At 65.7% G+C, this 56814-nt stretch carries 53 protein-coding genes (1 of these 53 only partly in view); 23 read left to right on the forward strand and 30 right to left on the reverse strand.

The genetic code is table 11. The features are described from left to right. A partial coding sequence (locus V5F77_RS19170) for a cation:dicarboxylate symporter family transporter (RefSeq protein WP_429006945.1) occupies nucleotides 1–861 on the forward strand: 861 nt, incomplete at its 5' end. Between the two features lie 141 nt (nucleotides 862–1002). Here V5F77_RS19170 and V5F77_RS19175 read toward each other — a convergent pair. Genes V5F77_RS19175 through V5F77_RS19185 form a run of 3 tightly spaced genes read right to left on the reverse strand, consistent with a single transcriptional unit; the run spans nucleotide 1003 to nucleotide 3806 of the window. Beyond that, nucleotides 1003–1815: a heme ABC transporter ATP-binding protein gene (locus V5F77_RS19175; protein ID WP_429006946.1), complete on the reverse strand. Its 813-nt coding sequence runs from the start codon at nucleotides 1813–1815 to the stop codon at nucleotides 1003–1005. A gap of 3 nt (nucleotides 1816–1818) precedes the next feature. After that, entirely contained in the window at nucleotides 1819–2922 is a 1104-nt protein-coding gene (locus tag V5F77_RS19180; RefSeq protein WP_429006947.1) for a FecCD family ABC transporter permease, read from the reverse strand. After that, the gene (locus V5F77_RS19185) at nucleotides 2919–3806 is read right to left on the reverse strand and encodes a heme/hemin ABC transporter substrate-binding protein (protein ID WP_429006948.1); all 888 of its coding nucleotides are present in this window, start codon (nucleotides 3804–3806) and stop codon (nucleotides 2919–2921) included. Before V5F77_RS19185 ends, V5F77_RS19180 begins: the two co-directional genes overlap by 4 nt. A gap of 322 nt (nucleotides 3807–4128) precedes the next feature. Between V5F77_RS19185 and V5F77_RS19190 the strand changes: the two genes are divergently transcribed. Next, nucleotides 4129–6363 (forward strand): TonB-dependent hemoglobin/transferrin/lactoferrin family receptor, encoded by a 2235-nt coding sequence (locus V5F77_RS19190; RefSeq protein WP_429006949.1) that lies wholly within the window; start codon nucleotides 4129–4131, stop codon nucleotides 6361–6363. Between the two features lie 61 nt (nucleotides 6364–6424). After that, on the forward strand, nucleotides 6425–7009 hold the full coding sequence (locus V5F77_RS19195; protein WP_429006950.1) for a biliverdin-producing heme oxygenase: 585 nt from the start codon (nucleotides 6425–6427) through the stop codon (nucleotides 7007–7009). A 56-nt stretch (nucleotides 7010–7065) separates the two neighbouring features. Here the strand turns inward: V5F77_RS19195 and hydA are convergent, their stop codons facing one another. After that, on the reverse strand, nucleotides 7066–8475 hold the full coding sequence (gene hydA, locus V5F77_RS19200; RefSeq protein ID WP_429006951.1) for a dihydropyrimidinase: 1410 nt from the start codon (nucleotides 8473–8475) through the stop codon (nucleotides 7066–7068). Nucleotides 8476–8575: 100 nt separating this feature from the next. On the opposite strand from hydA, the gene V5F77_RS19205 reads away from it, so the two are divergent. From V5F77_RS19205 to V5F77_RS19235, 7 genes are all read left to right on the forward strand, one after another. After that, nucleotides 8576–9349, forward strand: a complete 774-nt coding sequence (locus V5F77_RS19205; RefSeq protein ID WP_429006952.1) for a GntR family transcriptional regulator — start codon at nucleotides 8576–8578, stop codon at nucleotides 9347–9349. Between the two features lie 364 nt (nucleotides 9350–9713). Further along, the gene (locus V5F77_RS19210; RefSeq protein WP_429006953.1) at nucleotides 9714–10598 is read left to right on the forward strand and encodes a transporter substrate-binding domain-containing protein; all 885 of its coding nucleotides are present in this window, start codon (nucleotides 9714–9716) and stop codon (nucleotides 10596–10598) included. Between the two features lie 72 nt (nucleotides 10599–10670). Beyond that, on the forward strand, nucleotides 10671–11324 hold the full coding sequence (locus V5F77_RS19215; RefSeq protein ID WP_429006954.1) for an amino acid ABC transporter permease: 654 nt from the start codon (nucleotides 10671–10673) through the stop codon (nucleotides 11322–11324). 5 nt (nucleotides 11325–11329) lie between these two features. Beyond that, a complete protein-coding gene (locus tag V5F77_RS19220) occupies nucleotides 11330–12130 on the forward strand; it encodes an amino acid ABC transporter ATP-binding protein (RefSeq protein ID WP_429006955.1) in 801 nt (266 codons plus the stop codon). Between the two features lie 5 nt (nucleotides 12131–12135). Then, nucleotides 12136–13485, forward strand: a complete 1350-nt coding sequence (locus tag V5F77_RS19225; RefSeq protein ID WP_429006956.1) for an amidohydrolase family protein — start codon at nucleotides 12136–12138, stop codon at nucleotides 13483–13485. Nucleotides 13486–13490: 5 nt separating this feature from the next. After that, nucleotides 13491–14279, forward strand: coding sequence for an aspartate/glutamate racemase family protein (locus tag V5F77_RS19230; protein ID WP_429006957.1), 789 nt, complete (start codon nucleotides 13491–13493; stop codon nucleotides 14277–14279). Nucleotides 14280–14729: 450 nt separating this feature from the next. Next, complete coding sequence (locus tag V5F77_RS19235) at nucleotides 14730–15611, forward strand: helix-turn-helix domain-containing protein (protein WP_429006958.1); 882 nt, start codon at nucleotides 14730–14732, stop codon at nucleotides 15609–15611. A gap of 554 nt (nucleotides 15612–16165) precedes the next feature. Here V5F77_RS19235 and V5F77_RS19240 read toward each other — a convergent pair. Next, nucleotides 16166–16432, reverse strand: a complete 267-nt coding sequence (locus tag V5F77_RS19240; RefSeq protein ID WP_429006959.1) for a hypothetical protein — start codon at nucleotides 16430–16432, stop codon at nucleotides 16166–16168. 544 nt (nucleotides 16433–16976) lie between these two features. On the opposite strand from V5F77_RS19240, the gene V5F77_RS19245 reads away from it, so the two are divergent. Then, complete coding sequence (locus V5F77_RS19245; protein WP_429006960.1) at nucleotides 16977–18506, forward strand: sensor histidine kinase; 1530 nt, start codon at nucleotides 16977–16979, stop codon at nucleotides 18504–18506. A 344-nt stretch (nucleotides 18507–18850) separates the two neighbouring features. Beyond that, nucleotides 18851–19219, forward strand: coding sequence for a response regulator transcription factor (locus tag V5F77_RS19250; RefSeq protein WP_429006961.1), 369 nt, complete (start codon nucleotides 18851–18853; stop codon nucleotides 19217–19219). Nucleotides 19220–19263: 44 nt separating this feature from the next. Here the strand turns inward: V5F77_RS19250 and V5F77_RS19255 are convergent, their stop codons facing one another. Continuing rightward, a complete protein-coding gene (locus tag V5F77_RS19255; RefSeq protein ID WP_429006962.1) occupies nucleotides 19264–20382 on the reverse strand; it encodes an FAD binding domain-containing protein in 1119 nt (372 codons plus the stop codon). Continuing rightward, nucleotides 20379–21566 carry an MFS transporter gene (locus V5F77_RS19260; RefSeq protein ID WP_429006963.1) on the reverse strand — a complete coding sequence of 396 codons (1188 nt, stop codon included), beginning with the start codon at nucleotides 21564–21566 and terminating at the stop codon, nucleotides 20379–20381. The genes V5F77_RS19255 and V5F77_RS19260 overlap by 4 nt, the downstream gene beginning before the upstream one ends. Nucleotides 21567–21729: 163 nt before the next feature. Here V5F77_RS19260 and V5F77_RS19265 point away from each other — a divergent pair, with 163 nt between their 5' ends. Continuing rightward, a complete protein-coding gene (locus V5F77_RS19265; RefSeq protein WP_429006964.1) occupies nucleotides 21730–22617 on the forward strand; it encodes a LysR family transcriptional regulator in 888 nt (295 codons plus the stop codon). Between the two features lie 8 nt (nucleotides 22618–22625). On the opposite strand, the gene V5F77_RS19270 is transcribed toward V5F77_RS19265, so the two are convergent. From V5F77_RS19270 to V5F77_RS19310, 9 genes are all read right to left on the reverse strand, one after another. Then, nucleotides 22626–24209: an MFS transporter gene (locus V5F77_RS19270; RefSeq protein ID WP_429006965.1), complete on the reverse strand. Its 1584-nt coding sequence runs from the start codon at nucleotides 24207–24209 to the stop codon at nucleotides 22626–22628. Further along, on the reverse strand, nucleotides 24206–25363 hold the full coding sequence (locus V5F77_RS19275; RefSeq protein ID WP_429006966.1) for an HlyD family secretion protein: 1158 nt from the start codon (nucleotides 25361–25363) through the stop codon (nucleotides 24206–24208). Before V5F77_RS19275 ends, V5F77_RS19270 begins: the two co-directional genes overlap by 4 nt. Before the next feature lie 48 nt (nucleotides 25364–25411). Continuing rightward, complete coding sequence (locus V5F77_RS19280; RefSeq protein ID WP_429006967.1) at nucleotides 25412–25978, reverse strand: DsbA family protein; 567 nt, start codon at nucleotides 25976–25978, stop codon at nucleotides 25412–25414. After that, complete coding sequence (locus V5F77_RS19285; RefSeq protein WP_429006968.1) at nucleotides 25975–26490, reverse strand: redoxin domain-containing protein; 516 nt, start codon at nucleotides 26488–26490, stop codon at nucleotides 25975–25977. Before V5F77_RS19285 ends, V5F77_RS19280 begins: the two co-directional genes overlap by 4 nt. Before the next feature lie 56 nt (nucleotides 26491–26546). After that, a complete protein-coding gene (locus V5F77_RS19290; protein ID WP_429006969.1) occupies nucleotides 26547–27065 on the reverse strand; it encodes a Dps family protein in 519 nt (172 codons plus the stop codon). A gap of 295 nt (nucleotides 27066–27360) precedes the next feature. Further along, nucleotides 27361–28134 carry an alpha/beta fold hydrolase gene (locus V5F77_RS19295; protein ID WP_429006970.1) on the reverse strand — a complete coding sequence of 258 codons (774 nt, stop codon included), beginning with the start codon at nucleotides 28132–28134 and terminating at the stop codon, nucleotides 27361–27363. 31 nt (nucleotides 28135–28165) lie between these two features. Then, on the reverse strand, nucleotides 28166–29251 hold the full coding sequence (locus tag V5F77_RS19300) for an ABC transporter substrate-binding protein (protein WP_429006971.1): 1086 nt from the start codon (nucleotides 29249–29251) through the stop codon (nucleotides 28166–28168). Nucleotides 29252–29271: 20 nt separating this feature from the next. Then, entirely contained in the window at nucleotides 29272–30099 is an 828-nt protein-coding gene (locus tag V5F77_RS19305) for an ABC transporter permease (protein WP_429006972.1), read from the reverse strand. Between the two features lie 23 nt (nucleotides 30100–30122). Continuing rightward, nucleotides 30123–30908 (reverse strand): ABC transporter ATP-binding protein, encoded by a 786-nt coding sequence (locus tag V5F77_RS19310; protein ID WP_429006973.1) that lies wholly within the window; start codon nucleotides 30906–30908, stop codon nucleotides 30123–30125. A gap of 420 nt (nucleotides 30909–31328) precedes the next feature. On the opposite strand from V5F77_RS19310, the gene V5F77_RS19315 reads away from it, so the two are divergent. Further along, entirely contained in the window at nucleotides 31329–32048 is a 720-nt protein-coding gene (locus V5F77_RS19315; RefSeq protein ID WP_429006974.1) for a GntR family transcriptional regulator, read from the forward strand. Nucleotides 32049–32065: 17 nt separating this feature from the next. On the opposite strand, the gene acuI is transcribed toward V5F77_RS19315, so the two are convergent. Together acuI and V5F77_RS19325 are read right to left on the reverse strand one after the other, a co-directional pair. Continuing rightward, entirely contained in the window at nucleotides 32066–33058 is a 993-nt protein-coding gene (acuI, locus tag V5F77_RS19320; RefSeq protein ID WP_429006975.1) for an acrylyl-CoA reductase (NADPH), read from the reverse strand. A gap of 49 nt (nucleotides 33059–33107) precedes the next feature. Further along, nucleotides 33108–33848: a FadR/GntR family transcriptional regulator gene (locus tag V5F77_RS19325; RefSeq protein ID WP_429006976.1), complete on the reverse strand. Its 741-nt coding sequence runs from the start codon at nucleotides 33846–33848 to the stop codon at nucleotides 33108–33110. 165 nt (nucleotides 33849–34013) lie between these two features. Between V5F77_RS19325 and V5F77_RS19330 the strand changes: the two genes are divergently transcribed. From V5F77_RS19330 to V5F77_RS19345, 4 genes are read left to right on the forward strand one after another with little or no spacing between them, the layout of a single operon-like run. Continuing rightward, a complete protein-coding gene (locus tag V5F77_RS19330) occupies nucleotides 34014–35231 on the forward strand; it encodes an ABC transporter substrate-binding protein (protein WP_429006977.1) in 1218 nt (405 codons plus the stop codon). Between the two features lie 39 nt (nucleotides 35232–35270). Next, nucleotides 35271–36482, forward strand: coding sequence for an MFS transporter (locus tag V5F77_RS19335; RefSeq protein ID WP_429006978.1), 1212 nt, complete (start codon nucleotides 35271–35273; stop codon nucleotides 36480–36482). 14 nt (nucleotides 36483–36496) lie between these two features. After that, nucleotides 36497–37318, forward strand: coding sequence for an enoyl-CoA hydratase/isomerase family protein (locus tag V5F77_RS19340; protein ID WP_429006979.1), 822 nt, complete (start codon nucleotides 36497–36499; stop codon nucleotides 37316–37318). Then, on the forward strand, nucleotides 37315–38718 hold the full coding sequence (locus V5F77_RS19345; RefSeq protein WP_429006980.1) for a class I adenylate-forming enzyme family protein: 1404 nt from the start codon (nucleotides 37315–37317) through the stop codon (nucleotides 38716–38718). The genes V5F77_RS19340 and V5F77_RS19345 overlap by 4 nt, the downstream gene beginning before the upstream one ends. 69 nt (nucleotides 38719–38787) lie before the next feature. Here the strand turns inward: V5F77_RS19345 and V5F77_RS19350 are convergent, their stop codons facing one another. The 11 genes from V5F77_RS19350 to V5F77_RS19400 all read right to left on the reverse strand — a co-directional run bounded on the left by V5F77_RS19350 (nucleotide 38788) and on the right by V5F77_RS19400 (nucleotide 51071). Continuing rightward, nucleotides 38788–41151: a PAS domain S-box protein gene (locus tag V5F77_RS19350; RefSeq protein WP_429006981.1), complete on the reverse strand. Its 2364-nt coding sequence runs from the start codon at nucleotides 41149–41151 to the stop codon at nucleotides 38788–38790. Next, the gene (locus tag V5F77_RS19355; protein ID WP_429007008.1) at nucleotides 41114–41749 is read right to left on the reverse strand and encodes a chemotaxis protein CheX; all 636 of its coding nucleotides are present in this window, start codon (nucleotides 41747–41749) and stop codon (nucleotides 41114–41116) included. The genes V5F77_RS19350 and V5F77_RS19355 overlap by 38 nt, the downstream gene beginning before the upstream one ends. Further along, nucleotides 41749–42135, reverse strand: coding sequence for a response regulator transcription factor (locus V5F77_RS19360; protein ID WP_429006982.1), 387 nt, complete (start codon nucleotides 42133–42135; stop codon nucleotides 41749–41751). Before V5F77_RS19360 ends, V5F77_RS19355 begins: the two co-directional genes overlap by 1 nt. A 78-nt stretch (nucleotides 42136–42213) precedes the next feature. Next, nucleotides 42214–42462 (reverse strand): hypothetical protein, encoded by a 249-nt coding sequence (locus tag V5F77_RS19365; RefSeq protein WP_429006983.1) that lies wholly within the window; start codon nucleotides 42460–42462, stop codon nucleotides 42214–42216. After that, nucleotides 42459–44696 (reverse strand): chemotaxis protein CheA, encoded by a 2238-nt coding sequence (locus tag V5F77_RS19370; protein ID WP_429006984.1) that lies wholly within the window; start codon nucleotides 44694–44696, stop codon nucleotides 42459–42461. The genes V5F77_RS19365 and V5F77_RS19370 overlap by 4 nt, the downstream gene beginning before the upstream one ends. Next, nucleotides 44693–45082, reverse strand: a complete 390-nt coding sequence (locus V5F77_RS19375) for a response regulator transcription factor (protein WP_429006985.1) — start codon at nucleotides 45080–45082, stop codon at nucleotides 44693–44695. Before V5F77_RS19375 ends, V5F77_RS19370 begins: the two co-directional genes overlap by 4 nt. After that, a complete protein-coding gene (locus V5F77_RS19380) occupies nucleotides 45075–45923 on the reverse strand; it encodes a CheR family methyltransferase (protein WP_429006986.1) in 849 nt (282 codons plus the stop codon). The genes V5F77_RS19375 and V5F77_RS19380 overlap by 8 nt, the downstream gene beginning before the upstream one ends. Continuing rightward, entirely contained in the window at nucleotides 45916–46545 is a 630-nt protein-coding gene (locus tag V5F77_RS19385) for a HEAT repeat domain-containing protein (RefSeq protein WP_429006987.1), read from the reverse strand. Before V5F77_RS19385 ends, V5F77_RS19380 begins: the two co-directional genes overlap by 8 nt. Then, entirely contained in the window at nucleotides 46536–47624 is a 1089-nt protein-coding gene (gene cheB, locus V5F77_RS19390) for a chemotaxis-specific protein-glutamate methyltransferase CheB (protein ID WP_429006988.1), read from the reverse strand. Before cheB ends, V5F77_RS19385 begins: the two co-directional genes overlap by 10 nt. Then, nucleotides 47621–49159 carry a chemotaxis protein CheW gene (locus V5F77_RS19395; protein ID WP_429006989.1) on the reverse strand — a complete coding sequence of 513 codons (1539 nt, stop codon included), beginning with the start codon at nucleotides 49157–49159 and terminating at the stop codon, nucleotides 47621–47623. Before V5F77_RS19395 ends, cheB begins: the two co-directional genes overlap by 4 nt. Further along, nucleotides 49152–51071, reverse strand: coding sequence for a methyl-accepting chemotaxis protein (locus V5F77_RS19400; RefSeq protein ID WP_429006990.1), 1920 nt, complete (start codon nucleotides 51069–51071; stop codon nucleotides 49152–49154). The genes V5F77_RS19395 and V5F77_RS19400 overlap by 8 nt, the downstream gene beginning before the upstream one ends. A 678-nt stretch (nucleotides 51072–51749) precedes the next feature. Between V5F77_RS19400 and serA the strand changes: the two genes are divergently transcribed. Then, nucleotides 51750–53018: a phosphoglycerate dehydrogenase gene (serA, locus tag V5F77_RS19405; RefSeq protein ID WP_429006991.1), complete on the forward strand. Its 1269-nt coding sequence runs from the start codon at nucleotides 51750–51752 to the stop codon at nucleotides 53016–53018. A gap of 507 nt (nucleotides 53019–53525) precedes the next feature. On the opposite strand, the gene V5F77_RS19410 is transcribed toward serA, so the two are convergent. Beyond that, nucleotides 53526–55082, reverse strand: a complete 1557-nt coding sequence (locus V5F77_RS19410; RefSeq protein ID WP_429006992.1) for an ATP-binding protein — start codon at nucleotides 55080–55082, stop codon at nucleotides 53526–53528. A gap of 378 nt (nucleotides 55083–55460) precedes the next feature. Between V5F77_RS19410 and V5F77_RS19415 the strand changes: the two genes are divergently transcribed. The 4 genes in view from V5F77_RS19415 to V5F77_RS19430 are tightly spaced (at most 24 nt apart) and all read left to right on the forward strand, a layout consistent with a single transcriptional unit that may run on beyond the window. Beyond that, nucleotides 55461–55709 carry a sulfurtransferase TusA family protein gene (locus V5F77_RS19415; protein WP_429006993.1) on the forward strand — a complete coding sequence of 83 codons (249 nt, stop codon included), beginning with the start codon at nucleotides 55461–55463 and terminating at the stop codon, nucleotides 55707–55709. A gap of 24 nt (nucleotides 55710–55733) precedes the next feature. Further along, complete coding sequence (locus V5F77_RS19420; RefSeq protein WP_429006994.1) at nucleotides 55734–56096, forward strand: DsrE family protein; 363 nt, start codon at nucleotides 55734–55736, stop codon at nucleotides 56094–56096. A 22-nt stretch (nucleotides 56097–56118) separates the two neighbouring features. Further along, nucleotides 56119–56658, forward strand: coding sequence for a hypothetical protein (locus V5F77_RS19425; protein WP_429006995.1), 540 nt, complete (start codon nucleotides 56119–56121; stop codon nucleotides 56656–56658). Nucleotides 56659–56671: 13 nt separating this feature from the next. After that, nucleotides 56672–56814: the beginning of a hypothetical protein gene (locus tag V5F77_RS19430; protein ID WP_429006996.1), read on the forward strand. 1450 nt of this gene lie beyond the right edge of the window; only the first 143 of its 1593 coding nucleotides appear in the window; the start codon lies at nucleotides 56672–56674; the stop codon falls past the right edge of the window.

Here is a 56814-nt window from a genome sequence, read left to right on the forward strand (position 1 = left end):
TTCGCCGTGCTGTTCGGCATCGCGCTGGCCGCCATCGGCGATCGCGGCAACCCGGTGATGGCGGTGCTGAACTCGCTCTCCCAGGCCATGTTCCGCCTGGTGGCGATCCTGATGAAGACCGCCCCCATCGGCGCGTTCGGCGCCATGGCCTTCACCATCGGCAAATACGGCATCGGCTCGGTGGCCAACCTCGCCATGCTGGTCGGCACCTTCTATCTGACGGCCGGTTTGTTCGTGTTCATCGTTCTGGGCGCGGTTGCGCGCTACAACGGGTTCTCGATCATCGCCCTGCTGCGCTACATCAAGGAGGAATTGCTCCTGGTGCTGGGCACGTCCTCGTCCGAGGCGGCGCTGCCGAGCCTGATGGAGAAGATGGAGCGGGCCGGCTGCGCCAAGTCGGTGGTGGGGCTGGTGATCCCCACCGGCTATTCGTTCAACCTCGACGGCACCAACATCTATATGACGCTGGCGGCGCTGTTCATCGCTCAGGCAACCGGCATCGACCTCAGCCTGACCGACCAGGTGGTCCTGCTGCTGGTGGCGATGCTCAGCTCGAAGGGCGCGGCCGGCATCACGGGGGCGGGCTTCATCACCCTTGCCGCGACGCTGTCGGTGGTGCCGGCGGTTCCGGTGGCGGGCATGGCGCTCATTCTCGGCATCGACCGCTTCATGTCGGAATGCCGCGCCATCACCAACTTCATCGGCAATGCGGTGGCCACCATTGTGGTCGCGCGCTGGGAAGGGGAATTGGATAAGGACCAGCTCGCCCGCGCCCTCGCCGGCACCCTCGATCCCGACACGCTGCTGGATCGCCCGGTGGTGCTGGAGGGCGAAGCGGTCGCCGTCCGTCCGGCGGCCTGATCCTCGACCGTTTCGGTCTCAACCAGGCGCGGCGCTCTTCCTCGGGAGAGGCGTCGCGCCTGCATGCTTCCTCCTCGCAGGGCCCCGTGCAGGGCGGCCCTGCGCCCCCTTCATTCGATCCCCAAGCGTCCGACGCCGGGCTCAGAGCGCAGGTGCCGCTTCGCCTTCGCCCTCATCCCGCCATCCCGCGACGCTCTGGGGAAGAATGAAGGGGCTGGAGGGAACAAGGTTCACTCGGACCTGAACCCCGAACCCCTGCGCCAATATCGCATCCGTCAGCACCTGCTCCGGTGGTCCTTCCGCCAGGATGCGCCCCATGGCGAGCAAGAGGATGCGATCCGCCACCATGGCGGCGAGGTTGAGATCGTGCAGCACCGCCAGCACGCCGCCACCCGCCGCCGCATGGGCGCGCGCGAGGCGCAGCACCAGGAGCTGGTGCGACAGATCAAGGCTGGAGGTGGGCTCGTCCAGCAGCAGATAGCGCGGCGTGGTGGGATCGCCGCTCTCCAACTGGCCGAGCACCCGCGCGAGATGAACCCGCTGGCGCTCACCGCCCGAAAGTGAATCATATCGGCGCGCGGCAAAGTCCGGCAGATCCACGCGCGCCAGCAGCCGCGCCACATGGGCCGACGTGCGCCCGCCCGCGCCGCCGCCGAGGCCGATGGCCACCACTTCGCCCACGCTGAAGGGAAAGGCGACGTCGGCGGCCTGCGGCAGCACCGCGCGCCGCCGGGCGAGGGCCGGGGCGGCAAGGCCCGCGAGATCGGCGCCATCCAATGTCACCCGGCCGCGCGTCGGCTTGCGTTCGCCCGCCAACAGCTTGAGCAGGCTGGATTTTCCCGCGCCATTGGGGCCGACCACCACCGTGACCGCGCCGGGGCGGATGGCGATGCTGACGCCGTCGAGCAAAGTCTTGCCATTGAGGGTCAGGCCCAGATCATGGGTCTCGTACATGCCTCACCCGATCGCCGTTCGGTGCCGCAGCAGCCAGAGAAAGAACGGCGCGCCCACCAATGCGGTGACGACGCCGAGCGGCAGTTCCGCGGGCGCGGCGATCATCCGAGCGAGGATGTCGGCGCCGAGCAGGACCGCAGCGCCGAGCAGAGCGCAGGCCGGCAGCAGGGCGCGATGGGCGGGGCCGATGGAGAGTCGCACCAGATGGGGCACGACGAGGCCGATGAAGCCGATGACGCCGGTCGCGGCCACGCACGCGCCGACGCCCGCCGCCACCAGGATGATGGCGATGCGCTTGAGATGTTCCACCCTCAATCCCAGGTGGAAGGCTTCCGCTTCGCCCAATGCCAGCGCGTCGAGGCCCCGCGCCAGCAGCGGCGAGGCGGCCAGCAAAGCGAGGACGAAGGGCGCCGTCATGGCCACCTTCAGCCAGGTGGCGCCGCCGAGGCTGCCGAGGGTCCAGAACAGGAATTCGCGCGATTGCTGCTCGCTCGCCATGAACACCAGCACGCCGGTGCCCGCGCTCGCCAGCGCGCCGAGCGCAAGGCCGGCGAACAGCAGCGTCGCCATGGAGGTGTAGCCCTCCCGCATGGCAAGCCGGGAGATCAGCAAGGTGGTGGCGAGCCCCCCGGCGAAGGCGGCGAGCGGCAGGCCGAGCGGACGCATCGCAACAGGGAGCGCGGAAGCGGCACTCGCGCCGAGCACGATCCAGGCGACCGCGGCGAGGGCCGCGCCGGGCGATACGCCGATGAGGCCGGGATCGGCCAGGGGATTGCGGAAAACCCCTTGCATGATCGCCCCGGCCACCGCCGTGCCCGCCCCCACCAGCGCGCCCAGCACGGCGCGCGGGAGGCGCACGTCCAGCACGATCACCCAATCGCGCACCCCCGCGCCAGCCGGCGTGACGTGCCCCGCCAGCGCTTGCGTCAACACTTGCCAGACGCGCGTGAGCGGCAGCGTCACGGGGCCGATGGCCAATGCGGCGAAGAAGGCAAGGAGGGCGAGGAGCGCGAACACCCCCAGCCCGGTCCGCGCCGACCACACCGTGGTGCGCTCTGAGCGCGGCTGTCCGCTGACGGTCTTGCCGCTCAACGCATCGCCATTCATGGCATCGCTTCCTGTGCCCAGGAGCGCGGTGGCAAAGAGGGAAGGGTTTCGCCGGGACGCAGCGCAAGGGCGAGATCGCGCACCGCCTGCGGCGTGCGGGGGCCGAACCCGAGGAGATAGGAGCCGGGCAAGGCCACGAAACGATCGTCTCGGGCGGCCGTGGTGCCCTTGAAGGCGGGCAAAGCGAAGATCATGGGCGCGGTGAGTACCTGTCCCGCGCCGCTCATCACAACCACCGCCTGCGGATCGGCGGCGAATGCGGCTTCGTCCACGGCGGGCTTGTAGCCGGTGATGCCGGACATGGCATTCTCCGCCCCCGCGAGGCGGAGCATGGCGTCGGCGCTGGTGCCGGCGCCGCCCACCACGGCCGTGCCGCTGGCGGCGGAGAGCACGAAGGCGGCGCGCGGCCGGTTCTCAAGGCGCGCCACATCGCCTGCAACCTGCGCGAAATCCGCCTTCAGCGCCGCCACCAACCGTGCCCCGGCCTCGGTTGCGCCGACCGCGCCGGCCACAGCCTCCACCTTGCGGATCACGCCCTCGGCATCGTGCCCCTCGGGGATCATGACCACCGGCACCGAGGCGCTCTTGAGCACCGCCAGCGTTTCGGGTGGACCGGACCCCTCGATGGCGAGGATCAGGCTCGGGCCGACGGAGAGCACGCCTTCGGGGGTCAGGGTGCGCGCATAGCCCACATTGGGCAGCGCCCCGGCGGCGGCGGGGTAGGTGCTCGTCTGGTCGACGGCGATCACCTTGTTGCCGAGGCCCAGGGCGAACAACGTCTCGGTCACGGCGCCACCGATGGAGACGATGCGGGACGTGTCCTGTGCGGGCCGCCCATCCTCTGTCGCCGCGGGCGCGAGCCCGCAAATGAACAAGATAGCCATTAGAATTGATACAAGTCTAATTCTAATGGCCCTCTTGTAAGTAGTAAAATGATTTGAAAGTCGAATCATTTCGTTTTCCTCTTCATGAGATGTGCTGGATTAAGCGCTAATTTTTGAACTTTTATAATGAAAAAACAAAACGAAGCGCATGCAATATGAGATGTTTTCATGCGCCAATCGGAATTGCATTACAATATTAGAGCTAATCCACTTGACCTGACGGTGACCACACCTTAGGCGAAGGGTGGGGCGCATCGCTGCGCCGAAGCTCGCAAAGCCCTCTCGGGTGGTAGCCAGAAGCCTCTTCACCAGGAGCCTTGACATGACTCGCACCCTCGCGGGACAGCGAACGCACGTCCGCTTGCGCGGAGCCCGGCTATCCAGCGTCGCGATCGCGGCGATCTGCGCCGGCACCGGCTTCGCTTGGGCGCAATCGGCGCCCCAGGCGGTCCCGGTGCAGATCGTCCAGCCCGGACCGGACGATACCATAGCGCTGGATGCCATCACGGTGGTCGCAACCAAGACCGAGCAACTCGCCATCGATACGCTGGCTGGCGTCAGCGTGCTGCGCGAGGACCAGCTTGAGCCGCTCATGGCCAGCCGGATGTTAGACCTATTCACCGGCATGCCCGGCACCACGGCCCTGCAGAACGCAAACTCCTCCGGCACCTCCATCAATATCCGCGGCCTGCAGGATTTCGGCCGGGTCGCGGTGATCGTCGATGGCGCGCGGCAGGATTTCACCCAGCTCGGCCATGCCAATCAGGCCGGCAGCTTCTTCCTGGAGCCGGGGCTGGTGGCCGGGGTGGACGTGGTACGCGGACCGGTCTCCAACATCTTCGGCTCGGGCGCCATCGGCGGCGTGGTGACGATGCGCACCAAGGATGCCAACGACATCATCCTGCCGGGCAACACCTGGGGCGTGGAAGGCAATTCCGAGTTCGGCTCCAACGGCCCCATGGGCTTCGGCTCCCTGTTCGCCGCCACCCATATCGGCCAGAACGTGGATGTATTCGCCGGCGGCACCTATCGCAGCCAGTCCGACTACAAGGACGGCAATGGCAATGTGGTGCAGAATTCCGGCTATGACACATGGACGGGCATCGCCAAGGTCACGGTGCGCCCGGCCGATTTCCATGAAGTGAAGGTCACCGCGCTCAATTACGACAGCAGCTACACCACCAGCGACGGCGCGGTGACGCCGACCTCCACGCAATATGCCACCGACGTCACGAACCGGACTGTGACGGCGAGTTGGAACTATTCGAACCCCGACGACCGCCTGTTCGATTGGCGCAGCAGCGTCTATTGGAACCAGGTCGCGCTCGACCAGACCAAGGTCGCCGGCAGTTCCAACCTCATCACCGGCGCCGTGGGAAACCCCCGCAGCTTTACCATCGATACGCTCGGCTTCGACGTCAATAATACCTCGCGGTTCGACTTCGGGCCGGTCCGCAACGCCGTTACCATCGGTGGCGATTACTTCCATGACGAAGTCAGCAACATCGACAATTACGGCTTCGGCGACGGCTACAACCCCTCGGGCGAGCGCGGCGTCGGCGGCGGGTTCGTGCAGTGGCAGGCGAACTATTCCACCTGGTTCCAGGCGATCGCCGGCCTGCGCTATGACAGCTATGAATTGTCCGGCGACGGTACGACCAATAGCGGCGATCATCTCTCGCCGAAGCTGACCATCGGCATCACGCCACTGTCCTGGTTCACCTTCTACGGCACCTATGCCGAGGGCTATCGCGCCCCGAGCGTCACCGAAGCGCTGGTCGCCGGCCCGCACCCCGCCGTGTTCCCCGGCGGCGCCGCGCCGTTCAGCTTCGTGCCGAACCCGGACCTCCAGGCGGAAGTCGGCAAGAACAAGGAACTCGGCGTCAATATCAAGTATGACGACCTGTTCACGAAGGGCGACAAGGTCCGCATCAAGGCGAACATCTATCGCAACGATGTGGAGAATTATATCGACCTCGTGACCTATGGGCCGGCCTCCTGCCTAGTCACGCTGCCGTCTTTCGTGCGGTGCCCGGCGGCGCTGCAGAACCCCTATTCGCTCGCGCAATACCAAAATGTCGCCGAGGCTCAGCTTGAGGGCTTCGAGTTCGAGGGCAATTACGACGCGGGCTTGTGGTTCGCGGGCCTTTCCGGCCAGACCAGCACCGGCAAGGCAACCGCCGGCCCCACCGCCGGCCAGCCGCTAGCCTCGGTGCCGCCGGACCAGATCACCTCCACGGTCGGGCTGCGGTTCCTGGAGCGCAAGCTCAGCCTCGCCCTGCGCTGGACCGCGGTGGCCGCCAAGACGGCCGAGGATCTGCCGACCAATTCGGTCTACGACCCCTCGCCGAGCTTCAATCTGGTGAGCGCCTATCTCGGCTACCAGCCCTCGGAAAACGTGATGATGCAGCTCTCGGTCGAGAACCTGCTGAACGAGCAGTATACCCAGTTCGAGAACTTCCTGCCGAGCGCCGGACTCACCGTGAAGGGCGGATTGACCATCCGCTTCGGCGGCGGCGCCCTGGCCTCCGGCGCGCCCGCGCGGATCGTGAAATGAGCGGCAAGATATTCATTCCAGGCCGGACACCGGACATCCGGGCGTCGATGGAGCGCGGTCTATGACGGTTCACGAAGAGATTCTCGAAGAAAGCCGCGCCAAGCGGTTGCGCGCGGCATCGACGGCGCTTCACGAGCAGGTCGACGCGGCCGTGATGGCTGCCGCGCCGTTCGCCGACCTGGGCAATTATGCCCGCTTCCTGCGCTTCCAGTATCGGCTGCACCGGCAAGTGGCGCCTCTGTACGCGGCGCCGTTTCTCCAGCCGATCCTGCCCGGACTTGCCGAGCGCGAACGGCTCTCGGCGGTGGAGCGCGACTTTGCGGACCTCGGCGTGCCGCTGCCCGAATTGGCCCATGAGATCCCGATCCTCCCCACACCCGAGGCGCTGGGTTGGCTCTATGTGGTGGAGGGCTCGAACATGGGCGCGGCCTTCCTGTTGAAGGCGGCGAGCCGGATCGATCTGTCCGAGGCCTTCGGCGCGCGGCACCTTGCGGCCCATGGCGAAGGGCGCGGCCTGCATTGGCGGCGATTCACCCAAGCCCTCGACGCCATCTCCCTCACCCCGATCGAGGATCTGCGCGCCGAGGCGGCGGCGGTCGGGGCGTTCGGCTATGTGCTGAATCTGGTGCGAGACGAACTGGCATAGCGTTCGGCGCCGGGCGATGACCCGGCGCATCGCCTCCCGGCGCTCGCATGCGTGGATTACCCCTGCACAGGCCGGGGCGGCAGGGTGCGGGGCAGATGCGTGCCGTGACCCTTGCGGCCTTCAAGTTTGCCGTCGCGCACCACCACCTGCCCACGCACCATGGTGAGCACCGGCCAGCCCTGGATCGCCATGCCCTCGTAGGGCGTGTAATCGCAGCCGTCCTGAAGCAGATCGTGGGTCAGTTCCACGCGCGCCTCCGGGTCCCAGATGGCGATGTCCGCATCCGCGCCCACGGCGATGGTGCCCTTGCGGGGATAGAGCCCGTAGACCTTGGCATGATTGGTCGATGTCACCGCGACGAAGCGGTTGATGTCGATCCGGCCCTTCATCACCCCTTCGGAGAACAGGATCGGCAGCCGCGCGGCGACGCCGGGAATGCCGTTCGGCACCCAGCGGAAGCTGGTGCGCCCCTTGGGTGCCAGCTTGCCGTGCGGGTCATCGTAGCGAAACGGACAGTGATCTGACGAGAACACCGAGAACACGTCCTGCTGCAAGCCTTCCCAGCAGGCGATTTGGCTCTCGACATCGCGCGGGGGTGGCGAGCACACATATTTTGCGCCCTCCATGTTGAGGCCGTCGAGGTCATCGGCGGTCAGCACCAGATATTGCGGACAGGTCTCGCCCATCACATTGAGGCCCTTGGCCTGGGCGCGGCGGATTTCATCCATCGCCTCGCGATTGGACACATGCACCACCATCAGGGGCACGTCGGACAGTTCGGCGAGCGAGATCGCCCGATGGGTCGCCTCGCGCTCGGCGATGGCGGGACGGGAGGCGGCGTGGAAGCGCGGTGCCACCTTGCCCTCCTGTTCCAGCCGGTCGGTGAGGAAGCGGATGATGTCGTAATTCTCGGCATGGACCATCACCAGGGCGCCGGTGCGCCGGGCGACCTCCATCACTTCGAGGATCTGGCGGTCGGTGAGCGCCAGACCCTCATAGGTCATGAAGACCTTGAACGAGGGATAGCCGTCTTCCACCAGGGCCGGCAGTTCCTGCCCGAGCACCTGTTCGGTCGGGTCGGAAATGATCAGGTGGAAGGAGGTGTCCACATAGCATTCGCCATCCGCCAGGGCGTGATAGGCCTTCAAAGCCGCGCGCAGCGACTGGCCCTGGCCCTGGAGGCAGAACGGCAGGATCGTCGTGTTGCCGCCGAGCGCGGCGGAGCGCGTGCCGCTGGCGAAATCGTCGGCCATGACGATTCCCTCGCCCGAGGGCTGGGAGAGATGCACATGGCTGTCGATGCCGCCCGGCAGCACCCATTTGCCGGTGGCATCGATCACCTGCGCGGCATCGAGGCCGGTGGCGAGCGCGGCGATGCGGCCGTCCTTGATGCCGATATCGCAGGTGAAGACATCCGCCGCGGTGGCGATGCGCCCATTGCGGATGACGAGATCATAAGCACTCATGGCGTGCATTCTCCGGGGAAGGGCAGGGGATATTTTGCCAGACGCGGGCGCCGCAGCGTAGATTGCCCCGCAGAGCGAAGCAGGATCGGCCGGGAACATCATGGAGCGCGCGAGCGGAATTGCGGCCATCAAGCGGAGCGCCGCGAAGGGCAACGGCGCGCCGCGCCAGCCGCGTCCGCAGACCACCTTGTCGCGCCGGGTGCCCTTCGCGCGTCAGATCGCCGACACGCTGCGGGACCTGATCATTCGGGGCGAGATGCCGCCCGGCGGGCGGATCATCGAGCGCGCCCTGTGCGAGCGGCTGAAGGTCTCGCGCACGCCGTTGCGGGAGGCCCTGAAGCTGCTGGAAGCCGAGGGGCTGATCGAGATCTCGCAGAACAAGGGCGCGCGGATCATGTCGTTCACGCCCGAGGAGGCCTCCAACCTGTTCGAGGTCATCGCCGGGCTGGAGAGCCTCGCGGCCGAACTCGCGGTGGTGCGCATCGGCGCCGACGACCTCGCGGCGCTGGACGATATGCATGCCCGCATGTGCGCCCATTTCGAGCGGCGCGAGAAGGATCCGTATTTTGAACTGAACAGCGCGATCCACGACGCGATCGTGCGCTCCTGCGCCAACCCGGTGCTCATCGCCACCCACGCCAATCTCATGCTGCGGGCGCGGCGGGGTCGCTACATGGCGATCCTCGATCCCGCGCGCTGGGCGGAATCGGTGGAGGAGCACGAAGCGGCGATGCAGGCGTTTCATCGCCGCGATCCGGAGTTGGCCCGCACGGTCTGGCGCCGGCATCTGATCCGCACCGGCGAAACGGTGTGCGCGGTGCTGGGCGCGATCACGGCCGCGGAGCTCGCGCTTGAGGTCGCCGACTCCGCCTGACGGCCGCCGATCCGGCGCGGATCGGAACGGGGGACGATTTCGGCTGCACAAATTACGGGCGCGGGAGCGAGACAGTGCCGCTTTCGGACACCGCGCGCCGGTCCCACGCCAGCGCCGCGCCATCCTTCGATGCGGTTGGCAAAGCCGGCTCCCATCGGGCCGGCTCCCCTGTCGCGGAGGGAGGCCCCGATGCTTAAAATATAGACAGATGCCCAAAGTTTGAGTTGCGCGCGCTCAATCATTCAGCGGTGCCGCACTGGTGATTTATGCCTAAGTTATTGCATAAAATAATGAAAATGCAATGGCATGCAATTTGATTTGAGTGTGTCATCGTTTTCGCGTCTCAAGCAACAAAGAGATTGCCATGACCTTCCCCAAGAACCGACCCGCCCCCTCCCGCCGCGGCTTCCTGAAAATGTCCGGTTCGCTCGCGGTCGGTGCCTTGGCCCTGCCGGCCTTGGGCACCTTCTCCGGACGCGCCCTCGCCGCTGCGCTCACCATCGCGGACATCAAGAAGGCGGGCGTGGTCCGCATCGGCGTCGAGGCGTCCTATCGTCCCTTCACGTTCCGCGAAGGCAGCGCCATCGTCGGCTATGACGTGGATCTCGCGAACGCCCTGTTCGCGCCCCTGGGCGTGAAGGTGGAGTTGATCGACACCGCCTGGGCCGGCGTCATTCCCGCGCTGTACGCCGGCAATTTCGATCTCATCATGACCTCCCTGACCTACACCAAGGAGCGGGTCGCGAAGGTGGGCTATTCGATCCCCTATACCGAGGCCACGCAGGAAATGCTGATCCGCGCGTCGGACGCGGACAAGATCAAGTCGCTCGACGGCATGTCCGGGAAGATACTGGGCGTGAAGCTCGGTTCGGCCGGCGATACCATGAAGACCAAGCTCGACGAGAAGCTGAAGGCTGCAACCGGCAAGGGCTTCTCCGAGGTGAAGGCCTATGACGACCATCCCGCCGCTTATCTGGCACTGGCGCAGGGCTCGGTGGATGGGGTGATCAACTCGCTCGCCACGCTCACGCAGGTGGTGAAGGACGCGCCGGGCAAATACGCCATCGTGCGCGATATCGGCCCGCGCAACTGGGCCGGCATCGGCACGCGCAAGGAGGATGTGGACCTGATCGCCTTCCTCAACGAGCGCATCAATGCGCTGAAGGCGAACGGGGAAATCTACAAGCTTCAGGAAAAATGGTTCGGCGTGCGGATGCAGCTCTCCGACACCATCCCGACCTTCTCCTGATCGCGCGTTCCAGGTTCGGACGGGGGCGCCGGTGCGCCCCCGGTCCGCGTCTCCGTTAGGTTCAAAAACACCATGAGCATAGATTGGGTCGTCGTCGAGATGGCCATTCCCCTGCTTGCCGAGGGCACGGTGACCACCCTCAAGATCGCGGCCGTCGCCGCGGTCTTCGGGCTCACCGGTGGCATCGCGCTCGGCCTCATTTCGCTCGGCGGCTGGACCTGGGCGCGCTTTCTCGTGCGGGCCTATGTGGATTTCATCCGCGGCACGCCGTTGCTGATCCAGATCTTCATCGTGTTCTTCGGCCTGCCGCTCATGGGCTTGCGGCTCGGTGAATTCTGGGCCGGTGTTATCGCGCTCTCGCTCAATTGCTCGGGCTACGTTTCCGAGATCGTGCGAGGAACGGTCGGGGCGGTGGAGAAGGGACAGACCGAGGCGGCGAAATCGATCGGCATGACCCAGGACAAGATCCTGCTCCATGTGCTGCTGCCGCAGTCGATCCGCCCCATGATGCCGGCCCTCACCAATGATCTGATCACGTTGCTGAAGAACACGTCCCTTCTCTCGGTGATTTCGGTCTATGAGCTGACGCGCTCCGGGCAGGCGATCATCGCCTCCCACTTCGCGCCGCTCGAAATCTTCGCCCTGCTGGCGATCTATTATTATGCCATCATCTCGGTGCTGTCGTACGCATCGCGGGTGATCGAACGCCGCCTGCCGGTGTGGTGATGATCATGACATCCGAACTCCACGCCCCGCGCGAAAAGCCGCTGCTCAGCGTGCGCAATCTGCGCAAGACGTTCGGCCAGCGCGAGATCTTGAAGGGCATCTCGTTCGATCTGAACGCCGGGCAGACCATGGTGCTGATCGGGCCCTCCGGCTCTGGCAAGACCACGGTTCTGCGCTGCCTCAACTATCTCGAAACGCCGAACGCCGGCGAGATCGAGCTGTCGGGAGAGCCCATCGGCGGCGCCTATGTGGGCGAAGACGCCCGTTGGGAGCCGCTGAGCGAGGCGCGGCTCGCAATTCAGCGCCGCATGTTCGGCTTCGTGTTCCAGCGCTTCAATTTGTTTCCCCATCTCACCGCGCTGGAAAATGTCGCGATCGGCCCGCGCAAGGTGCTCGGCCTGTCGCGGGAGGCGGCCAATGAGCGGGCGGCGCTTCAACTCGCGCGGGTCAGCCTTGCGACGCATATGGACAAGCGCCCCTCGCAGCTCTCCGGCGGCCAGCAGCAGCGGGTCGCCATCGCCCGCGCGCTCGCGATGGAGCCGCGCCTGATCCTGTTCGACGAACCCACCTCTGCGCTCGACCCCGAACTGGTGCACGAGGTGCTCGACGTGATGGGCGCGCTCGCCAGCGAGGGCATGACCATGGTGGTGGTCACCCACGAGATGAATTTCGCGCGCCGCGTCGCCGACAAGCTGATCTTCATGGCCGACGGCCACATCGTCGAGGAAGGCCCGCCCGAGGCCGTCTTTTCCGCGCCGCGCGAAGAGACGACCCGACGCTTCCTCGCCCACGTCCTGAATCGGTGATGTCCATGCCTGAACCGCTCTACGATCTCCTCATCACGGGCGCCACCGTCCTGACCGGCGATGCCGCCGGTACGACCTTCGAGAATGGTCTAATCGCCATAGCCGACGGGAGGTTCGCCCGCATCGAAGCGGCTTCTCCCGATCGTGCGCCGCCGCCGGCTGCCCGCACCATCGCCTTGCCGGGACGGGTGATCACGCCCGGCCTCGTCAACGTGCACACCCACGCCAATCTCAGCATGGTGCGCGGCGTCGCCGAGGATCTCGGCTTCGCTCCGGCTTATACCCCCGGCATTCCGCAGGGCCATATGGTGACGCCGGACGAGGCCTATGCCATCACCCGGCTTGGCGCGCTGGAGGCGATGCTGTTCGGCTCCACGCTCATCAACGACACCTTCGTTCACGCCGATATCGTCACGCCCGCCATGGCAGAGCTGGGCCTTCGGGTCTGGTCCTGCGGCCGCATCCATGATGTGGATTTTTCCGGCGTCTCCAAGGGGCGCTGGGAGCATGTGGATTCGATCGGCGACCGGACGTTGCAGGACGCCCTCGACCTTGCCGCCCGCTATGAGGGTAAGAGCGGGGGCCGCATCGGCGTTCAGCTCGCCGCCCATGCGCCCGACACCTGCTCCACGCCGTTCCTGCGCCGGATCGCCGAGGCGGCGCAGGCGAACGGGCTGCGCGTGACGACGCATCTCTCGCAGAGCAAGGTGGAACTTGCCCGCATTCGCGAGCGCGACGGCAAGAGCCCGCCTGAACTGATCGATGAGGTCGGCCTGCTCAACGAACGGCTGCTCGCGGTCCATTGCATCCATGTCAGCGAAGGCGACATCGCCCGCATCGGCCGGGCGGGGACCCATGTCGCCCATATCGCCAAGGGCAATGCCACCGGCGCCACCATCGCCCCGACTCAGAAGCTGCGGGCTGCGGGCGCGAAGCTGGCGCTCGGCACCGACAACATGCATGCCGACATGGTGGAGACCATGCGCTGGGCGCTGGCCGTGGGGCGCATCCAGCTTGGATCGGTGACCGCCGATTGGCAGCCCGCGACGGTGTTCGAGATGGCGACGATGGGCGGGGCCCGCGCCATGGGGCTGGAAGACAGCATCGGCTCCATCGAGGTCGGAAAACAAGCGGATCTTGTGGCCTTCGATTTCCGCCGGCCGCACCTGACGCCGATGATGAATGCGCTCGGGAATCTGGTGCACGTCGCCCAGGGGCGCGATGTGGAGATGGTGGTGGTCGACGGGGAAATCGTGGTTGCGGACGGGGCGCCCACCAAGGCCGATGCCGAGACGATCCGGCGCGAGGCTGACGCGGCGATCCGCGCGCTCTGGGCCCGGGCGCGGGAGGCCTGAAGACCATGCGGATTCTCCTCATCAATCCCAACACCTCGGCGGACATGACCGAACGCATGGTGGCGACCGCCGCTTCGGTGCTGAACCCGGACGTGGACCTGGTCGCCATGACCGCCGTGCGCGGCATGCCCTATATTGCGAGCCGGGCGGAATCCCTGATCGCGGGGACGATCACGCTGGAGATGATTGCCGAGCATCAGGCCGATGCCGATGCCATCGTCATCGGGGCGTTCGGCGATCCCGGCCTGATCGCGGCGCGCGAATTGTTCGATCTGCCCATCACCGCCATGGCCGAGGCGGCGATGCTCACGGCCTGCATGCTCGGCCGCCGCTTTTCCATCATCACCTTTTCCCGCACCCTCGTCGCCTGGTACGAGGATGCGGTGAGCCTGAGCGGGCTGGATGCGCGCTGCGCCAGCATCCGCGTGCCGGATGTCGGCTTCCACTCGGTCGCGACGGTGCAGCACGAGCTGGAAGGCGAACTGGTGGCGCAGACCGAGCGCGCGGTGCATGAGGACGGTGCCGACGTGGTCATTCTCGCCGGCGCGCCGCTGACCGGGCTCGCGTCCCGCATCGCCGACCAGGTTTCGGTCCCCTTGGTGGATCCGCTGTCTGCCGCCATCGGCCAGGCTCAGCTCCTGGCGCGTATGAAGCCGCGTCCGGCGCGGGCCGGGCGGTTCGCCCGGCCCGGCCCCAAGCCGGCCGCAGGCCTCTCGCCTGCGCTCGGGGCCTGGATGGAGCATCGGCCGGGTCCTGCGGAGACCCCTGTTCCAGCCGCTGCCGGCAGCGCCTGACGGCACTGGCGCGGTCTGGTTCGTTCCGGGTGCCGACCGTTCGTGGAAGGTTGGCTCCCGGTGGCAAGTCCAAGGGCAGCTGCGGCGTGAACACGGCCCGGGCGAAAATGGACACCTTCTTTCAAAACGGTTCGGGAGCGCACGTTCGTGCTTGGGCTCGGCCTTGCGGACGAGCGGATCTCCATCGATTTCAAGCGTTACGGAGCACGGCGCTATACCAACGTATATGAGATATAAACTCATCATATACCGTGAGAAACCCAGGTAGACTGGAGTGATCCGCCCGATTTTCTATCATCTGCACATCACCAAACGGTGATTGCTGATGTCGTCGGTACAGATGGTCAGTCTTGATGCGCCCGGGAAAAGAATATCCCTAAAAGCGTACCTGGAATGACCACCTGGGGCACCACGTCAGCGGCTTTCTCAACGCTGATGAGGATCAGGGCCATGTCGCTTCATATGTCTTCGCTGTTCGACGGCCGAGCCAAAGCGGTTTCAGGGGACATTATCCCCCTGGTGCACGCGGAAGGATCGGTGTTTCGCTCGATTGCCGATTTTGACTTCAGCTTCGCTCCCGGTGTGCAGATGCCGCGCGAGGGCAACGCAAACCACCTGTCCCTCCGCCTGCCGCACATGCAGCTTGTGATCGCTCTCTCTTCCGACACGACGGGGACACCGGCGACGTTGCGGGTTGTGGAGGTGCAGCGCAGCACCATCGCTGGACCGGCTGACCAGCATGCGCGCGAAGACGCTTCATCCGCCGCCGGTGGATACGAAACCGCATCGCGCACAGCTGCCACCCATGACGGCGTGGTGCAGCTTCTCTCTCGCGCGCTCGCAGCGGCCGAAATCGGCACCGGGGAGTTCGGCGGCGTCTATGCCGATGCGGTGCGCCTTGCCATCGTCACCCGCATGCTCAGCCTCGATGCGCCCCAGGTGCCCGCGCTGAAGACCGATCCGGAGCCCGTGCCCGCCGCGCCGCGCGCGCGGTCCGGCCTCCCCAAGTGGCGCCTCAAGCGTGTCGAGGCCTATATCGATGCGAACCTTGGGGAGAGCGTTTCCCTCGCCGACATGGCCGAGGCGGCCGGCTTGAGCCGGATGCATTTCGCGGCCCAGTTCCGCATCGCGACCGGCCAGCGCCCGCATGAATATCTGATGAGCCGCCGCATTGAGCGTGCCTGCCAGATGCTTCTGGAGACGAAGGAAAGCGTGGTTCAGGTGGCGCTCGGCGTCGGATTTCAGACCCAGGCCCACTTCACCACCGTGTTTCGCCGCTTCGTCGGCGAGACGCCCTACCGGTGGCGCAGCGCCAATCGTGCCCGCGCCTGAAACCGGAGGAGCGCGGGACATTTGCGCGCTTCACCTGTGCCCCAAACAATTATGACGCTGCGCCCCGGATGCCTTCTGGCAGGTTCGCAGCAATCAACAGAAAAGGGCGGAGGCCACGCTGTGGCACTCCGCCCTTTTCTGTTGAACGTTGTGGCGGAGTAGGCGCTCAGGAGTGGCGTCTCGTATGGCGCCACGGAAAGCCTCCGGCCTTTCAGTTTGATGCGCGGCACCACCCTTCGAAGGGTGTGATCGGAGCGGCCGCATCGGTGCGGCGTCGACCAACGTTGGCTTCCAGTCCTGCCCTCCTGTGCGAGCGAGGCTTGCGCGGAAGTCGCCTTCTGTCCCTGCCGCTCGCGCAAACGGAGCGCGTTCTGGTGCCCGGTAACAAAACAAGACTGCCACGCTTTCGCGCCGTCGCCAGGGCAGGCGGCGAGAAAACGTGGAAAGATCCTGTCGTGCCCACCGGCACCTTGCCTCGTTCAGTCTTCCTTCGGCGCCGGCCGTGGGTCCGCAAGGGGACGTGCACGGCCGGCGTTGGGGAAGGTCAACGGTGCTCAGTCGTCGGTGGCGTCGTCAGCCGGACCCCAGTGGGGATCCTGGAACGTCACGGCGGGCGCCGCCCGGCGCACGGCGGTGAAAGCGGGGGTCGAATAGTTTTCCACAGGGCTCGCCATGAACAGCGGGGTGGTCGCGTTATCGGCCGCAACGCTTTCGTCCGAAGCGGGATAAGCTGCGCGATAACCGGTATCCGTGCCATTGGCGAAGGCGGAATTGCTGGCGACGATGGCGCCCAGAGCGGCACCGACAAGAACAAAGCTCATTTTCATCTTACATCTCCTCAAGGGGTGACGGCCACCCGACGAGATGAATGGTGCCAGACACAGGGTCGTCTTAGAATTATATCGCGGTATAAACGGGATCATCATTGGTTTATGGGCGCATACCGAGGTATGTCGGGGGGATGACTTGCTGCTCCAAAGCGCGCCGCATTACAGCTTCCCCCGCCGCATGGCTCCGGCGTCGCTTGCTCGGAGGGTAGGGCGTTCGCCATATGGCCCGTGCCGGGAGCCATCGTCGAACCGCCTCGATCGGGCAGCCTACACTCAGCCCATGAGGTTCAAGCATTGTACAACCCGGTCGATGATGCGCCGCGGAAGCGTAAAGCTGCAGACGCGCAAAAATATACCAACGTATAAGCCAACCTTTCCCTAGCGTCGGGCTACATTCAACGCGTCGCTCGGAGAGGCCGCAGCATCGTTTTTCATTCCAAATTGGAGCAGGACATTGGGTGTTTTGAGGGCGATCGAAGCGCGACGCAGGGGCCGCGCTCTGGCCGGAATTGGAGGGCTGCCGGGCGGCGTCGCCATGCCGGTATCGGCGGCCGGGCTTGCTCTCGCGATCTTCATATTCGACACCTTCAGTTCGGTGGGCATCGCAATCGCCGTCCTGTACGTCGTCGTCGTCCTGATGGCCGTGAGCTTCACGCGGACGCGCGGGCTGGTTCTGGTGTCGCTGGGCTGTGCCTCATTGACGGTCCTCGCCTATCTGATCGAGCATGGCGAATATCAGGCGGGGCCGCCGCTGCTGCGCTGCGCCGTCAGTCTCCTCGCCATCCTGATCGCGACCGTCCTCGGCCTTCGTAATCAAAGGGCGACGCGCATCCTATTGGACAGCGAGCGCCGCTACCGGAGCATCTTCCAATCCACCGCGGTCTCGATCTGGGAAGAAGACCTCAGCCAGGTCACCCGCGAGCTGGATCGCCTACGAGCCGAGGGCATCACCGACCTGCGCGGTCATTTCGAACGTTCCCCGGAGGCGCTGCGCCGGTGCCTCTCGCTGGTGCGGGTTGTGGATGTGAACGAGGCGGCGATGGATCTCGTGGGGGCTTCGGATCGGCCGGAATTCATGGCGCAGCTCGCTCATGTCTTCCTGCCGGAGACCCAGGCCTCATTCCGCGAATTCATCCTCGCCTATTACGAGGGCGCCGCCCGCTTTTCCTATGAGACCGTTATCCGCACCATTCGGGGCGACCGGTGCTCGATCCTGATGAACGCCACGTTCCCCACCGGCGCCGACCCCTATGACAATGTGCTGGTCAGCATCGTCGACATTACCGACCGAATTCATGCCCAGCGGGCGCTCGAACAATCCCGCGCGGAGCTCGCCCACGTCGCGCGGGTGGTTACCCTCGGCGAACTCACGGCCTCCATCGCCCACGAGGTCAATCAGCCACTCGCCGCGATCGTCACCAATGGTGAAGCGGCCATGCGATGGCTTTCCCGCACCCCGCCCAATCTCGAGGAAGTTGGCGAATGCCTCGGCGAGATGGTGCGGGAAGGTCGGCGCGCCGGCGATGTGGTCAAGCGGCTGCGCAAGCTCGCAACGAAGGGAGAGCCCGAGCGCGCCACCCTGGATCTCTCGGCCGCCGTTGCCGAAGCCGTCGCTCTGGTGGAACGCGAGCTGTCCGAACAAGGCGTCGCGCTTCGACTCGATCTGGAGCCCAACCGGTTTCTGATCGTCGCGGATCGCGTGCAGATTCAGCAGGTGGTCATCAACCTCGTCATCAATGCGATCCACGCAATGGCCGATCTGCCGGTTCGCACGCTGTCGATCAGGGTGCACCATGAGACCCAGCTCGCAGACGCGCCCGCAGGCACGCCGTCGGAAGGGTTCATGGTGACCGTGACGGATACAGGGAAGGGCATCGCACCCGACGCCATGGCCAATCTGTTTACCGCCTTCTTCTCAACCAAGCCCACCGGCATGGGCATGGGATTGTCCATCTGCCGCTCCATCATCGAAGCCCATGGCGGGTTGATCTGGGCAACGCGCAATCCCGAGCGCGGCGTTTCCTTTCATTTCATCCTGCCCGCGACGCCGCAGGTTGCGGCATGAATGCTGGAAAGCCCTGGCGCCATGTCGCGGTGGCGATTCCCCGCACTCCTCGCACTCAGATCCGCCTGTCGCACGGCAAGCAGCCCGTGAGGCCTATGGATCTCAGAAGCATTCCGGCAAAAGTCGCAAAGGGCGCGTAATGAGGACAACGGGGGAGCGGTCGTGCGACGATCTTCTCCAGATATCCGTGACGCTTACGCAGAAGCGCCGGGCGGACCGAGCCAAGGCGTCATTTCGATAAACCACTGTATGATTCACCTGTCCGGTCATTCCCGTCATTATTTACATGAAACTGATGCGCGCCTTTGCAATCTGAAGACGTCGCCAACAGGGCCATACCTACCTTGGGAAAGATTTCTATCATCGACGACGAACTGGCCGTCCGCAAGGCGACTGGGAGTTTGGTGCGCTCGCTCGGCTTTGAGGCGAGGGCCTTCGGTTCGGCTGAGGAGTTCTTAGCCTCGCCGGCGGCGCTCGATAGCGACTGCATCATCTCTGACGTGCAAATGCCGGGAATGGGCGGGATCGGGCTGTACCAGGAGTTGGTGCGGCGCCGGAGCGCCATACCCTTCATCTTTATTACCGCCTTTTCAGAAGAGGGCGTCCGTCAGAAGCTCGGGCAACGCGTGCGGATCCTCCATAAGCCCTTCAAAGCCGATCTCCTCGCGGGTTATATCGAGAATGCCATCGGCTCGGACGGCACGCCCGCCTGACCGCAACCGACGTTGGCGTTCCCGCGCCGGGCCACGGTCTTCGCTCAAAGATCGAGCATCCCCCCGAGCTGGCGGCCATAAGCCACGATCTGTGCGCCCACACTCTCGCGCGCCCGTGCGTAGCGCTCCAGGGCAGCTTCAAGGGTGGGCTCCCCCACCAGGCTATTGCGAAGCTCCATGGCATCGCCTGCCGCCTTAGCCACTCCCATCGCCGTGTGTGGACGAGCAACAAAGGCAGCATCGCCCAGCAGCGCGACGCGACCGTTCACCATGCGCGGCGCTTCATAATCATAGATCGCCTGAATGAAGGGCTGGCTCTCGGCCTGTACGGCGTCTGCGAAGGCTTCCGGCAGCAGGAGGCCGGCGTCGGCGTGCAATGCGCGAACCCGCGCTTGCGAAACTGCGCCGGGCGGCAGCGAAAAGGGGTGCCGCGTGCCCTCTGCGTCGGTGAGTACCTGCGTCAGTTCCGCATCGGAATAGCGACGGTACCAGACCCAGTTGAAACGCCGCCGGCCGGGCTCCAGGGAAGCGTCCGAACCCGGCACGAGATAGCCCAGCACGTGCGATCGGACCGCGTCGAAAAAGGCGAACCGCTCAAACAGGACATCGGCTGCGCGCTGCGGTACGAGATGTTCCGGCACAAGACCGCGCCAGGTGGCGTAGCCGACATAGCGCGGCGCCTGCGGCCTGCCGGCGACCGCTTCGCGCACCCTCGACCCCAGTCCGTCGACGCCGATGACGAGGTCGCCTTCAAATGTCCGGCCATCGGCCAACTGGATGCTGGCGCCGTTGCCATCCTGTGAAACGGAGGTGACGTGCGCACCGCCGACATACAGCTCCGGCGGCAGCATCTCGCGGAAGGTGCGGAACAGCAGATCCCAGGAGATTTGGGTCTGGGGCGTCCTCTGGCGCTGAATCACGTGATTGGCGCGATCGAGATGGATGCGCTCGTGGGCGACGACGCCAAACCGCGCGAGGCGTTCGACGCCGACCTCGCGCAGGAGGGTGAACACATCCTGCTGGGCCACGAGGCCGGCACCCCGGCCATCCAGCCCCTGCGTGGAGCGCTCATACACCGCCACGTCGAAACCAGCGCGATGCAGGAGCACACCGGCGAACAGGCCGCCGATGGAGCCGCCAACGATCAGCACTTTCCCTTTCATGACACGCTCCGTTTTGCGCTGAAGCGCGGTGCGAGTTGCAGGATCAAGGCGGCTGCGGCGAGCGCCATTCCGGCGGCGCACACGGCTGCCCAGCCGCCAGCCATCCAGGCATAGGTCGCCACCGCTGAGCCCCCGGCGCCGCCGAGGAACATCGTGCCCATCAAAATCGTGTTGAGGCGCGAGCGGGCGGAGGGGCGCAGCGCGAACACGATGTGCTGGTTGGAAACCAGCGCGCCTTGCATCGCGAAATCCAGCAGAATTACCCCCACCACGAGCCCCGCGATCTGCGGCCACGCAAGGAAGACCAGGAATGACACCAGCGTCAGCCCGGCCCCGAACATGACCACGCTTTCCGGTCCCCGCTTATCGGCGAAACGGCCGGAGATCGGGGCCGCGAAGACACCGACCAGGCCGAGGATGCCGAACAGGCCGGCGGCTTCCGCGCCAAGGCCGAAGGCCGGCTCCTGCAGGCGGAAGGCGAGCACGGTCCAGAATGCGGTAAAGGCACCGAACACCAGCGCCTGGGTCAGGGCCGCCCGCCGCAGGGTCGGGAATTCAAGCCAGAGTTGGCCGAGCGAACCCAGCAGCTGGCCATAATCGGAGCGCGTCTCAGGTGCGCTGCGCGGCAAGGTCAGGGCCATCAGGCCGGCAGCGAGAAGGGCCATGGGCACGCCCAGCCAGAACATCTCGCGCCATCCCGCATGGGCGGCGACGAAGCCCGCAAGCGTCCGGCTCAGCAAAATGCCTGCAAGAATGCCCGAGAGCACCGTCCCAACGGTCGCGCCCCGCTTTTCCGGCGGTGCGAGGTGGGCGGCCAGCGGCACGATCTGTTGCGCGACGGTGGCGGCGAGCCCGACCAGCAGCGAGGCCGCGAGCAGCAGAAGTGCGGTGCCCGCGGTCGCGGCCAGCACCAGCGCGATCGCCAGCGCGAGAAATTGCAGCACGATCAGCCGCCGCCGCTCCAGCAGGTCGCCCAGCGGCACCAGAAGGAACAGGCCGGCGGCATAGCCGATCTGGGTCGCCGTGGGTACGAGCGGGGTGAGGCCGCCCGGAAGATCGCGCTCGATCACCGCGAGCATCGGCTGATTGTAATAGATGTTGGCGACCGCGATTCCGGCCGCCGTCGCCATGGCGAAGATTGGCCCGTAGCTCGGCGCCCGGGTTTGGGCATGGGTGGTGGTCATGTGGCTTCTCCTGCGGCAGCGGCCGCGTCGTTCGCGCCCTGCGGCATGGGCAGCGCCCCTTGGGGCTCCGCCCTGGATGGGGGAAGATAGCGGCTATCGATTTTTGATGTAGTTATGAAAGTTGATACGCGAATATATCTGTTGTTGTTATGATGGAGGTGGGATGGATTTTCAGGCGCTGCGCATTCTCATCGAGGCTTCGCAGGCCGGCAGCCTTGCGGAGGCCGGTCGACGCCTGCGCCTGTCGCCCATGGCTGTCAGCCGCGCCCTCGCGGCTCTTGAGGACGAATTGGGCGTGCGTCTCATGCACCGCACGACCCGATCCCTGGCACTGACCGAGGAAGGTTCGGCCTTCTTGCCGCACGCCGAGGCGCTGCTGGAGGAGGAGGCGGCCGCCTATGCCAGCGTCCGCGCGGGTGAGGCCGAGCCCGCCGGCCTGTTGCGCGTGTCGGCGTCCGCCGCCTTCGGGCGCAAGGTGGTGGCGCCGTTCGCGGCCGGTTTCCTGCGCGCCCATCCCAAGGTGCGTCTGGATCTCCTGCTCACCGACAGCATGGTGGACATCGTGGCCGAAGGGATCGACCTTGCGGTGCGCATCGCTCGGCTCACGGACAGCGCCTTGGTGGGGCGCCGGCTGGCCGATAGCCCGCGCCTGCTGTGCGCCGCACCCGCCTATCTGCGCGCGCGCGGCACGCCCACAACGCTCAAGGACCTGCGCGACCACGATTGCATCGCCTCCACCGGCGTGACGCATTGGAATTTCCTCGATCATGGGCGGCTGGTGAAAATTCTGGTCGCCGGACGGTTCAGCTCGAATTCGGTGGAGGGGATCCACGAGGCCTGCGTCGGCGGGCTTGGGATCGCCAATCTTTCGGCCTGGGAGGTGAAGGAGGAACTGGCCGCCGGCCGGCTCGTTCTGGTCCGGCTGGAAGATGGCGTGCCGGAGCCGTTCGACATCTGGGCGGTGTATCCCACGCGCCGCATGGTCCCGCCCAAGGTTCGGGCATTCGTCGCCGCTCTTCATGCCCACCTCGCAACGACAAATGGGAAATAGGGAAGCGCTCAATATTTCGGGCTCAGGGGACCGCGCGGCGCAGCGCCGGCCAGAGCCAGCAGCAGCAGGCCCCCCAGCGCCGCCCAGAACGCCACCTGGAACGCGTCGATATAGGCGAGGATATTCGCCTCTCGGCTCACCATCGCGGCCAGGGTCGACATGCTCCGCCCGTAGGCCTCGCTCGCCGACCCGCCGTGCGGCGCGAAGGTTGCGGATAGTCCTTTCAGCATTTCGCCCACCGAAGTGCCTGAGCCGCTGACGTGCAGACCGAGCAGATAGGAGTGCAATTGCTCCCGTCGCCGCAGAAAAGTGGAGATCAGGCTCACCGCCGTCTCAGCGCCGCCCAGGCGCAGCACCTGGATATAGGCCGCCATGGCCGTGGACCGCTTCGGATCGGCGTTGGAGAGGATGTAGACGATGGCGGCGAGAAAGGTGAAACCTTGGCCGACCGCCTGAAGTAGCGCCATGGGAAGGAAGGTCCAGGGGGCCCATTCATGGGTCACACGGGTTCCCAAAGCGCCGGCCAGGGCGAAGGCAATGAAGCCGACCATCATGGCGATGCGGGAGTCGAACAGGCGGATCGTCACCACCGCCAACGGCATGGTGAGCAGCAGCGGCACGGCGGTGCCGACAAATACCGGCCAGCCGATCTGTTCCGGCCGCAGCCCGAGAACATTGGTGAGGAAGCCCGGCATCAGCACGCTGTTCGACATGCTGGTGAGGTCGAAGCACAGGATGAGCAGGAAGGCGATGAGCAGGTTTGGTGTCGCGATCACCTTGTGGCTCGCCCACGGCGCGCGAACTAAAGTCTCGTTGAGGAAGAAGCCGAGCAGCAACACGCCGCCGGCGCACAGCAAGGTGACCACGAGGCCGGACTGCATCCAGTCCAGCCGGTTGCCCTGATCGAGGGCCACATAGATCAGCGCCCAGGAGGTGCCGAGCAGCGCCATCCCGCCCCAGTCCGCCGTCTGGAGCAAGCCGGTGTCGATGGTTTCGCGCGGCGAGCCGAGGCGCACCAGCAGGCCGATGAGCGGCGCGAGCAGTACATCCTGCCAATAGACCCAGGGCCAGCCGAGATATTGCTCGTAGAATCCCACGATCAGTACACCGGCACTTTGCGAGAACGCCAGGCGGAAAGCGTAGATCGCCAGGGCGGGCACCCACCATCGCGTCGGCAGGGTGCGGAAAATGATCATGATCGTGGCGGGAATGAATACGCCCAGCAGCAATCCGCGCAGCCCATGGAGAATGATCAAGGCTTCCCAACTGCGGGTTTCGGGAATGGCGAGGGAGACCGCCGCATAGACGAGGCTCGGCCAGAACAGGACCCGCCCGACACCGAAGGTCGCGGCCATCCAGGCGACCGCGGGTGCGATGAAGATTTGGGGCGCCGTGGCGACGGTGTTCAGCCAAGCGCCCTGATCGAAGCTGAGCCCGAAGGCCGCGCGCAGATCCGGCAGGCCGATGGAAAACAGACGGGTGTCGAACCCCACGAGGAAAGAGCCGAGCAGCACCGCCGCCGCGGCATAGGCCGGGTGCCCACCATAGCCGGCCGGCCCGACAGCTCCGGGGGCGGAAGCGAGGGCGGTCATGACGCATCCCCCGTGTGGATCCGTGCCTCCACAGACATGCCGGCGCGCAATCTTTTGGTCAGCGTCTGACCCGGCTCCAGCGCGATGCGGACAGTGATGCGCTGCACCACCTTGGTGAAATTGCCGGTAGCATTGTCTGGAGGCAGAAGGGCGAAGACGGATCCACTCGCCGGCGAGATCCGCGCCACCCGGCCGGTCAGCGTCTGGCCCGGGAAGGTGTCGACCAGAATGTCCACCCTCTGGCCCGGGGCCACGTGGGTGAGCTGCGTCTCCTTGAAGTTCGCCATGACATAGACGTCGGGGATCGGCACCACGGCGATCAGGTTGCTGCCGGGGTTCACATAATCGCCCGCCTGGACCTGGCGCGTGCTGACGATGCCGTCGAACGGTGCTGTTACCTTGGTGTAAGAAAGCTTGAGCTGGTTGGTTTTCAGATTGGCCACGGCAGCGTCGAAATTGGCCTTCAGCGTGCCTTCCTGGCCGATGAGAACGTCGAGTTGGCGCTTCTGCGCCTCGATCGCGGCGCTGTTTGCGCGGACCTCGGCCTTGGCCTTGTCGAGATTGGCGGTGGCTTGCTGCAGGCGTTGCGCGGTGCCCGCAAGGCCGCCGTTCAACAAGGTCTGCTGGCGAACGAACTCTTCGCTCATCTCGGTCTGCACCGCCTCGACGGAGGCCTGATTGGCTTGCGCCTCACTAATCAGGCTGCGCTGGAGGGCCTCCTGATTTTTCAGATTGCCGAGCGCGGCGCGCGCACCGTCGGCACTGGCTTCGGCCGCCGCGACGGCGGCCTGATAATCGGCGGGATCGATCTCCACCAGCGGGTCGCCCGCATGGACCGTCTGATAATCATCGACCAGCACCCGAAGTACGTTCCCGCTAATGCGGGCGCTGAGCTGTGAGACATCGGCGTGGACATAGGCATCGTCGGTGGACTGGAGGGGGAGGGCGCTGGCCCATTGATCCCAGTGCCCATTGGCGAACACCAGCAGGACGCCCACAGAGACGATCGCGAGCAGCGGAATGGCAAGCCAGCGCAGGCTCGCCGCAACCGTGCCCTGGGGGGCTGGCACCGGTGCCGTTACGCGATCCGCAGCGATATCGGCCGGCGCTCCCACCGCATGGCCGGAAGGCGTCTGTGATACCAAAACGCTCATTTTCGCCCCCTTTCACATGCCCGACAGGCTGCGGCCCCGAGGCCGCGCTCAGAGGGTGAGATGGCCCGGCTGACCGTTCGTGGCGCCTTCTGCGGCCGCGACGGACTCCAGGGCCGTGATCAGATTTTGGACCTCGAAGGGTCCGTCGTAGCGCTGGCCATTGATGAACAGGGTCGGCGTTCCGTTGACGCCGCTCCTCAGGCCGCTGGTGAAATCGCCCCGTATCTTCGCGTCGAGGCTGCCACCGAACGCCTGGAGCAGCAGATTGCGGGAGAGCCCGAGCAGCGCGCTGTACTCCATGAGGTCTCCATCCTGGAGTGCCTCCTGGCGCTCGTAGAGCATGTCGTGAGCCTCCCAGAAGCGGCCGATGCTCCCGGCTGCCTCGGCGAACTCCGCCGCGCGCAGGGCGTGCGCATGGACTTGGGTGAGCGGGAAATTGCGGAACACGAAGCGCAGCCGCGATCCCATCTGGCGCTGGACCTCCCGCACCACGCCATAGGCGGCGCCGCAATAGGGGCATTGGTAGTCGCCGTATTCCACCAGGGTCACCGGGGCGTCTGCCCGACCTTGGGCATGATCGCCCGGGCCGACCGGAGGGTTGAGCCTGCTCATCATTTTGCTCCTGCAAGTGCGTTGGCCGGGGCCAGGGCTTCGAGCGCCGCAAGAATGCCGTCCGCGCCGGGATTGATCCCAAGTGGGGAGACGTAGCTCCACCGGATCGTGCCAGCGCCGTCGATCACGAACAGGGCGCGCTCCGCGATGCCGTCGGCGTCGCGATAGACGCCGTAGCGCCGGGCCACATCGCCCTTCGGGTTGAAATCGGCGAGCAGCGGGAAGTGCAAATTGCGATCCCGCTCGAACGCCGCATGGCACCAGACCCCATCGGTCGAGATGCCGAGGAGCTGCGCGCCGAAGCGGTGAAACTCCGGCAGCATCTCGTTATAGAGGGCCATCTGGTCGCCACAGACAGGGCTCCAATCGGCGGGATAGAAAGCTAGGACGACAGGCTGGCCGCGCAGGTCCGACAGCGCCACCTGCTGGTCCGGTGTTGCGGGAAGGGTGAAATCCGGCGCGGTTTGACCGGCGGCGAGCGCGTGGGCCCCCGCGTGCGTGTGCACGTCTGGCATGATCTGGATCCTGAAAGGTGGGGAATGGGCGGAACTTAGAGGCTCCGCCCAGGGCGTCAGGCGTTCGAGCGCGTGGCCTCGTAAAGGAACCAGGTCCGGCGCTCGGCCTCGTCGATCCACACTTCGATCAGGCTCGTCGTGGCGACGTCGTTGTAGTCCTCGCAGACCGCATGGGCCGCGCGCAGGAAAGTCGCTAGCTGCTTGTTGTCGTCAGCGAGCTCCGCCAGCATGTCCTGGGCCGTTACGTATTCGGCATCATTGTCCATCAGCCGCTGCAGGCGATGAATGTGGCCGATGGAGCGCAGCGTGGTGCCGCCGACCTTGCGGGCCCGCTCGGCGATGGCATCAGTGGTGGCGAAGATCTGGTCGCCCTGATCGTCCAGCATCAAATGGTAGTCGCGGAAGTGCGGGCCTGAAAGATGCCAATGGAAGTTCTTGGTCTTCAGGTATAGAGCAAACATGTCCGCAAGCAGCTTCGTGAGGGCTGCGGCGATGTCGCGTGTGGCGTCGGAACCGAGGTCGGTGGGGGTGCGAAGGGGCGCCACCTTGCGCGCATCGAACGTGGACGTGGTCATTACGGAACTCCTGGAAAGGTCGTGGTGGTGACGCTGCCAGGACGCATCGTTCCGTAGGGCGACCTTGCCGCCCTAGAACCCGCCGCCCCCCGCCAACGAACATCTAACCTTGACGATCCTATTGAAGCTCCTGCCGCAGCAGTATTGGCTACCCGTATCGCTACGTCATACCTGAGTTTAAGGAGATCGATGAAAGGTGGGCGGACGGTGGTGCCGCCTGCCCGCACCGATGCCAAAGACCATGCGATGTCTGTCCCGGCGCACTCTGGCGCGCCGGGACCTTTGCCTTAAAAAATCAGGCCGCGTGCTTTCTCATGAACTGCTCGCACAAGGTGGTGAGGTAGATCGGCGTTTCCTGCATGGGGCAGTGGCCGCAGTTCTGGATCACCGCCATTTCGGCATTGGGATGCCAAGCCATGAACGTCTCTTCCAGCTCTTCGGGCAGGAAGCCGGCCTGATCCCAAACGCCAGCCACCACCAGGAGCGGCGGCGTCGGCCGGGCCGCCTTCACCTCGTCGGAGAAGTCCTCGACCGTCCACATGTCAAGGTAGCGCCGGACCGCCACGTTGTTTCGCGTGTTTCGGGCGAGCCAGAGTTTGTGCTCCGACCACTGCCTCGTCAGCTTGTGGTCGGTGATGCGGGCGGCGAGCTCGCGCACGGCGTCATCATCCACGAGCGTGCTCTCGAAGAAGGCGCGCCGCTCCGGATCCATCTTGATCGCGGCGGCCGAGACCGGGCCGATCGCGATCTCGGTCTTGATGCGCTCGGGGTGCATCAGCACCATCCGTTCCACCACCATGCCGGTCATGGAAAAACCGATGATGTGGAACCGATCCCAGCCCAAGCTGTCGGCGGTTTCGAAGGCGTCCGCCGCCGCCTCCTTCGCGCTGTATTCGCCTTCGAGCCCGATCGAGCGGCCATAGCCGCGGATATCGGTGAAGGCATAGGTGAAACGATCCGTGTCGAGATAAAGGTGCATCGGCTTCCAACTGGTGCAGTCGGCCAGCCAGTCGTTGAAGACGATTACGCCTTCCTTGCCGGTTCCTAGGAGTTCATATCCGAGAACCATCTTGTTTCTCCTTGGCCGCGTTCGGCAGTTTTCAGGGGGTGATGACCTTGATATCGGCGAGCGGGGGATATTTGCCCGCGGCAATCTCTTCTTCCGCCTGCTTGAGGGGACCCATGTCATAGAAGGGTTTCACGTCGAGCTGCGCGTTCAGAAGCTTGTTGGCATAAAGGAAGTCCATCACGCCCTGGGCGCCTGTGATATCCGCCTGCGAGACCGAGAGGTCCACCTTGGCGAGATCGGGAATGGGAGCAGCGAGGTTGCGGTCGAAATTGGTCGCGATCTCCAGCAGGTTGGGGGCGAGGCGGGAGGTCTTGGCGAACCATTCGTGCGCCTGGGGCATGTGGTTGGAGGCCCACCAGGTTGCCATGATCCATGCCTTCAGGAATCGCACTTCGCCTTCGCGTCCATATTTCTCGATCCATTTGCCCGACAATCCCTGCAGGCCGATATTCTCGCCACGCGGGGCCACCCACAGGGTCTTCGCGGTCTTGGTCTCGATCATTCGCTCCATGGTCGGGTCCCAGGTCGTGACCGCATCCACCAGGCCGCCCTGCATGGCGGAGGTCTGCTCGGCGATGTCCTGGTTGACGATGGTCATCTCCTTGAACGGATCCTTGATCCCGGCCGCGACCAGAGCCTTCATCGCACGGGGGAACGTGGTGGTGGCAAAGGGCGCGGAGAGCTTCTTGCCCTTGAGGTCGGCAAGGCCGCCCTGGAAACCCGGCTGGACGAGGATGCCGAAGCGCGCGTCGTGCGTGCGCTGGAGGATCTTCGACCCCGGCATGCGGGACATGGCGCGCAGGACCGGCGCGTCGGCAGCGAAGACATTGTCGATGTCCCCGGCCACCGCCGCCTCGGCGAGGGGGCCGCCGAAGGTGAAGGTCTTGAAGGTCGCCTCAATGCCATTCAGCTCGAAGATGTTGGTGTGGCGCAGCACCTCGACCACTTCGCCGCCGCCGGCCCAGAGCGACTGGTATCCGACAGCGACCTTGATCGGATCCGCCGCATGGGCGGGTGCCGTGCCGGCGGCGATGCTGCAGGCGAGGATGCCGCCCGCAAACAAACGCCTGGTAAATCCGCCGCCGACGCGGGTGGGTGTGCCTGGTCGATAAGACATGACGTGATCTCCTCTGGTGGTCAGTGCTGCGTCTTCCAGCCGATAAGGGCATGCTCGAGCCAGAGCATCAGGGTGTTCATGAGGAAGCCGACGGCGCCGATGACGATCATCCCGGCCATCACCTTCTCGGTTTCGATCATCGAGCGGGCGAGCTGGATCATGTAGCCAAGGCCCGATGTTGCCGCGATCAGCTCGGCGGCGATCACGCAGGTCCAGGCCACTCCAAGTCCGATCCGAAGGCCCGCCACGATGTAGGGGAGCGCGGTCGGCAACATCACGCGGCTGAGGAACAGCCAGCGGCCGGCACCGAAACATTGCGAGACCTGCACATGGATCGGCGCGACCGAGCAGGCACCGAGGAAAGCGTTGGTAAAGATCGGAAAAAAGGCGCCGATGAAGATGATGAACCACGCCGAGCGGTCGCCGAGCCCGAACCAGAGGATTGCCAGGGGGATCCAGGCAATCACCGAGATCGGCCGGAGCAGTTCGATCAAGGGCAGAAAATAGAGTGCAACGCGTCGGTTCATGGCGAACAGCAGGCCCAGCGCGATGCCGCTGAGGGTGGCGAGACTGAAGCCCACCGCGACGCGCAGCACGCTGGCGCGGATGTCGGCCCAGAGCAGTCCCGCTTCGGCGAGGTCGATCAGCGCCTTGAACACCGCCGATGGCGGCGGGAAGATCGTAGCGCTTACAAAGCCGAGGCGGACCGAGGCCTCCCAGGCCAGCAACAGGATCGGGATCAGGACCAGATGCCCGAGCCTGTTGCCGACAGCTTTCAGGATACGGGTCAAGCGGGCACGCGGATGCGCGGCGCCGGGACCCAGGGAGCGTGCGGTCGGCGCAGCCATGGCGCCTTCTCCTCTCGTCGACATCACGCGGCCGCCGCGCGCACGACTTCGGCGCGCAAGAGGTGGGAAAGCTCGTTCTTGAGTTCGAGGAAGCGCAGGTCGTGCGCGCGGATCGAAGGATCTCGCGGGCGCGGCAGATTGATCTCCACCATCGCCTTCACGCGGCCCGGCCGTGCCGTCATGACCATGACCCGGTCGCCGAGGAAGACCGCTTCCTCGATATTGTGGGTGATGAGGACGAACGTCTTTCCCGCGCGCTCCCAGATCCTCAGGATTTCCTCTTGAAGCAGATCGCGCGTCAGCGAATCCAGCGCGGCGAATGGTTCGTCCATCAGCACGGCGTCCGGGTCGGGCGCGAGAGCCCGCGCGATGCTGACCCTCTGCTTCATGCCGCCGGAGATTTCGTGGGGATAGCGACCGGCGAATTGGTTGAGATTCACCAGATCGACGTAGTAGTCGACGATCTCCTTGCGCTTGGCCTTGCCCATTCCCTTTGCGCGCAAGCCGAACTCGATGTTTTCATGCACGGTCATCCAGGGAAACAGGCCGTACTCCTGAAATATAACGGTGCGATCCGGTCCAGGGCCGGCAATAGGCTGCCCATTGCGAAGCGCTTCCCCCTCCGATGGCTTGGAAAAGCCGGCGATGGTGTGCAACAGGGTGCTCTTTCCACAGCCGGACGGGCCGATAATGCAGAAGAATTCGCCGGCGGAGATCTCGCAGGAGACGTCGTCCAGCGCCGTAACTGCTTCTTCCTCGTCGGGGGTGACGAAGAACTTCGATATGTGCCTCAGGCTGATCGGGCCCATGTCTCGTGCCTCCTTCGTTTTAGAAATCAGGCGATGCGGGAGCTTTCGGTGACAGCGATCGCGGGTTTGACGCGACGGCCTGTCGCGACAGACTGAGATGTCATCCCGCAGCCGAGACGCTCGGCGTCCTGGTCTGGAATTGACGGGAGTAGATCGGTATGGCTTTGGCTTGACGATGCGTACCGGCACGTCGATGACGACCTGCCGGTTTCCGCCGGGAGTCGACGGTGTAAGGAGGGGTGTTGCTGAGGCGTCGCAATTGTAGCTTCCGCATCTTCGCTTCTCGCGTTCCGCCGCAATAGGAAGGGTTCTGCTTTTGCTAATTGTTGACAATCATCAAATAACAACCAATTTGTTAGGTCAATCCTGGGACTGATCAAAGTTCAGGCTTAAGCTGACTAAAGACGTGGCAGGTGGAGAATGAGTGCTCTGGGAATGGTCTCGACGGTGGCGAAGCGCAGTCTCGACAAGGCTGCGGCGGATGCCTTGAGGGAAGCCATCGTCTCCGGCCAGGTGCGCCCCGGCGCGCGTTTGACGGAGGTCGAGCTTGCGACCCAGTTCGATCTTTCGCGCGGGACCATACGGGCCGCGCTGCAGCGGCTGATGGCGGAGGGGCTGATCGTTCAGCGCCCCTATGCGGGCTGGGAGGTCGCGAGCCTCACTTCCCATGATGCGTGGGAACTCTACACGCTCCGGGCCAGCCTGGAGGGGCTGGCCGCGCGGCTGGCGGCACAGCACGCCGATCGCCACAGCCGCATGGAAGCTGCGTTCGAAGCCTTGAAATCGGCCGTGAATTCGGGAAGCGGAAGGGATATCAACGAGGCGGACCTCGCCCTGCACAAGGCGATGGTCTCGCTCGCGGGCCATCGGCGCCTCGCGGGCCAATACGATCTCGTCGAGCAGCAGGTGCGGATGTACATGGCGTCGTCGAACGCCATTCTGCCGGAGCGAGGGATGGTGATCGCGAACCATGCGCCGCTGGTTGCGGCGGTGACCGATGGCGACCCCGATGTGGCCGAGCAATTCGCCCGCATCCACAGCACCAGCTCAGGGGAAATCCTGGTGCGGCACCTACGGGAACAAGAAGAGGCCCTAGCCGAGGAGGGTACCGAAACCGCGTTGAGACGCGGTTCCGATTGACCGATCGGCGCGCGCGTTCAGCTGTGCGTCTTCACCACGGTGCGCCCGCGCACCTGCCCCTTGAGGATGTCGTCCGCCAGCGTCGGCAGGTCGTCCAGCGTGGTCTCGCTGGTCAGGGAGGCCATGTCGGCCTCGGTCAGCTCGCTGGCGATCCGGGCCCAGGCCGCTTCCCGCCGCGCCTTGGGGCAGTTGACGGAATCGACCCCCAGCAGGGCGACGCCCCGCAGGATGAAGGGGAATACGCTCGACGGCAGGTCCACTCCCCCGGCTAGGCCGCAGGCCGCCACGGCGCCGTCATAGGCGCTCGATGCCAGAATGTTTGCGAGCACGTTTCCGCCGACGGTATCGACCGCGCCGTTCCAGCGCTCCGCCTGCAGCGGCTTGCCCGCCGCCTGATAGTCCGCCCGGTCGATGATCTCATGGGCGCCGAGAGACTTGAGGAAATCCTCCTCGCTCCGCCGTCCGGTGAGGGCGAAGACGCGATAGCCGCGTCGCGACAGCAGGCGCACGGCGACGCTGCCAACGCCTCCCGCGGCACCGCTGACGATGACATCGCCGCCCGCCTTGATGCCGTGCTTTTCGAGCGCAAGGACGCACAGCATCGCGGTGAGGCCGGCCGTGCCCACGGACATGGCGTGGCGGGTTGAGATTGCGTCCGGCAGTTTCACCAGCCATTCGCTTTTCACGCGCGCCCGCTCGGCAAAGCCGCCGGACCAGTTTTCACCCACCCCCCAGCCGGTCAGCACCACACGATCGCCGGGCGCGAAAGCGCTGCTTTCGCTTGACCGAACCGTGCCGGAGAAATCGATGCCCGGCACCATTGGAAATGTGCGCAGAATGCGGTTCTGCCCTTTCAGGGCGAGGCCGTCCTTATAGTTGAAGGACGAATATTCGACATCAACGGTCACGTCCGCTGCCGGCAGTTCAGCTTCGGTGATCTGCTCAAGGGCGATCGCCTGCCCGGTGTCGGTCTTGCGGGCCATGAGAGCGCGGAACGTATCGCCAGCCATGAGCGGCTCCTCCAGATGATGTGGTGCGGGTTTGCGCAGGGCGCTTCGGCTAGCGCGTCTTCTCGGCGCGCAATTCCATAACCTTCGCGTATTGGGCGCGGATATATTGCATGAGGCCGCCGAGCGCCTCGACGGCGGCATCCCCATTGTGGGCCTCGAGGGCCTTCAGGATGCGTTCGTGATGGGCGACGATATCGCGCCGGTCGCGGACGCGAAAAATGATCATGTTGCTGACGGGCATCAGCGTCTCGACCATCGCGTTCATCATGAAGCGGAGCAGGGCGTTGCCGGCGGCATCCACCACCGCGCGGTGGAAGCGCACGTCCGAGGCGCAGAAGTCCTGATCACTGATGGCGCTGTTGTTCTGGATTGCGAGTTCGGCCCGTAGCGCATCGAGGTGATCTTCGGTGCGGTTGCCAGCGGCGAGGCGGCAGCAGATCCCCTCCATCTCCATGCGGGCTACCGCCATTTCTTCCAGCGTCACGCCGTCGGTCGCCATCAGCAGCGTGACCGAGGTGCCGAGGCTCTGGCTGAGTTCCTCAGGCGAGGGGCCAGCAACGAAATTTCCACCCGTAGGACCCCGGCGGGAGCGGATGAGATGGCGCGCGGCGAGCCGCTTGAGCGCTTCTCGCACGGTCGGTCGCGAGACACCGAACCGACTCGCGAGTTCCTCCTCGGTCGGCAGGCGTTCGTCCATCTTCAGGCGCCCGTCCAGAATGGCCTTCTGGATTTGGTCGGCGATCTGGCTCGCGGCGCTGGTGGTGACGATCGTGCCGTAGGTGGCTTCCATGACCTCAGAATCCGCTGTGTCGAGAGGTCCTTTCCATCAGACCTCATCGGTAAAATCAACTCTTAAATTATTTGTTTGACAAATAGCGAATGTCATCCCGTCATAAGTCACGGCCGCTAGAGCCGCGCGAAGATCCATCAAGGAAACGACTTAAGGAGAGGGGACATGCGCATCAGCATCCTCGCGACCGCGTTCATTTCGGTCGCAACAACGGCTTTCGCAGCGGATTTGCCTGTGTTCCGAGTGGGGGTTCTCAACGATCAGTCCGGCCTTTATGCCGACATCGCCGGCCCCGGCGCCGTGGTCGCGGCGCAGATGGCGGTGGAGGCCTTCAAGCCCGAGACGCACGGCTTCAAGGTCGAGATCGTCGCCGCCGACCACCAGAACAAGGCCGACGTGGGCGCCGCCATCGCCCGGCGCTGGTACGACCAGGAGAAGGTCGACGTGGTGGTCGACGTGCCGACCTCCTCGGTGGCTCTCGCAGTCGCCGAGATCGCGCGTGAGAAGAACAAAGTGCTGCTCGTCACCAGCGCCGGCACCTCCGATCTGACCGGAAAAGCCTGTACGCCCAACACCGTGCACTGGACCTACGACACCTGGGCCCTCGCCAACGGCACCGCCCGGGCCGTGACGGCGCAAGGCGGCAAGAGCTGGTTCTTCATCACCGCGGATTATGCCTTCGGCCACGCGCTGGAACGCGACGCGGCGGATATCGTGAACGCCAGCGGCGGCAGGGTGCTCGGCCATGTGCTGGCGCCGTTCCAGACCACCGATTTCTCCTCCTTCCTGCTCCAGGCGCAGGGCAGCAAGGCCCAGGTGATCGCCCTGGCGAGTTCCGGCGGCGATACCATCACCACCGTGAAACAGGCGGGTGAATTCGGCATCACCCAGGCGGGGCAGAAGCTGGTGGCGCTGCTCGCCTTTATTTCCGACATCCATGCCATCGGATTGAAGACCGCCCAGGGCCTGATGCTCACGAGCGCCTTCTATTGGGATCTCAACGACGGCACCCGCGCCTTCGGCAAGACGCTGGCGGCACGCAACGCCGGCAAGTATCCGACCATGAACCAGGCCGGCACCTATGGCGCCCTGCTGCATTGGATGAAGGCGGTTGCGGCGATGGAAAAGGACAAGGCGCACGACGGCGCCGCCGTGGTTGCCAAGATGAAGGAGATTCCCACCGATGATCCGCTGTTCGGCAAGGGGAAGATCCGCGAGGACGGGCGCACCATTCACGACATGTACCTGTTCCAGGTAAAGTCGCCGGAAGAGTCGAAGGCGCCCTATGATTATTACAAGCTGGTTGCGACCATTCCCGGGGATGAAGCCTTCCGCCCCATGTCGCAAAATCCCTGCGCCTTCGTGAAGAAGGCCTCGAACTGACGGACCGGCGGCGTGCGATATTCACTGACTTCGCGCGCCATGTCCGGCGCTCGCACTAAGACCATCTCGCTGACGATCCTGGTCTTCAGCGAGGTGGCGGCCATGTCTGCGTGGTTCGCGACCACGGCCTCGCTTTCCGCAATCCGGGAGCACTGGACGCTGACGCCTTTCCACGAGGCGCTTCTGACGAGTTCGGTCCAGGCCGGTTTCGTGGCGGGCACGCTCATCAGCGCCCTCCTGACCCTGGCCGACCGGGTCGATCTGCGGCGGTTGTTCGCCGCATCGGCCTTCGTTGCCTTCCTCGCAAATGTCGCGATCCTTGCATTCGAACCCACGTCGCCGATGGTGCCGGTGCTGCGCTTCATCACCGGCATGTGCATGGCCGGTGTCTATCCCGTCGGCATGAAGATCGCATCCACCTGGGCGAAGGGGGACCTCGGCCTGCTGATCGGCTTGCTGGTGGCCGCTCTTACGCTCGGGTCGGCCTCGCCCCACGCCATCGGCGCACTCGGCGGGCTCGACTGGCGCCTGCCGGTGGTCGGGGCCGCGGCGGGGGCGCTCGCTGCGGCCGTGCTGATCAATTTCGCGGCCCTTGGACCGAACCTTGCCAAGGCGCCCCCGCTGCGCCTCGACAGTGCGCTGAAGGCGTTCCGCATGCGGGCGGTCAGGCTCGCCAATTTCGGTTACTTCGGTCACATGTGGGAATTGTACGCCATGTGGTCCTGGATCGGCGTCTTCTTCGCCGCCAGCTTTGCAGCGCGCTACGGCGCCGCGCCTCCTTTTGATCCGCGTTATGGCGCCTTTGCCGTGATCGCAGCCGGAGCGCTGGGCGCTCTGATCGGCGGCTGGTGCGCGGATCGGCTGGGCCGCACCACCGTCACCATGGGCTCCATGGTCCTCAGCGGGTGCTGCGCAGTGCTGATCGGCTTCAGTTTCGGCGGGCCGGCGGTGGTGACGCTCGCGATCGCACTGGTGTGGGGGGTCACGGTGATCTCGGATTCCGCGCAATTCTCCGCCGCGGTGGCGGAATTGAGCGAGCGCGGGCTCATCGGCACCATGCTGACCGTGCAGACCTGCGTCGGCTTCCTGTTGACGCTCGTGACCATCCACCTCATTCCCTATGTCGTGGCCCTGGTCGGGTGGCAGTTCGCCTTTGCGGTGCTGGCGATCGGCCCCTTTTTCGGCGTGCTGGCGATGGCGCGCCTGCGTCGTCTTCCCGAGGCCGCCGCCATGGCCGGCGGCAACCGCTGATCGAAGAGGAGCAGATGGAATTCTCCACCCTCAAATACGAGACGTTCGACGGCGTGTGCCGCATCACGCTCAACCGGCCCGAGCGCACCAACGCGCTGAACCAAACGATGCTGGGCGAAATCTGCACCGCCATGGACGCAGCCGAGGCTGACGCGGCGGTGCGCGCGATCATCGTGCGCGGAGAAGGCAAGGCCTTCTCCTCCGGCTTCGACCTCAAGGAGCAGATGGAGCGGCAGCCGAGCGGGGTTGCCCAGTGGCGCCCGCTGCTGCGGAAGGATTTCGACACGGTGATGCGCTTCTGGCGCTCGCCCAAGCCCACCATCGCGTCGGTGCGCGGGCCCTGCCTTGCCGGCGCCTGCGAGCTGGCGCTCGCGTGCGACATCACCATTGCCGGAGAGGATGCCTTCTTCGGCGAGCCGGAGCTTAAGTTCGGCGCCGGCATCGTGGTGATGATCCTGCCCTGGCTGGTCGGCCCCAAGGTGGCCAAGGAGATCATCCTGACCGGCGCCGACCGGGTAAGCGCCAGCCGCGCGCGCGAAATCGGCATGATCAACAGCGTGGTTCCAGATTCCGATGTGGATGCCGAGGCGTTGCGCCTTGCGACCCATATCGCCGCCATCGATCCCGACCTCGTCAAGCAGACCAAGCGCGCCCTGAACCGTGCCATCGAGGCCCAGGGCATGCTGGAGGCGCTGGAGAGTGCGCTTGATATCGACCTTGCCATCGAGGGCGCCGGTTCTCCCGACAAGATCCAGTTCATGGATATCGCGCGGCGGGACGGGCTCAAGGCGGCGCTGGTCTGGCGCGACGCGCGTTTTCCCAAGGTGCCGCAATGACGGCCGCGCTCGTCCGTCTGCTGGAAGAGGCTCTCGCCTCCTATCCGCATGAGATCGAAAGCACGGACGGCACCGCCGCCGCCCCGGCCGACGTGGTCGCCGCCGCCCGCCGGCTCGCCGAGACGCTGCTGGACAGGGGCCTTTCGCCCAACGAACCGGTGCTGGTGCGGGTGGCGAACCGTCCTGGCGACATCGCCGCCTTTCTCGGCGTGTGGCAGGCGGGCGGCGTCGCCGTGCCGCTCCACGCCCTCGCCGCGCCATCCACGGTCGAGGCGGTGCAGGCGCAGAGCGCGGCGCGCTTCCGTGTCGAGTGCGAAAGCGTCACGCAGATTGCATCTCTCACCCCGCCCGCCCGTCCGCTGCTTGAGGGAGCTGCGCTGGTTATCTTCACCTCGGGCTCGACCGGAACGCCCAAGGGCGTGGTGATCGGCCATGATGCGTTTGCCGGCAAGCTCGACGTGCTTGACCGCATGCTGCGGCTTCGACCGGATGACACGGTGCAACTGCCGCTTCAGCTCATCTTCATCTTTGGCTTGTGGGCGCTGCTTCTCGCGCTGCGCAGCAAGGCGCGTCTGATCCTGGTCGGCAAGTTTACGGCCGACACCGTGATCGGCCTCATGCCGCGCACCACCGTGTTCGTCGGCGTGCCGTCCATGATGCGGGCCATCTTCGCCCGCCCGGCGGTGGCTGCCGATGGGCTGCGCATCGTGCTGACGGGCGGGGAGGCGCTGGGTCTCCCGCTTTCCGAGGCCCTGAGCGCCGCATATCCCAAGGCAGGGGTGTTCGATCTCTACGGACTCACCGAGACCGGTTCCTGCGATTTCTGTCTGGCTCCGCGCGATGCCCTCACCGGGGCGGGCACGATCGGGCGACCGACAGAGAATGTGGACATCCGTCTCGGTGCCTGCGCCCAGGCGGTCGACGAAGGCTGCGGCGAACTGATGATCCGCACGCCCTACGGCATGCTCGGCTATCTCGATAATACGCAGCTCACCGCCGCCTCGTTCGAGGACGGCTTCTTCCGCACCGGCGATCTCGCCCGCGTTCGGCCGGACGGGCTCGTCGCCATTGTCGGCCGACTGAAGGACATCATCTCGCGGGGTGGCAACAAGATCGCGCCGGCGGAGATCGACCTGCTGCTGGCGCGACACCCCGATGTCGCGGCGGCGTTGTGTTGCGGGGTCCCCGACCCGCGCCTCGGCGAGACGGTCCACGCGGCTGTGGTGTTGCGGGACGGTGCATGCACGGACGCGGAGGACCTGCGGGCGTGGGTCGCAGCGCGCACCGAGCGGTTCAAGGTGCCGGACGCGATCCATATCGTCGCCGCCCTCCCGGTCGGACCAACCGGCAAGGCGCTGCGGGCCGGCGTCGCGGTACTTGCCGGGGTCGGCACCTCGTGACCTCCGCGCCGGCGCCGCGAAGATGGCGTCCTCATGTACGAAACCAGGCCCCGGCGGCGTTGCTTTCGCTCAGGCCCCAATCATTTCGTTGATCTTCAGGGCGAGCGCATCAAGGGTAAACGGCTTGGAGACCATCTCCATGCCGGGATCCAGGAACTTCGCCTGCTCGACGGCCCTTTCCGCATAACCGGTCACAAACAGGATCTTCAGACTGGGCCTCCGCTCGCGGGCGAGCGCCGCCAATTGGCGCCCGTTCATGCCGGGAAGGCCGACATCGCTGATCATGAGATCCAGTCGAACATCGGATGCGATAATCGGCAGCGCCGCCAGGGCATCGCCCGCCTCGATGCAGGCATAGCCGAGATCCCGCAGCACCTCTCCGATCAGGAGGCGGACCGCCGGATCGTCTTCCACAAGCAGGACCGCCTGGCCGGTCCCCTTCGGCAGCGCGTCAGGCGCATTTCGCACCTCGTCGATGAGATCGCCTTTGTAACGCGGCAAATAGAGACTGACCGTGGTGCCGAGCCCCAGCTTGCTTTCGAGGCGCACATGCCCTCGGGATTGCTTGGCAAAGCCATAGATCATCGAAAGCCCGAGGCCGGTTCCCTGGCCGATGGGCTTGGTCGTGAAAAAGGGCTCGAAGACCTTCGCAAGTACGGCCGGCTCCATGCCGACGCCGGTGTCCTCCACGCGGATCAGTGTGTATTCCCCCGCTTCGAGCACATCCTGCCCCCGCTGCTCGCTCTCGGCTATGACGGTGTTCATGGTCGCGATCGTCAGCTGGCCACCTTCCGGCATCGCGTCGCGTGCGTTGATCGCCAGATTGAGGACGGCGTTTTCCAGCTGATTGGCATCGGACAGCGTCGGCCAGAGGTCGGGGACAAGTTCGGTCTGGAGCAGGACCTGTTCCCCGAGCGAGCGCTTGAGCAGCTCTTCCATGCCGGAAATCAGCTCGTTGGCGTCCACCGCCTTCGGATCGAGGGGCTGCCGGCGGGCAAACGCCAGCAGGCGGTGCGTCAGCGCGGCTGCGCGATCGGCCGAGGCGGAGGCGGCATCCATGAAGCGCTGCAAGTCGCCATATTGGCCGGCCTTGATGCGGCGCTTGACGAGGTCCATGGCGCCGATGATGCCGGTGAGCAGATTGTTGAAGTCATGGGCGATGCCGCCGGTCAATTGGCCGATGGCTTCCATCTTCTGGGATTGGCGCAGGCCTTCCTCGGCCTCCTTCAGTGCCTGTCCCGCCTCGCGCTCGGCGGTCACATCGCGGCCCACAGCCTGCAGGAGCCCATCGGCGGCCACGGCACTCCACGCCACCCAGCGCAGACCGCCGGTGCGGGTGCGAATACGCAGCTCGAACAGACGCGGGGCCTGAATCTGGGAGAACGAGCAGAGAATGTCCCGAAAGGCGTCCCGGTCGTCCTCGGCGATGAAGTCGGCGATGCTCGTTCCGACCAGACGGTCCTCATCCCAGCCGAACAGGAGCTTCCATGCCGGGTTGACGGCATTTATGGTGCCATCGAGCTGGGCAACCATCATCACGTCGGTGGACAGGCGCCACATGCGGTCGCGGTCGGCGGTGCGTTCGGCCACCCGGCGTTCAAGCGTCTGGTTGAGGGTTCGCAACGCTTCCTCGGCCGCGCGACGCTCGTTGATGTCCCGCAAGATGGCGGTAACGAACACGCGCGAATTGCTGAACCAGCGCGAGGCGGACGCCTCCATGAAGCTCGGGGAGCCATCCTTGCGCCGTACCACCACCTCGATGGGACGGCTAAATGCACCCGAGGTCAGAACGGTCTTCCAGGCTTCGGGCCAGTCGCCCGGGTCAGTGAGGAGCAGGTCGATGTTCTGATGCAGCAATTCGCGCGGCGCGTAGCCAAGCTTCTTGGCCGCTGCGGGATTGGCGAACTGGATGTTTCCCTCGCCATCGAGCGTAAGGATCGCGTCCGGAGCGCTTTCCATCACAGCGTCATAGCGCGCGTTCTGGCGCTCGCGGAGCACCCGTTCGCGATGGACCGAGGTGGTGATGTCGGTGATCTGGATCAGGCACAAGGCATAGGGCTTTACGCCCACTGGCCGCACAGTAAGGTTATGGAACAGCTGAGCTCCAGCCCGCGTTTTCAGGGGCAAGAGCCTGGGATGGAGGCTGTGCGTCAGGAAGGTTGAGGTTCCAGCGCTAAAAGCCTGGTTCGCGGCCGAGGAAAGCCACCGCGAGTCGTCATCCGGGAACAACTCGTCCAGATTTCGGCCGATGGCCCGTGTTGAGGGGACGCCGCTCGCGGCGGCGAGCCACGCATTCCAGACCACCACCCGCCGCGCTGCGTCCAGGACGATAAGGCCCGTGTCCTGGGCATCCATCACGTCGGTCCAGAAAGTTTTTTCCAGGAGAGACATGGATTCAGAGGGGTTCGCCGACTGTTCGCTCGATAAATTCACCGAGCAGCTCCTTCAGCGCTGCCAAGGACGGCATATCCATGAGCATAGCGATATACCCGCGAATGTCCCGCTCCCGGACGGCAAAATCAATATAAAGAAACATCACCACGTCATCGGTATCAGAAACGGGGCCCAGGCTGAAGAAGTCCGCCCCTTCTCCGCGCAGGATTTCCGGCAAAGACATCTTGAGACTTCGGTGCAGCATGTTGGCGATGGTTGCAAGGCAGCTGTTCAGAATGATGTTGCCGGTTTCGGCCAGGGCCTCCTGCTCCAATTCGATGATGTCTTCCAGCGGAAGTTCGCCGCCGATGACCGCGCGAACCAGCTCAAGGCTCTTGGTCTCGGGAAAGATCAGCAGGGCGCGGCCCGCGATATCGCCTTCGAATGCCTGATGAACGGCGATGAGGTTCCGGTCCTCCCGTTCCCTGAGGATCTCGATGGCCTTTGCCGCACTGACGAGCGCCACGGTGGGGACCGAGAGGAGCACCTGCTCGCCCACCATTTCGCGCAAGCCGAGCGCCGCGCGGCTCACGCCGAGATTGACGAGTTCCGTCAGAGCGTCGAGCTCGAGTTCCGATAAGACCGGATCGTTATTCATCATCCAAGGGGGGCCGGGTCTGTGTGGACGGTCAAGGTGCTCAGGAAGTCGTTGAGTACTTTTTCCGTTAACGGCTTGGGCAGGAAGGCAGCTCCAATCTCGGCCGCCTTGCGGATGATTTCCTCCTGGTGGTTGGCAGAAACGACGGCCAGCGGCAGCTTCGCATCGAGGGTGCGCAATTCCGCCGCCAGCGCGAGGCCGTCACGACCGGGCATGTTGAAATCCAGCAGCGCCAGATCGACCTTGTGCTGGCGCACCTGCTGCAAAGCCTCGTCCGCATTCGCGGCCTCAAGATGGGTCCAGGCCGGTTGCAGTGCTCTCAGCGCCTTGGCCACCGACATCCGGGCCAGTTTGCTATCGTCGACGATCATAACAATGAAGCTCATGAGTTCTCCGAGAAAGGCGAATGAAACTCAAACTCTCCAGCGCTTCCACATGAACTCCGGGAAAGCCAAAAAGATGCATCATCCCGTGCGGGTCATGAGCATGGGGTCTACCCATGACCGTAGGAACGCTCCGGCCGGCGGTCCCTTCACCTCCACAGCCGTGACCAGCAGCACCTGCAATACGGCCGCATGAACCCATTCGCATCCGCGCCAATCCACAATGGCGTCGGGAATGGCGCAGATATGCTCCAGCAGGATTCCGGCATCTTCCACGGGGCACGCCCCTTCCAGAAGCAGGATGTTGGAATCGTGCAGCCGGACCGTCATTTCAACATCTCCCGCACGTCCAGCACCAGAAGAACCCGCCCGTCGCCCAGCAGCGAGGTGCCGGCGAGGCCGGGCATTCCGCTCAGGATTCCGTCCAGAGGTTGCAGGATGACATCAAGGCGTTCGCCGAGGCCATCGACTTCAAGCCCGCCGATCTGTGCGCCCATGCCGACGATCACCACATTCGCGTCGGCGGTCGCTGATACGATCGCGGTCTCACCAAGCGCCTCGGCCAGCGAGACCAGCGGGACCGTGCGATTGCGCAGGGCGAAGGCCTCGGCGGCGGCGATACGCCGAATGGCCTGGCGCGGCACCCGCACCGTCTCCACAATCATGTCCATGGGAATGCCGAAGACCTGCCCTCCGGCATGGACCGTCATCACCTGCGTGACCATGACCGTGAAGGGCAGGGCGAACCGCACCGTCGTGCCTTGCCCCGGCTGGCTCTCCACATGGACGGTACCGCCAAGCCGCGCCACTGAGGTCCGCACCGCATCCATTCCCACGCCCCGCCCGGAAAGGTCGGTTACCGTTGCTGCCGTGGAGAACCCCGGACGGAAGATCAGATCGACCGCTTCCTCATCGCTCAATCCGGCAATGGCTTGAGCGGTAGCTATGCCCCGCGCGACCGCGATCTCGCGAACGCGTGCGACGTCGATGCCGCCTCCGTCGTCCTTCACCTCCACGATCACCTGCTCGCCCTGCCGGGCGGCACGCAGATGCAGGGTTGCAACGGTGGGTTTGCCTGCAGCCCCCCTCCGGGCCGCAGCTTCGATGCCGTGGTCGAGCGCATTGCGCACCACGTGGAGCAGCGGCTCGGGAAGCGCCTCGACAATGGTCTTGTCCGCCTCGGTGGCTTCTCCCTCCAGGACCAGCCGAACCGGCTTCCCGAGTTCTGCGGAGATCTCCCGCACAATGCGCGGGAATCTCTGGAAGGCATGGCGAAGGGGAAGTATCCGCAGGCTCAGGACTGCGCCTCGCAGGTCGCCCATGAGCCGGTCCAAGACCGCGTGCTGGTCCTTCAGGCTTGCAGCAAGGGTCTGGATGTCCGTGCCTCCGCGGGCCAGCCGCGCGAGATGACCCACGGCGTTCTTTGCCACCGTCAGCTCGCCGGCGAGCTTCACCAGAGCGTCGACCCGCGCCACGTCGATCCGCAGGGTCCGCGCCGAAGCCTCCTGCATGCCTATGGGCTTCGTTGCCGTCGCTGAGACCGGAGGCTCGGGCGCGGTGTTCGTCGCCGTCGCTTCGAGAGGCGGATCGGCGGCGCCGGTCAAAGCCAGGGAGATGGCGGCAGAAAGGATGCCGGCATCGTTCGCCGCTTCGCTGGCTGCGAGGGCATGGGAGATGCGTTCGGCGAAGCGCGTCGCGCCCTCATGGCGCAACACATTCACGCACACCTGGCCGGCAGACGACAGGAGGCGCGCTGCCCCCGCTCCCGCGCCGGCCAGCAGCCCGAGCTGCGCTTCAAGCAATGCGCGGGCGGGGGCGGTGAGCCCGTGATCCGGCCGTTGGTCCGGTGCAGACACGCCAAGCGGCACCATGTCGATACGGCCGCGCGTGGTTTCAAAGAGGCGCGAGAGGAGGTCGGACGGGCTCGACAGCAGGGCCGTGAAGGTCAGGCGGCAGACGAAGGGGTCAAGTTCTTCCGATGTGGGCCAGGGTGCGGCCGCCTCAAAACGAAGCGCCAGAAGGCCTGGAAGGGCAGCCATCAGCTCCATTGGATCCTCGCCGTCGAAGAAGCAATCGGGGGCGGGGCGATAGCGCAGGGCCGTGCGCGCCTCACCCGCCGAGGGAGCGTTCAGAAGCTTCTGGACCCAGGCATCGGCTATGCGCGCTGCCGGAGCCTCGGCGGCGGGCACGGTCGGTTCGAAACGCTGGACGATGCGCGTGGCACTGGCGTCCGCATCGTCCGGCGGCGCGCCGGTTGTCTCCATGTGGTCGAGCCAGCGCTCGATCTGGTCGAGGCAGGCCAGATAATCCTCGATCCGAGCCGGCATTATGGGTTCGGTGCGCGTGCGAGAGGAGGCGAGCGCGTCTTCCGCCGCATGCAGGGCGCGCGCCATGGCAGCGAAATCAACGATGCCGGCGCCGCCCTTGAGGGTGTGGAACGCCCGAAATGCATTATCGAGACGGGCTATGTCGTCCGGTGTGCGTTCGAGTGCCAGCAGATCGTCCGTCGCCTGCGCCACAAGTTCGCGCGCCTCGATCAGGAATTGCTGCAACAGCTCGTTCACGCGCGGGTTCCGCACATAAGGTCGGCATATTGGGTGAGAACCTCCCGGCTCACCGGCTTCACCAAATAGAAGTTCGCTCCGGCCGCCAGCGCCACCGCGAAATCCTGTGGCTTCGCCTCGGTGCTGATCACCAGGGCCGGCGTGGCGCAGAGGGGGGCAGCCTGCGCGCGCAGCGCCTTCAAGAAGGTGAAGCCGTCCATCTGGGGCATGTTCACGTCGACGACCACAAGGTCCGCCGGGTTCAGGAGCAGCTTTTCCAGCGCCTCAAGGCCGTTCAGCGCCTCGTCCACCACATAGCCGGCGGCTTCCAGGGCTTCGCGATAATACAACCGCACGAGCCCGGCATCGTCCGCCACGAGCACGCGTTTCGCCGGTTCCTTAGCCATCCGCTTCTCCTCCCGGCTTCTGATAGATGATGGCATCCGCATAGCGGCGCACTTCGAACAGCGGCGATATGCGGCTCATGGATTCGGTGTGCCCGAGGCAAAGGTATCCGCCGGCCGCGAGGTTCTCGAACAGATTTTCCGCCGCCACCCGTCGCGAGGCGTCATCAAAATAGATCAGGACGTTGCGGCAGAAAATAACGTCGAATACGCCGTGGCCTTTGGTCTGCCCCCGCTCCGAGAGGTTGACGGATGTGAAGCGCACCGACTCGCGCAATTCGTCGATGATGCGCCAGGTCTCCGGAGCGGCGGGGATGAAATATTTCGCGATCACATCCTGCGAGAGCCGCATCAGGGCGCGCCGGCCATAAAGTCCATCACTTGCGGTGGCGAGAACTTTGGTGTCGATGTCGGAGCCGACGATCTCCACGTCATACCGGTCCACCGGCGGCCAGTTTTCCAGCAGCCAGATGGCGATGGAATAGGGCTCTTCGCCGGTCGAGCAGGGCACCGACCAGATGCGGATGGCTTCGCCCGGCGTTTTCACCTTCAGGCGCCGGGCCAGCAGGTCCTGCGTCAGGCAGCGAAACTGGTGGTCCTCGCGGTAGAAATAGGTCTCGTTGACCGTGAAGGCATTGATGAAATGCTCGATCTCGCCCGCCGCATCGCTCCGCAACCGCGCGAAATAGCTGGCGAAGGAGGTGGACCCCGTCGCCGCCATGCGGTCCGAGACGCGCCGCTCTACGAAATAGCGCTTGCTCTCCGAAAACAGCATTCCGGTCCGCCGGTAAAGGAACTCGCAGAGCCTGCGAAGGTCCTCGTCGCTTGCGGTCGGCTCATCCATGGGGATCGGAACTTTGGGACGCGATGCGGCGGGCGGCGACCTCTATGGAGAAGCTCAGGAAGGGATCGCCAGTAAAACGCTCCGCGCATTGGTGCAAAGCGGGCAGCACATCTGGCGATCCGCAATCGGCAAGAACCTCGACCGCGGCGGCACACACATTGGCCTCCTGCTCGCGCAGCAGCAGCGCGGTGAGCAAGGTATGCAGCGGCGCGGGCGGCAGCGCCCTGCACAGGTCGCAGGCGAGCAGGCGGACATCCGCATCCGGGTCTTCCAACAGCGCCGGAAGGTGTCCGGCCACGCGATCAGGCATGGTGCGCAGCGCATCCAGTGCGGCGGTACGCATCTGTGCATCATCCGAGCGCAGATGGGGCAGCACGGCCTGGGCGCTCTCGTCGGTATTGATAAGCGCCAGGCTGGTGAAGATCGCTTCGCGGACCCGCGGATCGGTCTCGCTCATCAGGGCGGCTTGGAGGATCGGGACGTTCCCGGCCGAACCGGCTGCCGCCCGTGCCGCCGCCCAGCGCTCTTCGCTCGTGGCGCCCGCAAGGCTTGCCGGCGCGGGAGGATCACCCACCGTCAGCCGATCACCAGATGCAGGGGAGGCGCCTCGGATCAGGGGCATCGGGGCACCAGACCCAGCAGGCATCCGCCTATTGCTGAAAGGGGCTGGACAAAATCCGCTCCGCCTCGGCGCACCAGGTCGCCCGGCATGCCCCAGACCACCGCCGTCTCCTCGGCCTCGGCGATGGTCCGTCCGCCGCGCGTGTGGAGCACCTCCATGGCCTCCGCACCGTCATTTCCCATTCCCGTCATCAAGATGCCTATCAGCTGAGGCGCGGGCAAATGGTCCATTGCGCTGCGCACAAGGCGGTCCGCGCTCGGATGCCAAGGATATCCCGCCTGGGAGGGGGCCGCCATGGCCACCAGCCCTGTCGCGCGCCGGGTGACGATCAGGTCGGCATCGCCCCGGCCGATATAGGCGTGGCCGGGCCGGAGCAGCTCGGGCTGCGCCACCTCCATCACGTGCACCGCGCACAGGGCGTCGAGCCGCCGCGCCAGTGGCCCGGTGAAGGTGCGGGGCATATGCTGGGCGATCAGGATTGGCCAGGGGAAGTCGGGGGGCATGGCGGTCAGGAGCGCTTCGAGGGCCGGCGGCCCGCCGGTGGATGCGCCCACCAGCACGAGGCCTTCTCCGGATGCCCTTGGAACCAAGGCGATGCGCGGCTCTGCCGTGGATCTTGCAGGTGCGGCAGGACTCTTGCCGATGCGGTGGCGCACGCGCTCGGTCAATCGCAAGCTGGCTTTCAGCTTGGTCTGGGCTGCCGCGCGAACCTTCGAAACCAACTCGGCGGCCATCTGCTCGATGTGCAGGGAGACCGCTCCTGCCGGCTTCGCGACGAAGTCCACAGCGCCCAGGCGCAGCGCCTCAAGCGTCGCATCCGCCCCCGCTGCGGTGAGAGAAGAGACCATCACCACCCGGCTCGGCCGCTCCACCATGATGCGATCGAGGCATGCGAGCCCGTCCAACTCGGGCATGTGGACGTCGAGGGTGATGACGTCCGGCGCGAAGGCGGCCACTTGATCCAGAGCCTCAAGGCCGTTGCGGGCAAAGCGCACCTCGAAGTCCGGCTCGACAGAGAGCAATTGGCCCAGCAGCTTACGGACCAGGGCGGAATCGTCGACCACGAGGATTTTAATCACAAATCCACGGGCCTCGTGTCGGCAGCGAAGGTCTCCAGCAGCTTCTGTTCGGTCCGCGTCAGCAACTCATCGGGGTCCAGCAGCAGGACCATGCGGTGTTCCGCAGGCAGATTGATCACGCCATACACCAGCCGGGTTTTCTCGCCTGCAAGGTCCGGCGCTGGATCGATCGCGTCCTGCGCGGTGCGCAGGACCTGGGTTATGCCATCGACGATGATGCCGGCGCGGTGGCGGGCGGTGCGCATGACGACGAGGCGGCGAAGCTGGCCGGTGTCGCGGGGTGGCATGTCGAACCTGCGGCGCTGGTCGATCACCGGCAGCACTTCCCCGCGCAAGTTGACGACGCCCTCCAGAAACGCCGGAACCTTGGGGATGCGGGTGAGGCGATCGGGCATGGTCGCCACCTCGTCCACCGCCTCCACGGGCAGGGCAAATTCATTATCGCACAGCCGAAACACCAGGAAATGCGCCGTTTTCGTCTCTGCCGTCGGGCCTTCGCGGGTTGGCACGGATGCGGCGGTCTCCCGCGTCAAACGCTGCATCACGTCCTCCCGGAACAAATGCTCGGGTGCGAGCACGGAAATCAGCCGGCGGCCCTCCTCGGCGCGGTAGATGGACCTGATCTTCGCCTCGCCTCCGGCGCGTGCGGCAAGAACCGCGGGGATCTCCTCCATAAGGTCCGCATCCATGGGCAGGACGGAGCGCATACGGTCCACCAGCAGGCCCGCCAGCGTGCCTTGGACGTTGGTGACGATGATTTTCTCGCTCTCGGCCCGCTCGCCCTTGGGAAGACCGAGCAGGCCGCGCAGGGAGAATACGGGCAACAACGTCTCGCGATAGGCGATCATGCCGAGGGCCAGCGCTTCCGCATGCGGCATGGCGGTCAGGCGTCCTGAGGTGGGGATGATCTCCCGTGCGTCTTCCAAGGCCAATGCGAACTCCTGGCCGGCGACCTCAAAGGTCACCAGTCCGCCGCGCGGGGCGGCCTCCTCGGCACCGCCCCAAAGGGCTTTGAGATCGATGCCGCCGGGCGCCTGCCCGTCATTGGACGCACGCGGCGTGAACGCGCCCCGAATAAGCCCTGCGATATCAAGGATCTTTGCGGCCCTCTCGCCGTGGCCGGCCTGATATCTAAAGGCACCCGTCAGGTGTTCACCCGCAGCGGCGGCAAGTTCGGCCTGGCGGGTTTCGATGCCTCCCGCGGCCACGTTGACCAGGACGTCAACACTGTCCACGGCGAGCGCGACAGGCGCCGCGCCCTCCAGCACGATGGCGACACGCGCGGGTTTCGAGGTCCCCCGGTCCCGCTCCAGCAGCCCGCGCAAGCTCGCGACCGGCAAAGCGGCGCCGCGCAGATTGGCGATGCCGAGGAGGCTCGTCGGGCTCATCGGCACGCGGGTCACCTGCGGCACGGTGATGATCTCATTCACCATTTCGACCGGCAGGGCGTAGACTTCCTCATCCAGCCGGAAGGTCAGAAAGCTCCTCTGCGGGGCGTTTTCCGGGGCAGGGACCTGCCGGTTGGGATCAGCCATTTTGCGTCTTCGCTTCATCGGCGAGGGAAGCGATCTCCTCGATCGCAGCGGCGAGATCCTCAGCGCCCTTGGCCTGCTCCGTCGCCGCGAGGGCCGCCTGGCGGGAGGCAAGGCTTGCCTCTTCGGCGGCAGTGGCGATCTGCTTCGCACCGGCCGCCGTCTCCTCCACGGCGGACAGGATCTCGCCGGCCCCCTGCCGGATCTGCATCCCGGCCGCGCCCAGGGCGGTGATATCCCCGTCCAGCTTCTGGAGGGTGGCGAAGACGATGGTGTTGTTCTGCAATTGCCCTTCGGCGTAGGCGATGAACTGTTCGAGATCGCGTTTGAGGGCGCTGACCTGATCGAGAATGCCACGGACCATGTCCTTGACGCTTCCCATGCTGTTCGATCCCTCCTGCGCGAGGGCACGGATATCCTTGGACACAACAGCGAAGCCGCGCCCGAAGTCGCCCGCGCGTGCCGCTTCCACGGCGCCGCTCACCGCGAGCATGGTGGTTTGCACGGCGACCAGGGCGATCGCGTCCACGGTCTTTTCGATCGACCGTCCCATGATCTCGATGCGCAGGACGGCTGCTAGATTGCTGCGCGCCGCATCAAGCGCAGTATTCATGCCCTGCGAGAGGTCGTCCACCGCCGCGCGGCTCTCCTGCATGGCGGTTGCCATGAGGCGGATGCGATCATCGGCGATCGCGGCATTGCGTTCGGTGAGCTTGGCGGTTTTCTCGATTTCGGTAAGCGCTGCGGACGTCTGCTGGGTCGCTGCCGCCTGCTGTTCGGAGCCGCGATTGATCTGGACCACCGCCGCCATGATCTGGCTGGCGGCGCTGGATAGCTCCTGGATGGTGGCCGACAATTGTTCGGCTGTCGCGGCGATCTGCTCGGCAGCGTCGGCGTTGGTGCCTTGCGTCCCGACGCGGTCGGTCAAGGCAGACAGCATCTGCGCCGCCGTCTGGCCCTGATCGAGCGCCTGGGCCTGCTGAAAGATCGCCTGCTGGGCCTCAGCGGCGGCCGAGGACTGCTGCTCGGCAGCGGCGGCGACCTGTTCGGCCCCGCGCTGGGCTTCGGCCGCGGAATGCTCCGCCTCCATGGTTGCGGTCAGCGTATCCTCGCTGCCCTCGGCGATCCGGTTCATGTCGAGGCGAATGGCATCGAGCGTCTCGACGATCAGGGCGCCGGCCTTGGATTCTTCGCGTGCTGTCTGAGCCGAGGCCTGGATGGATGCGCCGACCGCTCGCACTTCGGCGCTGACACGCTCGGCCAGTTCCTGCACCTCCCGCGCGCTTCGGTCCGATTGTTCCGCCAGGGCGCGGACCTCTTCGGCCACCACAGCGAAGCCGCGTCCGTGATCGCCCGCCCGCGCCGCCTCTATGGCCGCGTTCAGGGCAAGCATGTTGGTCTGGTCGGACAAGCTGCTGACGGTGCGGGTGATTTCGCCGATGCCCTCGGCCCGCAGCCCCAGTTCGGCAATGATGGTGGCGGACGCCCCCTGGCGCTCGGCATTGCGTTCGATCGCCCGCGCGGTGGCGGTGATCTGCACGGCGGTCTCGGAAAGCACGTCCTGGACCGCTTCGGTCTTTCGGCGGGAGGTTTCCGCATGCATCCGAGCCGTGCCGAAACCGCGCGTGACCTGATGGATGGCGGCAAGCTGTTCCTGGGAGGCGCCGGCGGCCTCCTCGGCCCCGGCGGCGATCTGCTCCATGGACCGGCGCAGTTGTTCGGCGGCGGTGGAGGCTTCGCTGAGGCCGCTCGCAAGCTCCTCGGTGGCGGCGGCGAGGCGTTCGGACAGCTTGATTTGGGTGCTCTTGGCCGGGCTCCTGGGGCGCGCGCCGGGTGCGGCGGGCTGATCCGGGGGCATGTCCTGATCAGCAGTCTTCGCCCGCGTGGCAATCTTTGTGCTTTTGACCAGGGCCATGCTTCGCTCGCTAAAGAACTGCCGAGACGACGCGCATCTCAACATATGTGCCGACACCACGTGAGGTTCATCTCATCCAAAAGGCAAGGGGAATCCCTTCAGATTCTAGGCGTCAAGACCCCTTAACCTCAACAAGCTGAAGCGGAACTACAGCGCATAAGGCGGCGTGGGAGTTTGAATATTTACCAAAGCTGTCGCTTCCGGGACGAGGAGGAGAACCGCGGGCGGTTCTGACTGGAGCAGAGGAGCCGGTTCTCTCCCGGTGCGCCGGCGAAGCGCGCTTAAAATGTTTCATGTGAAATATCCATTGCGCGTGGAAGAACGGCGGAGTCGAACCCCTGTTCCGCGCCTGTTCCACGAAATTCGGGGCTGAAGTTCGCAGAAGTTCGCCGACGCGTCCGCCCGAGGCGAAAAAACAGCGGCCTTCCCCTCCGCGACGGCACCCGCGACACCTTGTGCCTGCGGCGATCCGCGCGGGGAAGCATCTTGCGGGGTTGCACGACGGCTTGAGGGGCCGGACGTGGGGGGAACTGGACGCGGGTGGCAAAAGCGGTAAGTTCGCGCGCGCCGGAGGATCGCCTGCTTCAAATTGGCGGAGCCGGCCCTATTTATGCCGTACCCCGCTTCCAGCCACGCTCAGGGCTGTGGGCCCATCCATCGCCGAAGGACGCCGAGATCGTGCACGACAGCCATTCCCATTTGCCGCAACTCTCGCTGGCCAAGGACAAGATCCGGGTGCTGCTGCTCGAAGGCGTGAACGACAGCGCCGTGCAGATGCTGACCGACGCGGGCTATACCAACGTCACCCGTCTGCCGAAGGCGCTCGATGGCGCGGCGCTGAAGGAGGCCATCAAGGGGGTGCATATCCTGGGCATCCGCTCGCGCACCCACATCACCGCCGAGGTCCTGGAAGCCGCCGACCGCCTGATCGCCGTGGGCTGCTTCAGCGTGGGCACCAACCAGGTGGATATCGACGCCTGCCGGGCGCATGGCATTCCGGTGTTCAACGCGCCGTTCTCCAACACCCGCAGCGTGGCGGAACTGGTGATCGGCGAGATCGTCATGCTGCTGCGCCGCATCCCGGATCGGTCCGCCGCCGCCCATGAGGGGCGCTGGGACAAATCCGCCAACGACAGCCATGAAGTGCGCGGCAAGACCCTCGGCATCGTTGGCTACGGCAATATCGGTTCGCAGCTCTCCAATCTGGCCGAGGCCATGGGCATGCGCGTGCTGTTCTATGACCACGCCGACAAGCTGCGCCACGGCAATACCGAATCCACCGCCAGCCTGTACGAACTGCTGGGCCAGAGCGACGTGGTGAGCCTCCACGTGCCGGAAACCCCGGCGACCCACGGCATGATCGGCCGGGACGAAATCGCCGCCATCAAGCCCGGCGGATATCTCATCAACAACAGCCGCGGCACGGTGGTGGATCTCGCCGCGCTCGCCGATGCGCTGCGCGAAGGCCGGCTGCGGGGCGCGGCGGTGGACGTGTTTCCGGTGGAGCCCGGCTCCAACAACGAGCGTTTCAACAGCCCGCTGCAGCGCCTGGACAATGTCATCCTTACCCCGCACATCGGCGGATCGACGGAAGAGGCGCAGGAGCGCATCGGCGCCGAGGTCGCACGCAAGCTGGTGGATTACAGCGACAGCGGCTCCACCATGGGCGCGGTGAATTTCCCGCAGGTGCAATTGCCGGCTCGTCCCACCGGCACGCGGTTCATCCAGGTGCAGCGCAATCTGCCGGGCATGCTCGGGCGGCTCAACGAGGTGCTGGCGCGCCACGCGGTCAATATCGCCGCGCAATATTACGAGACCCATGCCGATGTCGGCTATGTGGTGCTGGATGCGGATGCCTCCGCTGCCGATACCGACGGCGTGCTTGAGGACATCCGCGCGCTGGAAGGCACCATCCGCGCCCGGCTACTCTACGAATACAAGATCTGAGCCTGAGTGATACTAAGGGTCGGTGAACCGGGTTCATCGGCCATGGGTCGAAGCCCGCGCGGCGTTTGAGCGAAACGCTCTCCGCGCCGGTCGAGGACCGGGGCTTTGCCCTCCCACACGCACCCCCTCACCCCACGGGGAGAGGGCCGGGGTGAGGGGGCAAGAAGCGGATTCTCGACGCCCGCCCCTCACCCGCCCGCTACGCGGTCGACCTCTCCCCGCGGGGGAGAGGTGGGGAACAGGAGAGGGGGATAGGGGAAAATTTCCAGGGGCTTGCTTCTCTTGGTGTCTTGCCGCGCTTCCCACACGTACCCCCTCTCCCCGCCGGGGAGAGGGTCGGGGTGAGGGGGGCCAAGAGCGCATTCTCGATGCCCGCCCCGCACCCGCCCGCTGCGCGGTCGACCTCTCCCCGTGGGGGAGAGGTGGGGTACGGGAGAGGAAAGGGGGAAAACGTCCAGGGTCTTGCCGCAATCCCGCAGGGCGTCCTTGCCTCAGCACGTCCTTGCATCAGTCGGCGGACGTGCCCTCGGGCAAGGAGGCGCTCGCGTGCACGGGGGCGCTGGCGGGTGCGTTGGGGTCGCCCGGCTCGGTTTCCCAGGCGAGGCCGGGAATGGCGACGATGCGCCGGCCGAGGCCGTCCAGGCGGCACACGATCACCTGTCGCTCCTCCATGTATGCGAGCAGGCGCCGGGCCCGGCCGGGCGAGCGGCTGCCATAGGCGCGCGCCACATCGGCGTCGGAGGGGCAGGTGCGGCGGTCGAACGCGGCGCGGGCAAGCGAGAGGAACACGCCCTGCATGTCCTCCGGCAGCGCGCCGGCCATGGACAGCACCTCGGCCCAGGGGGAGTTTTCCGCCTCGGCCTCGGCAAGATCGATGCCCGCATGGGCCACCGCCAGCCGGCGCCGGAAGGCCGAGAGGCTGAGCGCCTCGCCGCCGATCCGGTGGATCCGGCAGCGCACCAGGAAATCCTGATAGAGCACCGAGATGGTGCGAAATCCCGCTTCGCTCTCGCTGAGAATCTCGCGCAGGGCCGCATCTATGGCGGCCTGGCGCTGCTCGGGCGAGAGGCTCGGCGCCTGCGGTGCGGATGGCTGGGGCGGGGCAGGGGGGCCCTTGCGGGCGAGCTGGGCCAGCACGTCGGCGGTGGGCGCCACCGCCGGTGGGCGGCGCGGCACCAGGGGGCGGCGGGCCTCGTCGGCGCCGGGGGTGAAGATCAGATCGTGGGCGTCCTCGGCGGCGGCGGGCTGCGGCATCGGCACCAGCTTGGGACTGGTGGAGCGGGCCGAGGTCTCCACCGGGCCGATCTTCACCGGCAGCGGCCGGCGCGCCAGGGCCGGGCCGAGGGCGATGAAATTGCCGCTTTCCAGATCGCGGAACATCTCGGCCTGGCGCCGCTCCATGCCCAGCAGGTCGGCGGCGCGGGCCATGTCGATGTCGAGAAAGGTGCGGCCCATGAGGAAGTTGGACGCCTCGGCCGCGACATTCTTGGCAAGCTTGGCGAGGCGCTGGGTGGCGATGACCCCGGCAAGGCCGCGCTTGCGGCCGCGCGACATGAGATTGGTCATGGCGCCGAGCGACACCTTGCGCGCCTCGTCCGAGACTTCACCGGCGGCGGCGGGGGCGAACAATTGCGCCTCATCCACCACCACCAGAACCGGATACCAGACATCGCGGTCGGCATCGAACAGGCCGCCGAGGAAGGCGGCGGCGGCGCGCATCTGCTGCTCCGCGTCCAGCCCCTCCAGATTGAGCACCACCGAGACCCGATGCTGGCGCACCCGCGCGGCGATGCGCTGAAGATCGGTTTCGCCGCGTTGGGCATCCACCACCACATGGCCGTAGCGCTCGGCCAGGGTGACGAAATCGCCCTCGGGGTCGATCACCGCCTGCTGCACCCAGGGCGCGCTCTGTTCCAGCAGACGGCGCAGGAGATGGGATTTGCCGGAGCCGGAATTGCCTTGCACCAGCAGGCGGGTGGCCAGCAATTCCTCAAGGTCCAGCACAGCCGTGCCCCCGCCTGCGCGGGTGCCGAGATCGATGGACACCTTGGCGGGCGCGGTCATCGCGGCAACCGTGCCGGGGCGGTAGGGGAAAGGCTCATGGCGGCACTCATATCGATTCCCACCGCGGGTTCAACCGCACCGCACGCGCAGCTCCTCCCCGCACCGGCGTTCCCACCGCCGCAGACGCTGCCCGCCGGCCGTGCGACGGAACCAGGGATGCGCGTGCCGCCTCCAAGGGCCTTGACGGCGCTCGGCGCCCTGTTACCTTCCCTGTCGAGTGGTCTCGTTCCGCAACGCTATGCCCCGTGAGGGCTGGCTCCTGCCGTGAAATCCGCAGGGCGTCGACGACCGGACACCGCTCCTCTTCCCAATCCCTAGGTGCATCGGCCGGAAACGGCGGCCTAACGCCGTTCGCAGGCCGTTGCGTGAGGACGACGCATGGGCGGGAACGCAGCGCACGAGGCGGTGGAGAGCTGGGACGCCGGCCACATGGGCTGCGGCGAACTGGTGATGCTGCTGCGCATCCGCCTCAAAGCCATGCCCGGCCGCGTGCTGGAGGTGATCGCCCACGATACCGGCGCGCCGGAGGACCTGCCCGCCTGGTGCCGCATGACCCGCAACGAATTGATCCGCCACGATCCGCAGACCCACAGCTTCCTGATCCGGTCGCGGCTGGACTGGAGCTGAACCCAACCCAAGGAGTGAGCCCGCATGCCCGGCAAGTTCGTCATTTCCATCAGCTGCGCCAAGAACGACACCGACAAGGCGACGGTCGGCTTCGTCATCGCCAATGCCGCCGTGGCCTCCGACAAGGAGACCGTGGTGTTCCTCTCCATCGAGGGCACGCGGCTGTCGCAGAAGGGCTATGCCGACGACATCCATGAGGAGGGCTTCGCCTCCTTGAAGGAGCTGATGACCAATTTCGCGGCGGCCGGCGGCACCATCTATGTGTGCTCGCCGTGCTTCAAGAAGCGCGCGCTCGATGAGGCGGCCCTGGTGGACGGGGCGAAGATCGTCGGCGGCGCCAAGCTCGTCGAATTCATGAGCGAAGGCGCGCCTTCCATCAGCTACTGAGCGAAACCGGGAGGCCGTGACGATGATCCCGATCCGGATGATGCTGGCCGTGTTCCTCGTCGCGGCGCTCGGCTATGTCGGCGTCTCGTTCGCGTTGTTCAAGATGCCGGCGAGCGCGCAGGCGGCCGAGGAATGCGGCTTCCTGCCAGAGGAATACGTGTCGCAGGGCACGCTCACCTATGAGCGGTCGCAAGCTTTCCTCGTCAGTTTCCAGCGCAAGCAGGAATATTTCACCGCCGCCACCCTTGGCCTTGCCGCCGCCTTCGCCGCCTTCGCCCTGCGGGTGGGGCGGCGCGGTGGGGCCGGGGCGGCCGGCCTTGCCGCCGGGGGCGGCCTGCTCGCCGTCTCGGCCCTGTGCATCGGCTGCCTCGCCCCCGCGCTCTCAGTGGTGGGCATCGGCATCGCCGGCAGCTTCCTGGTCGGCGTGCCGAAATGGCTCTTGTTCCTCAACACGCTGCTGCTGACCGGCTGGGGCACCTTGTTCCTGTCACGCCGCGCCACTGCCTGCCCGCTGCCCGGCGCCCGCGCCGTTTCCACCTGCGAGCCGCAGGCCAACGCCTGAAGGGAGAACGCCCGTGAAACAGGTCCTGATCGCCTTCGCTTCCGCCGCGCTGCTCGCCGGTCCCGCGCTCGCGGCCGATTATTCGACCGTCTTGACGCCGGCCAAGCCGGGCTGGCCGCTCGCCCACCCCATCGCCAGCGGCGAAATCGCGCCGCC

Source organism: Roseixanthobacter psychrophilus (assembly GCF_043195195.1).
In the GTDB taxonomy this organism is placed as follows: Bacteria; Pseudomonadota; Alphaproteobacteria; order Rhizobiales; family Xanthobacteraceae; genus NCEH01.

Coding starts and splice junctions, on each gene's coding strand:
- V5F77_RS19175 (WP_429006946.1), bottom strand. CDS start 1,815: ATGTACGAGACCCATGATCTGGGCCTGACCCTCAATGGCAAGACTTTG.
- V5F77_RS19180 (WP_429006947.1), bottom strand. CDS start 2,922: ATGAATGGCGATGCGTTGAGCGGCAAGACCGTCAGCGGACAGCCGCGC.
- V5F77_RS19185 (WP_429006948.1), bottom strand. CDS start 3,806: ATGGCTATCTTGTTCATTTGCGGGCTCGCGCCCGCGGCGACAGAGGAT.
- V5F77_RS19190 (WP_429006949.1), top strand. CDS start 4,129: ATGACTCGCACCCTCGCGGGACAGCGAACGCACGTCCGCTTGCGCGGA.
- V5F77_RS19195 (WP_429006950.1), top strand. CDS start 6,425: ATGACGGTTCACGAAGAGATTCTCGAAGAAAGCCGCGCCAAGCGGTTG.
- hydA (WP_429006951.1), bottom strand. CDS start 8,475: ATGAGTGCTTATGATCTCGTCATCCGCAATGGGCGCATCGCCACCGCG.
- V5F77_RS19205 (WP_429006952.1), top strand. CDS start 8,576: ATGGAGCGCGCGAGCGGAATTGCGGCCATCAAGCGGAGCGCCGCGAAG.
- V5F77_RS19210 (WP_429006953.1), top strand. CDS start 9,714: ATGACCTTCCCCAAGAACCGACCCGCCCCCTCCCGCCGCGGCTTCCTG.
- V5F77_RS19215 (WP_429006954.1), top strand. CDS start 10,671: ATGAGCATAGATTGGGTCGTCGTCGAGATGGCCATTCCCCTGCTTGCC.
- V5F77_RS19220 (WP_429006955.1), top strand. CDS start 11,330: ATGACATCCGAACTCCACGCCCCGCGCGAAAAGCCGCTGCTCAGCGTG.
- V5F77_RS19225 (WP_429006956.1), top strand. CDS start 12,136: ATGCCTGAACCGCTCTACGATCTCCTCATCACGGGCGCCACCGTCCTG.
- V5F77_RS19230 (WP_429006957.1), top strand. CDS start 13,491: ATGCGGATTCTCCTCATCAATCCCAACACCTCGGCGGACATGACCGAA.
- V5F77_RS19235 (WP_429006958.1), top strand. CDS start 14,730: ATGTCGCTTCATATGTCTTCGCTGTTCGACGGCCGAGCCAAAGCGGTT.
- V5F77_RS19240 (WP_429006959.1), bottom strand. CDS start 16,432: ATGAGCTTTGTTCTTGTCGGTGCCGCTCTGGGCGCCATCGTCGCCAGC.
- V5F77_RS19245 (WP_429006960.1), top strand. CDS start 16,977: ATGCCGGTATCGGCGGCCGGGCTTGCTCTCGCGATCTTCATATTCGAC.
- V5F77_RS19255 (WP_429006962.1), bottom strand. CDS start 20,382: ATGAAAGGGAAAGTGCTGATCGTTGGCGGCTCCATCGGCGGCCTGTTC.
- V5F77_RS19260 (WP_429006963.1), bottom strand. CDS start 21,566: ATGACCACCACCCATGCCCAAACCCGGGCGCCGAGCTACGGGCCAATC.
- V5F77_RS19265 (WP_429006964.1), top strand. CDS start 21,730: ATGGATTTTCAGGCGCTGCGCATTCTCATCGAGGCTTCGCAGGCCGGC.
- V5F77_RS19270 (WP_429006965.1), bottom strand. CDS start 24,209: ATGACCGCCCTCGCTTCCGCCCCCGGAGCTGTCGGGCCGGCCGGCTAT.
- V5F77_RS19275 (WP_429006966.1), bottom strand. CDS start 25,363: ATGAGCGTTTTGGTATCACAGACGCCTTCCGGCCATGCGGTGGGAGCG.
- V5F77_RS19280 (WP_429006967.1), bottom strand. CDS start 25,978: ATGATGAGCAGGCTCAACCCTCCGGTCGGCCCGGGCGATCATGCCCAA.
- V5F77_RS19285 (WP_429006968.1), bottom strand. CDS start 26,490: ATGCCAGACGTGCACACGCACGCGGGGGCCCACGCGCTCGCCGCCGGT.
- V5F77_RS19290 (WP_429006969.1), bottom strand. CDS start 27,065: ATGACCACGTCCACGTTCGATGCGCGCAAGGTGGCGCCCCTTCGCACC.
- V5F77_RS19295 (WP_429006970.1), bottom strand. CDS start 28,134: ATGGTTCTCGGATATGAACTCCTAGGAACCGGCAAGGAAGGCGTAATC.
- V5F77_RS19300 (WP_429006971.1), bottom strand. CDS start 29,251: ATGTCTTATCGACCAGGCACACCCACCCGCGTCGGCGGCGGATTTACC.
- V5F77_RS19305 (WP_429006972.1), bottom strand. CDS start 30,099: ATGGCTGCGCCGACCGCACGCTCCCTGGGTCCCGGCGCCGCGCATCCG.
- V5F77_RS19310 (WP_429006973.1), bottom strand. CDS start 30,908: ATGGGCCCGATCAGCCTGAGGCACATATCGAAGTTCTTCGTCACCCCC.
- V5F77_RS19315 (WP_429006974.1), top strand. CDS start 31,329: ATGAGTGCTCTGGGAATGGTCTCGACGGTGGCGAAGCGCAGTCTCGAC.
- acuI (WP_429006975.1), bottom strand. CDS start 33,058: ATGGCTGGCGATACGTTCCGCGCTCTCATGGCCCGCAAGACCGACACC.
- V5F77_RS19325 (WP_429006976.1), bottom strand. CDS start 33,848: ATGGAAGCCACCTACGGCACGATCGTCACCACCAGCGCCGCGAGCCAG.
- V5F77_RS19330 (WP_429006977.1), top strand. CDS start 34,014: ATGCGCATCAGCATCCTCGCGACCGCGTTCATTTCGGTCGCAACAACG.
- V5F77_RS19335 (WP_429006978.1), top strand. CDS start 35,271: ATGTCCGGCGCTCGCACTAAGACCATCTCGCTGACGATCCTGGTCTTC.
- V5F77_RS19340 (WP_429006979.1), top strand. CDS start 36,497: ATGGAATTCTCCACCCTCAAATACGAGACGTTCGACGGCGTGTGCCGC.
- V5F77_RS19345 (WP_429006980.1), top strand. CDS start 37,315: ATGACGGCCGCGCTCGTCCGTCTGCTGGAAGAGGCTCTCGCCTCCTAT.
- V5F77_RS19355 (WP_429007008.1), bottom strand. CDS start 41,749: ATGAATAACGATCCGGTCTTATCGGAACTCGAGCTCGACGCTCTGACG.
- V5F77_RS19360 (WP_429006982.1), bottom strand. CDS start 42,135: ATGAGCTTCATTGTTATGATCGTCGACGATAGCAAACTGGCCCGGATG.
- V5F77_RS19365 (WP_429006983.1), bottom strand. CDS start 42,462: ATGACGGTCCGGCTGCACGATTCCAACATCCTGCTTCTGGAAGGGGCG.
- V5F77_RS19375 (WP_429006985.1), bottom strand. CDS start 45,082: ATGGCTAAGGAACCGGCGAAACGCGTGCTCGTGGCGGACGATGCCGGG.
- V5F77_RS19380 (WP_429006986.1), bottom strand. CDS start 45,923: ATGGATGAGCCGACCGCAAGCGACGAGGACCTTCGCAGGCTCTGCGAG.
- V5F77_RS19385 (WP_429006987.1), bottom strand. CDS start 46,545: ATGCCCCTGATCCGAGGCGCCTCCCCTGCATCTGGTGATCGGCTGACG.
- V5F77_RS19395 (WP_429006989.1), bottom strand. CDS start 49,159: ATGGCTGATCCCAACCGGCAGGTCCCTGCCCCGGAAAACGCCCCGCAG.
- V5F77_RS19400 (WP_429006990.1), bottom strand. CDS start 51,071: ATGGCCCTGGTCAAAAGCACAAAGATTGCCACGCGGGCGAAGACTGCT.
- V5F77_RS19410 (WP_429006992.1), bottom strand. CDS start 55,082: ATGACCGCGCCCGCCAAGGTGTCCATCGATCTCGGCACCCGCGCAGGC.
- V5F77_RS19415 (WP_429006993.1), top strand. CDS start 55,461: ATGGGCGGGAACGCAGCGCACGAGGCGGTGGAGAGCTGGGACGCCGGC.
- V5F77_RS19420 (WP_429006994.1), top strand. CDS start 55,734: ATGCCCGGCAAGTTCGTCATTTCCATCAGCTGCGCCAAGAACGACACC.
- V5F77_RS19425 (WP_429006995.1), top strand. CDS start 56,119: ATGATCCCGATCCGGATGATGCTGGCCGTGTTCCTCGTCGCGGCGCTC.